This window comes from Pseudoalteromonas sp. GB56 (assembly GCF_054923835.1).
In genome coordinates, this window is record NZ_JBPCHK010000001.1 from 1,736,980 (window position 1) to 1,787,500 (window position 50,521).

Annotated in this window: 41 protein-coding genes and 7 tRNA genes (1 of these 48 cut by a window edge); 37 read left to right on the plus strand and 11 right to left on the minus strand. The window is 45.4% G+C overall.

What is annotated here, in order from left to right; translation table 11 throughout:
* Together ACH19P_RS08280 and ACH19P_RS08285 are read right to left on the minus strand one after the other, a co-directional pair.
* Positions 1–1,437, minus strand: partial view of a hypothetical protein gene (locus ACH19P_RS08280; protein WP_462158126.1) — the 5' portion only. The gene continues 309 nt to the left of window position 1, outside the view; 1,437 of the gene's 1,746 nt are visible here — the first part of the coding sequence; the start codon lies at positions 1,435–1,437; the stop codon falls past the left edge of the window.
* Complete coding sequence (locus ACH19P_RS08285) at positions 1,424–4,378, minus strand: S8 family serine peptidase (RefSeq protein ID WP_462158127.1); 2,955 nt, start codon at positions 4,376–4,378, stop codon at positions 1,424–1,426. The genes ACH19P_RS08280 and ACH19P_RS08285 overlap by 14 nt, the downstream gene beginning before the upstream one ends.
* A 377-nt stretch (positions 4,379–4,755) precedes the next feature.
* Between ACH19P_RS08285 and ACH19P_RS08290 the strand changes: the two genes are divergently transcribed.
* The 9 genes from ACH19P_RS08290 to prpF all read left to right on the plus strand — a co-directional run bounded on the left by ACH19P_RS08290 (position 4,756) and on the right by prpF (position 14,802).
* Positions 4,756–5,619 (plus strand): MipA/OmpV family protein, encoded by an 864-nt coding sequence (locus ACH19P_RS08290; RefSeq protein WP_462158128.1) that lies wholly within the window; start codon positions 4,756–4,758, stop codon positions 5,617–5,619.
* A complete protein-coding gene (locus ACH19P_RS08295; RefSeq protein ID WP_462158129.1) occupies positions 5,612–6,010 on the plus strand; it encodes a DUF3019 domain-containing protein in 399 nt (132 codons plus the stop codon). The genes ACH19P_RS08290 and ACH19P_RS08295 overlap by 8 nt, the downstream gene beginning before the upstream one ends.
* Positions 6,010–6,720 (plus strand): response regulator transcription factor, encoded by a 711-nt coding sequence (locus tag ACH19P_RS08300; RefSeq protein WP_462158130.1) that lies wholly within the window; start codon positions 6,010–6,012, stop codon positions 6,718–6,720. Before ACH19P_RS08295 ends, ACH19P_RS08300 begins: the two co-directional genes overlap by 1 nt.
* A gap of 19 nt (positions 6,721–6,739) precedes the next feature.
* On the plus strand, positions 6,740–7,963 hold the full coding sequence (locus ACH19P_RS08305) for a sensor histidine kinase (protein ID WP_462158131.1): 1,224 nt from the start codon (positions 6,740–6,742) through the stop codon (positions 7,961–7,963).
* Between the two features lie 207 nt (positions 7,964–8,170).
* Entirely contained in the window at positions 8,171–8,854 is a 684-nt protein-coding gene (locus tag ACH19P_RS08310; RefSeq protein WP_462158132.1) for a GntR family transcriptional regulator, read from the plus strand.
* A 28-nt stretch (positions 8,855–8,882) separates the two neighbouring features.
* Positions 8,883–9,761 (plus strand): methylisocitrate lyase, encoded by an 879-nt coding sequence (gene prpB, locus ACH19P_RS08315; protein ID WP_462158133.1) that lies wholly within the window; start codon positions 8,883–8,885, stop codon positions 9,759–9,761.
* A gap of 36 nt (positions 9,762–9,797) precedes the next feature.
* Positions 9,798–10,922 (plus strand): bifunctional 2-methylcitrate synthase/citrate synthase, encoded by a 1,125-nt coding sequence (prpC, locus tag ACH19P_RS08320; protein ID WP_347390752.1) that lies wholly within the window; start codon positions 9,798–9,800, stop codon positions 10,920–10,922.
* A 76-nt stretch (positions 10,923–10,998) separates the two neighbouring features.
* Positions 10,999–13,590, plus strand: coding sequence for a Fe/S-dependent 2-methylisocitrate dehydratase AcnD (acnD, locus tag ACH19P_RS08325; protein WP_462158134.1), 2,592 nt, complete (start codon positions 10,999–11,001; stop codon positions 13,588–13,590).
* A 45-nt stretch (positions 13,591–13,635) separates the two neighbouring features.
* Entirely contained in the window at positions 13,636–14,802 is a 1,167-nt protein-coding gene (gene prpF, locus ACH19P_RS08330) for a 2-methylaconitate cis-trans isomerase PrpF (RefSeq protein ID WP_462158135.1), read from the plus strand.
* A gap of 66 nt (positions 14,803–14,868) precedes the next feature.
* Here the strand turns inward: prpF and ACH19P_RS08335 are convergent, their stop codons facing one another.
* Positions 14,869–15,270, minus strand: coding sequence for a hypothetical protein (locus tag ACH19P_RS08335; protein ID WP_462158136.1), 402 nt, complete (start codon positions 15,268–15,270; stop codon positions 14,869–14,871).
* Between the two features lie 176 nt (positions 15,271–15,446).
* On the opposite strand from ACH19P_RS08335, the gene ACH19P_RS08340 reads away from it, so the two are divergent.
* Positions 15,447–16,199 carry a Nif3-like dinuclear metal center hexameric protein gene (locus ACH19P_RS08340; RefSeq protein ID WP_462158137.1) on the plus strand — a complete coding sequence of 251 codons (753 nt, stop codon included), beginning with the start codon at positions 15,447–15,449 and terminating at the stop codon, positions 16,197–16,199.
* A gap of 76 nt (positions 16,200–16,275) precedes the next feature.
* Here ACH19P_RS08340 and ACH19P_RS08345 read toward each other — a convergent pair whose 3' ends face one another.
* A complete protein-coding gene (locus ACH19P_RS08345) occupies positions 16,276–17,166 on the minus strand; it encodes a LysR family transcriptional regulator (RefSeq protein WP_462158138.1) in 891 nt (296 codons plus the stop codon).
* A gap of 299 nt (positions 17,167–17,465) precedes the next feature.
* Between ACH19P_RS08345 and metE the strand changes: the two genes are divergently transcribed.
* The 3 genes from metE to ACH19P_RS08360 all read left to right on the plus strand — a co-directional run bounded on the left by metE (position 17,466) and on the right by ACH19P_RS08360 (position 21,960).
* Positions 17,466–19,736, plus strand: coding sequence for a 5-methyltetrahydropteroyltriglutamate--homocysteine S-methyltransferase (metE, locus tag ACH19P_RS08350; RefSeq protein ID WP_462158139.1), 2,271 nt, complete (start codon positions 17,466–17,468; stop codon positions 19,734–19,736).
* A gap of 120 nt (positions 19,737–19,856) precedes the next feature.
* Entirely contained in the window at positions 19,857–20,900 is a 1,044-nt protein-coding gene (gene pyrC / locus ACH19P_RS08355; RefSeq protein ID WP_462158140.1) for a dihydroorotase, read from the plus strand.
* A gap of 220 nt (positions 20,901–21,120) precedes the next feature.
* Positions 21,121–21,960, plus strand: a complete 840-nt coding sequence (locus ACH19P_RS08360) for an isopenicillin N synthase family dioxygenase (RefSeq protein ID WP_347390742.1) — start codon at positions 21,121–21,123, stop codon at positions 21,958–21,960.
* Between the two features lie 56 nt (positions 21,961–22,016).
* On the opposite strand, the gene ACH19P_RS08365 is transcribed toward ACH19P_RS08360, so the two are convergent.
* Both ACH19P_RS08365 and ACH19P_RS08370 read right to left on the minus strand, forming a co-directional pair.
* Positions 22,017–22,775, minus strand: coding sequence for a DUF3307 domain-containing protein (locus tag ACH19P_RS08365; protein ID WP_462158141.1), 759 nt, complete (start codon positions 22,773–22,775; stop codon positions 22,017–22,019).
* Positions 22,768–23,391 (minus strand): hypothetical protein, encoded by a 624-nt coding sequence (locus tag ACH19P_RS08370; RefSeq protein WP_462158142.1) that lies wholly within the window; start codon positions 23,389–23,391, stop codon positions 22,768–22,770. The genes ACH19P_RS08365 and ACH19P_RS08370 overlap by 8 nt, the downstream gene beginning before the upstream one ends.
* 383 nt (positions 23,392–23,774) lie before the next feature.
* On the opposite strand from ACH19P_RS08370, the gene nagK reads away from it, so the two are divergent.
* The 11 genes from nagK (at position 23,775) to ACH19P_RS08425 (ending at position 33,412) form a co-directional block, all read left to right on the plus strand.
* Positions 23,775–24,686, plus strand: coding sequence for an N-acetylglucosamine kinase (gene nagK, locus ACH19P_RS08375; RefSeq protein WP_462158143.1), 912 nt, complete (start codon positions 23,775–23,777; stop codon positions 24,684–24,686).
* A complete protein-coding gene (nagA, locus tag ACH19P_RS08380; protein ID WP_462158144.1) occupies positions 24,686–25,813 on the plus strand; it encodes an N-acetylglucosamine-6-phosphate deacetylase in 1,128 nt (375 codons plus the stop codon). The genes nagK and nagA overlap by 1 nt, the downstream gene beginning before the upstream one ends.
* Positions 25,814–25,956: 143 nt before the next feature.
* Entirely contained in the window at positions 25,957–27,096 is a 1,140-nt protein-coding gene (gene nagX, locus ACH19P_RS08385) for a transmembrane glucosamine N-acetyltransferase NagX (protein ID WP_462158145.1), read from the plus strand.
* Between the two features lie 208 nt (positions 27,097–27,304).
* Positions 27,305–28,099 carry a glucosamine-6-phosphate deaminase gene (gene nagB, locus ACH19P_RS08390; protein WP_462158146.1) on the plus strand — a complete coding sequence of 265 codons (795 nt, stop codon included), beginning with the start codon at positions 27,305–27,307 and terminating at the stop codon, positions 28,097–28,099.
* Positions 28,100–28,211: 112 nt separating this feature from the next.
* Entirely contained in the window at positions 28,212–29,132 is a 921-nt protein-coding gene (gene nudC, locus ACH19P_RS08395) for an NAD(+) diphosphatase (RefSeq protein ID WP_462158147.1), read from the plus strand.
* Positions 29,129–30,298, plus strand: coding sequence for a cystathionine beta-lyase (locus ACH19P_RS08400; RefSeq protein WP_462158148.1), 1,170 nt, complete (start codon positions 29,129–29,131; stop codon positions 30,296–30,298). Before nudC ends, ACH19P_RS08400 begins: the two co-directional genes overlap by 4 nt.
* Before the next feature lie 98 nt (positions 30,299–30,396).
* A complete protein-coding gene (locus ACH19P_RS08405) occupies positions 30,397–31,206 on the plus strand; it encodes an ABC transporter permease (RefSeq protein ID WP_462158149.1) in 810 nt (269 codons plus the stop codon).
* Positions 31,203–32,114 carry an ABC transporter ATP-binding protein gene (locus ACH19P_RS08410; RefSeq protein ID WP_347392709.1) on the plus strand — a complete coding sequence of 304 codons (912 nt, stop codon included), beginning with the start codon at positions 31,203–31,205 and terminating at the stop codon, positions 32,112–32,114. The genes ACH19P_RS08405 and ACH19P_RS08410 overlap by 4 nt, the downstream gene beginning before the upstream one ends.
* 3 nt (positions 32,115–32,117) lie before the next feature.
* Positions 32,118–32,492 carry a PH domain-containing protein gene (locus tag ACH19P_RS08415; protein ID WP_462158150.1) on the plus strand — a complete coding sequence of 125 codons (375 nt, stop codon included), beginning with the start codon at positions 32,118–32,120 and terminating at the stop codon, positions 32,490–32,492.
* A 127-nt stretch (positions 32,493–32,619) separates the two neighbouring features.
* Positions 32,620–32,949 carry a putative porin gene (locus tag ACH19P_RS08420; protein ID WP_462158151.1) on the plus strand — a complete coding sequence of 110 codons (330 nt, stop codon included), beginning with the start codon at positions 32,620–32,622 and terminating at the stop codon, positions 32,947–32,949.
* Complete coding sequence (locus ACH19P_RS08425; RefSeq protein ID WP_462158152.1) at positions 32,927–33,412, plus strand: putative porin; 486 nt, start codon at positions 32,927–32,929, stop codon at positions 33,410–33,412. The genes ACH19P_RS08420 and ACH19P_RS08425 overlap by 23 nt, the downstream gene beginning before the upstream one ends.
* A 328-nt stretch (positions 33,413–33,740) precedes the next feature.
* Here ACH19P_RS08425 and ACH19P_RS08430 read toward each other — a convergent pair whose 3' ends face one another.
* Positions 33,741–35,585 carry a M2 family metallopeptidase gene (locus tag ACH19P_RS08430; protein WP_462158153.1) on the minus strand — a complete coding sequence of 615 codons (1,845 nt, stop codon included), beginning with the start codon at positions 35,583–35,585 and terminating at the stop codon, positions 33,741–33,743.
* A 163-nt stretch (positions 35,586–35,748) separates the two neighbouring features.
* Between ACH19P_RS08430 and ACH19P_RS08435 the strand changes: the two genes are divergently transcribed.
* The gene (locus ACH19P_RS08435) at positions 35,749–38,022 is read left to right on the plus strand and encodes an acyl-CoA dehydrogenase (RefSeq protein ID WP_462158154.1); all 2,274 of its coding nucleotides are present in this window, start codon (positions 35,749–35,751) and stop codon (positions 38,020–38,022) included.
* 172 nt (positions 38,023–38,194) lie between these two features.
* The gene (locus tag ACH19P_RS08440; protein ID WP_462158155.1) at positions 38,195–38,665 is read left to right on the plus strand and encodes an energy transducer TonB; all 471 of its coding nucleotides are present in this window, start codon (positions 38,195–38,197) and stop codon (positions 38,663–38,665) included.
* Between the two features lie 73 nt (positions 38,666–38,738).
* On the opposite strand, the gene ACH19P_RS08445 is transcribed toward ACH19P_RS08440, so the two are convergent.
* From ACH19P_RS08445 to ACH19P_RS08455, 3 genes are all read right to left on the minus strand, one after another.
* Positions 38,739–39,170, minus strand: coding sequence for a hypothetical protein (locus ACH19P_RS08445; protein ID WP_462158156.1), 432 nt, complete (start codon positions 39,168–39,170; stop codon positions 38,739–38,741).
* A gap of 111 nt (positions 39,171–39,281) precedes the next feature.
* Positions 39,282–40,250, minus strand: a complete 969-nt coding sequence (gene cysK, locus ACH19P_RS08450; protein WP_462158157.1) for a cysteine synthase A — start codon at positions 40,248–40,250, stop codon at positions 39,282–39,284.
* Between the two features lie 134 nt (positions 40,251–40,384).
* Complete coding sequence (locus ACH19P_RS08455) at positions 40,385–42,700, minus strand: carbohydrate binding family 9 domain-containing protein (RefSeq protein WP_462158158.1); 2,316 nt, start codon at positions 42,698–42,700, stop codon at positions 40,385–40,387.
* 241 nt (positions 42,701–42,941) lie between these two features.
* Between ACH19P_RS08455 and ACH19P_RS08460 the strand changes: the two genes are divergently transcribed.
* From ACH19P_RS08460 to ACH19P_RS08510, 11 genes are all read left to right on the plus strand, one after another.
* On the plus strand, positions 42,942–44,093 hold the full coding sequence (locus ACH19P_RS08460; protein WP_462158159.1) for a dicarboxylate/amino acid:cation symporter: 1,152 nt from the start codon (positions 42,942–42,944) through the stop codon (positions 44,091–44,093).
* Between the two features lie 67 nt (positions 44,094–44,160).
* Complete coding sequence (gene uvrY / locus ACH19P_RS08465; RefSeq protein ID WP_462158160.1) at positions 44,161–44,811, plus strand: UvrY/SirA/GacA family response regulator transcription factor; 651 nt, start codon at positions 44,161–44,163, stop codon at positions 44,809–44,811.
* 8 nt (positions 44,812–44,819) lie between these two features.
* Positions 44,820–46,640, plus strand: a complete 1,821-nt coding sequence (gene uvrC / locus ACH19P_RS08470) for an excinuclease ABC subunit UvrC (protein WP_462158161.1) — start codon at positions 44,820–44,822, stop codon at positions 46,638–46,640.
* Positions 46,641–46,691: 51 nt separating this feature from the next.
* Positions 46,692–47,243 (plus strand): CDP-diacylglycerol--glycerol-3-phosphate 3-phosphatidyltransferase, encoded by a 552-nt coding sequence (gene pgsA, locus ACH19P_RS08475; RefSeq protein ID WP_462158162.1) that lies wholly within the window; start codon positions 46,692–46,694, stop codon positions 47,241–47,243.
* Positions 47,244–47,401: 158 nt separating this feature from the next.
* Positions 47,402–47,477: transfer RNA gene (locus tag ACH19P_RS08480), tRNA-Gly, on the plus strand.
* Positions 47,478–47,486: 9 nt separating this feature from the next.
* A tRNA-Cys gene (locus tag ACH19P_RS08485) sits at positions 47,487–47,560 on the plus strand.
* 36 nt (positions 47,561–47,596) lie between these two features.
* A tRNA-Leu gene (locus ACH19P_RS08490) sits at positions 47,597–47,683 on the plus strand.
* Positions 47,684–47,708: 25 nt separating this feature from the next.
* A tRNA-Gly gene (locus tag ACH19P_RS08495) sits at positions 47,709–47,784 on the plus strand.
* 40 nt (positions 47,785–47,824) lie between these two features.
* A tRNA-Leu gene (locus ACH19P_RS08500) sits at positions 47,825–47,911 on the plus strand.
* A gap of 50 nt (positions 47,912–47,961) precedes the next feature.
* A tRNA-Gly gene (locus ACH19P_RS08505) sits at positions 47,962–48,037 on the plus strand.
* A 32-nt stretch (positions 48,038–48,069) separates the two neighbouring features.
* A tRNA-Cys gene (locus ACH19P_RS08510) sits at positions 48,070–48,143 on the plus strand.
* 428 nt (positions 48,144–48,571) lie between these two features.
* Here ACH19P_RS08510 and ACH19P_RS08515 read toward each other — a convergent pair.
* Entirely contained in the window at positions 48,572–49,984 is a 1,413-nt protein-coding gene (locus ACH19P_RS08515) for an alanine/glycine:cation symporter family protein (protein WP_462158163.1), read from the minus strand.
* Positions 49,985–50,521: the final 537 nt, after the last annotated feature.

The following is a 50,521-nucleotide window of genomic DNA, read 5'->3' on the forward strand; positions in this document are numbered from 1 at the left end:
AGCCGATTGCTCAGGGCCTTTGTAATCACCACAAATCAAGGTGTTTGGCTTAGCCACATCAAGTACATTGTTGTAAGCAAGTGTAGAGACACCGTAACCTTCATTTGGACCAAATGGGTTTAGGAATCCATGGTAGCCTCGGGTGCCAATTGTGCCAGCACCGCCAAGTGATTCATCAATACGTTCATAACCAAACAGGATTTCATAGTGACCTTCATCATATTCTGGTTTGGTCTTCATGATCATCTGGGTATTGTAACTGCCGCTGACCCACGTCCAGAAATCAAAGACGTTAGCACCATTCCACTGTAAAATAATTTCATTGTTTACAGTACGCGCAGCGTAGATACCGTTATACGAACCAGTCATGAAATCTAAGCCCGGAGTCATGGATGCTGCAGAGTGCCAAAGTGGTGCGACCATGGTTGTTGGGAACTGCAAATATTCCATTGGCGTGTGTGTGAAGTTCATGTAGAAACTACCTGAAGGCGACATAAAGCCCGCAGGGTTGATGGTGAATACATCGTTGTACTCATTACCATAAAACTCCAACCCCTCGAGTCCCAACATCCAATATTCTGCGTAAAAGTCGTTCCAAACACTTCCAGAAATAGATGTTGGTGTAGGAAAGATGTATGACAAGTCAAACCAATTATCTTTGAAGTCATTATCTTCATACGGAATACGGCACATGTCATCATTTTCTGACGTGGTCCAAATATATTCACGTTGTGTGAGTGCTTCAGATGGTTGAACACCGCTTATCACCACTGTGTTACCTTCTACTGAGGTCATCGATGCATAGATGCCCTCTGCATGAATGCTCTCTTTCGATAAGTTCATACCATCAGGTAAACGCGCGGTCAGGGTAAAGTTGCGGTCTTTTAGCGTCATATTCGGCTTAGCTTCGACATAGAAGTCGACGACGTCACCCGTTTTAATGGCACTTTGGCTGGCATGCACAGTGAGATCAGCGCCCTTGTGCTCGAAGCGTGCTCCCATAGTGCCCACATCGCTCGGATTATTGCTATCTCGGCCCATATCAATCGCGGCGAAATACACATCACCTTGTTTGGCGTTTGGTAGATGCCAATTCATATTCAGTCGATAGCCATCAATACCATTTGCTTCGCCTTCAATCTCTACATCTAAGTGATGATTATTGTCACTGCCAATGATTGCCAAGTTTGTGGTCATTTCGAGAGGGGCATCAAGACCGTTTGGATGGTTTGGGTCGTAGAGTGTGTAGTTGCCTACGCTCGCCCAATACATACCAGGCTCTGGATTGTCGATGGCGCAATAGTTATAGTCATACGTCCATGAATAACAAATCGCTTCGTCAAACCATTGGGCTTTGCCATCACCATTTGCGTCGCGACCAATGTCCATTGCTACATCATTGAAGATGGTACGATTTGGTACATCAGTGATTCTCAAAAATAAGTCGTTTTGTGCCCTCGGGAACATTGAAATGAATAACATCTAGCCCTGGCATACTGTCTAAATCTGGGTAATTTTGAATCCCTTTTCCTGATTCAATGGGCGCTAGGTTATGGGTTTTACTCTGGCCTTTAACCAGTCCATTAACCGTCACTGAGTTTACTTCCTTGGTGTACAAAGGAGCGCTAACTTGGCTGCCAGTTTGTCGATGAATATCAAAGCTCGCATTGTTTGGAAGGCCGTCACCACTGAATTGTACACGCATGGGCAGCTTTTGCGTTGGCATCGATGCGCTTTGTGGTGTTACAGTCACCAAGCCTTCAAATATAGCGTCTTTGGTCGAGTTGATGGGGTTCGAAATATCCTTAACGGCCGCCGTGAACATTACACTTTTAACTTCGCCTTTTTTAAGGCTGAAGGTAGATGGATGCGCCGACAGATTAAGTAGGGCTAAACCATCACCTGTGTTTTCAGTCATGTCGATTGACCAAGTCCCATCCTCTGTCGCGCGGAAGGTACGAATCCACGTGCAGTCGAATTCACAATTCATATTAAACAAATAGGCTTCGTTTAATGATGGCAAATCGCCGCCGTTGAATGGGTTTGCTGCACGATAGTTGTCTGCATTTTCGTCCAGTACAAGCCCTACCTTGGATGCTTGCTCGACGTCAATGATACCGCTACCGAAATCATCAATGCCAGCAGCACCAATGTCCCCCCAGTAGTTGATAGTTGACGTGCCTTCATGTGCGGTAGTCATCAACGCAGATTGGATTTCTGCAGGTGTCCAATCAGGATGAAGTTGTGTCAATAGCGCCATTGCGCCGGCTACATGCGGAGCAGCCATAGAGGTGCCAGAGTTGAGTCGGTAATCAGTCGTCAAAGGCGCAGCGGTGAAAGGTTGATCGTCTGCATAAGCTGCAAATACGTTCACACCTGGCGCACCAACATTCGGAACCATCGAATCAGGGATCACCCGACTTGGACCGCGAGAAGAGAAATCTGCAACGAAGTCTGCTATGCCCTGAGTTACGTCCATCGATGAGGCTGATATGGTCGCTGAATGATCGCTACCTGTAGACAACCAATTAACTAAGTTAGCGCCGTCATATGAATTGATTAATATCCCAGGAATAACGTAGGGATCGGTTGGCATCACGTCATTTTCGGTGTAGCTGCCGTTGTACAATACCATTGCACCGGCGCCACCTGCCTGTACGTTAACGGCTTTATCAACGCGGGCGATTTTGCCGCGCTTACATACCACTATTTGATTGTCGCTAAAGGTACCTTCAGCAAATGGGCTGTTACAGCTTTCATCACCGTAAGCGCTGGCTAGAACCATGTGGCCTGAAAATGACTCTGTATACCCTTTTCCTGTGATATCAGTAGGAGGCGTGCTATCGCCGCCACTCAAAGCTTGCAGATATTTTGGGCTGTAAGAGATTTCACGGCCATGGGTTGTTGCTGCAACTGAGGTGACCCAAGGGGAAGGGTGGTCAATGTTACTCCAACCGCTGTTACCAGCAGCTAATGCTGCTGATATACCGGCTTCACGTGCACTTAAAAATGCCATTTCAACACTGTCTTCCCATGGATTTGATTCACCACCACCAATAGAGAAGTTAATGACATCAACACCATCTTGGATAGCATCTTCAATAGCGGCCACGAGCGCCTCAGCAGGACAACCTTGCCATTGTGCTGTAGGGCTATTTTCGTCCCCGAGAGATCCATCGTTCGCATAGCAGGTTTGATAGGCGATAATGTTTGCACGTGGAGCAACCCCCGAAATATGAGGGAAAATTAAGTCCGTAGGCGTACCATCAGAAGTGACTGTAAGTTCTGGGATGCGATAGGCTACATCGAATAATTCATTGCCCGCAGCAGTTGCGGCAGTATGAGACCCATGCCCCTGATAATCTTCACCATTTTCAGGCCTAATCGGCGCTTCAGGTGTTTGATGCCACGCGTATTCTTCTTGGTAAGCAGGGGACCAATAGGTGTCCGTTATTACATCATAGGAGCGCACACCAATCAGTTTAGCATTACACATATGGGCAAATTCAGCAGCTTCACAGTCACCATAAAAACGACCGCGAGGATTGGTATGCACATATCCATCATCTGCTTGCGCGGCAAATGAAGGGTGGTCTGAATTGATTCCTGTATCAATGATCCCCATTACCACGCCTTCACCTTTGGTGGTCATGGCATTGCTATTGGCTAGTGGCCACACTTTATCAGCCTTGATGTGTTTTGGGCCTACATCCGTCAACAATTCATAATTTTTTGACAGTTGAACGTTGCGCACGCCCGGTAGATTGGCAATGTGCGACGCTTGCTCTTGTGTCAGTACCATGGATGCGCCGTTGAGGGCGTATTGAAAAGTACGTCGAGGTTCGATTGATTGACCTATCGCTCGAGAAATGTTGGCTATGTGGTCACGCTGTTGGTTCTGTAAGTATTGTACGTAGTCACGAACAGCGGGATCTTGAGTGTTGATCTTGTAAGCATTTTGATTTGCGATATATACAGAGGGCTTATCTGTGAGGCGTAAATTAGTGGCATCATAGCCGGTTACTCGACCATCGTATAAAGATACAGATTGGTCTGTAAATTCAACAATATAGGTATGCTCACCTGAAATTGCTGGATCCCATTGAAATGGCACTTTAGCAACGACAGCACGGTGCTGATTAACTTGGTTATTGTTGTTATTAAACGATGCCTTTTCTGTTTCACCAGTAAAGCGGTTGCGTCTGTGATTGCGTGCTTCACTTCGCTCGACCATTTCTTGAGTAATAACTATTTCCTCGAGGAAGTCGGGCTTAACATAGTCGTTTTGTTGAGACTGCAAGGTGTTTGTGCTTGCAGCTATACCCGCTGTGTATAGTGCGGCTGCTATCGAAATAGCAAGCTGATTTTTGTTTCTCATTTTCTACTCCAAACTCATTTACAGCAAATACGGATGTTTTGCAGAGCGTATTTAGGCATATGAGCAAGGGGTAAATTGTCTAACTTTGTACAAAAAGTAACTTACTCTTTAATAACTTGTTAGCAATATCAAGGGGTTTATCTGGATTGTGGAGTTTTGTACAAATTTTTGCGGCTTCAAGTTTAGGTTGCGCATAAATGATGCTTAAAGGTGTAGTTGTTTGAGTTTTGTGGGATTGTTTATGTGATTTCATCGGTGGTTGTTCATTTTTAATTTTTCGCGCGGTTTTTAAACATCACCAACCTTGGTTAGTATTAAGTAAGAGTCATTGCTGTTATCAAGATAAAAAGTTGGCTGGGCCATGCTTTAGAGATCCTATGAAGAATCGTTTTATTTCATTATTGCTTACTATTTGCAGCATCAGTGTATGTGCACAAGAAAGCGAACCTTTGCAACTAGCAGCTGTAGATAGTTGGCAACTATCGGTCTCTGCAGGCTATGGCAAAATGCGCTCGGCTCTAATTGATGAAGACGATATCACTTTGGTTGTATTGCCTGATATCCGTTATTTCGGTGAACGGTTTTATCTATTCAACACTAGTGTTGGGTGGACATTTAAAGAGACACCGAAATACTCTCTGAGTTTAGAAGGGCAACTCAATCAAGACGGATTAATGTTCCCCCATAAATATCGTGGAATATTAGCGGCTGCGTCTCCACCTCTTGATATCAACCCGCTACCGGACCCTGACACCAAAGTGAGTGGCTCCTCCACTCAGGAACCAAAATTCGAAATTGAAAAAACTGCACTTGAAAAAAACCTAACGTACAACGCTGCTGCAGTATGGCGATATTACGGCTGGCTTGATGCAAGTGTCAGTTGGGGTAAAGACATTTCTGCGGGTCATGATGGCGATGAAATCAGTGCGCACATTAAAAAGTCTTCAAACATGGGGGATTGGACTGTTGAAGGGTTACTCGGTGTTGACTATAAATCCAGTAAATTACTCAACTACTACTATGGTGTATCTGATGACCAAGGACGCAATATTTATCGCCCTAGTGGCGGTTTTAACTGGCGCGGACAACTGCAACTGGCGTACCCATGGGGTGAAAATAAGTGGCTCGTGGGGGCGCTACGGTATGAGCAATTGAGCGACGAGATTGTATCTAGTCCACTGATTGTGAAAGATCACACGGTTTCTTACTTTATCGGTGTGAAGTGGAGGATAGATGATTAAGTTGATTCTACCTTTAAGTCTAGGGGTTGCATCTTGTTGTATCCCTTTGTGGGCAGCTGACAGTAGCATGAACCCAATTCAGCGATTTACTGTTCGCCCAGCGGTGTGTGTTACAGAAAAAAATGCACAATGCAAAACCCGTTTTGTTTTCTCATGGTCATTAAACTATGCAACTCAAGTTTGTCTTTCACTCAAAGGAGCCGCCACCACACTGGTTTGTTCACAAAAACTAAGAGACGAGAAAGAAGTCGACATAAAATCAAGAAAAACGTCGGTATATGAGCTAACACCCACAGACCTACCACTATTTAGTGTTAGCCAAGAAGTGCAAGTGCTGGAGTTAAATCGGGATGTGCGAGTGGTCAATCGAAGAGTGTGGAGTGTATTTTAATGTCTTGTATCAGCGCTGAAATTCTTCTTATCGAGGACGATGCTAGATTAGCAGCGTTTATTTCTAACTTTTTGCAAGGGCAGGGTTTTGGCGTTACGCACTTTAGCCATATTGCGCAGTTGGATATTGCCGCACAGGCGATGAACATCGATTTAGTGGTGTGCGATATTATGCTGCCTGGTACAAGTGGGTTTGAAATAATTAAGAAATTTCGCAAAGTCTATGATGGACCATTTTTGTTCCTGTCGGCACTCAGTTCTGATGAACATCAATTAAAAGGGTTTGAGCTTGGTGCGGATGATTACATGGTCAAACCAATAAAGCCTGAACTGCTGGTGGCGCGAGTCAAAGTTGCATTGCAACGCAGTCAAAAGCCAGTAAAAGCCAATAATAGTCAGTTAGTTCAGCTTGGGGATTTAACCATAAATAAGGCGAGCCGTTCCGCATATTTGTGCGGTATTCAGGTTAAGTTATCACGTCATGAATTTGATGTTCTTTGGTTACTCGCACTAAATAAAAACCACTCAGTCTCTCGAGATTATTTGTTCGTTAATATAACTGGAAAGCCTTATGACGGGATGGATCGCACGATTGATGGTCGTATAAGTAGGTTGCGCAAAAAGATTAATTCAATTCCTGAGTCAGATTGTAAAATCAAAACGCTGTGGGGCCAAGGATATATGCTGAGTGTTGAGAGTGCCAGTGCTTAAATATTACATTAGGTATTCCTTGATAGTTATTTTTGCACTGCTTGTTTTGGTCGTCGTCGCCGATACGTGGTATCAGCGAGCCTATCCGGTACAGGTACCCAGATCAGACTTAATTGAGTTGGTTGAGCAATTGTGTCTTCAACGCCCTTGTGTATCAGGATTTAAACTCAGTAAGGCAACGGTATTTGACAGAGAGTCGGTGCACCTTGGTGAATTACTAGAGATTGAGTTAAAAGCGGGAAAAACCATCCCTCTACAAAATGATAAAGGTGAACTTTACTACTATCACCAGCTCACCAATGGGTTAATTTTGTCTCTTGGTCCTTATTCTTCTGAATATCAAGGGCAAATGTACCTCTACACATTGCTGTTTTATCTATTCGTGGTGATAGCCATTTTAGGTGGCCTATACCCGCTATTTCGAGAAATGGACCGATTGCGAAAAGCGGCAAAGCAGTTCGGTAAAACAGGGAATTTATCTACTCTTCCTACCACAACGGGGCGATTTTTCAGACCTGTTAATATGGCATTCGAACATATGCTCAAGCGGTTAGCACGTTTAATGGCGCTGCAAAAAGAGCTTTCAGACACCGTGTCACATGAAATTAGAACGCCTCTAAGCCGAATTCGCTTTGCCACCGAGGCACTGAATAACAACAATTTGGCATACATGAAGCAAGAGATAAACATTGATCTTGATGAAATGGAATCGTTGGTTGAAGAGTACTTGTCGTTTTCAAGGCTAGAGAATGAGGCTGTTGTTTTGGATAAACAGAGACAAGCACTGCTACCTATAATTGAAAAGCAGCAACAATACTTTGGCGCAATTACGGAGAAAAAAATCGCTTTAGAGTTGCTGAGCAGTCCCTTGCCTGACATTGAAATCGACATGCGAAGTTTTTCAAGAGCGATTAAGAATCTTATCGATAACGCCTGTAAATATGCACGCTCTAGAGTGTGTATTCGTGTCGCTCTCAGTGAAAGTAAACAGCACATACTAATTCATATCGAAGACGACGGGCTTGGAATTGAAGAAAAGGACGTCGATTCGTTGTTTTTACCATACACGCAAATTCAGAATAAAAGTTTGCCAGGCTTTGGTTTGGGCTTGGCAATTACTCAAAAGATTATTTTTTGGCATCACGGGCAAATATCTGTGAGCCGATCGTCATTAGGTGGTGCAACATTCAGTATCACAATACCAATTCATTGTGACAGTGACCCTGCAATCATGCCTACATAATTATAACCGAGTTCGCATTTTGTAGGTTGAAGAAAGTTAAGACACCTTCCATTAATATGTCGACATATTTACATAAAATGTAGACTTTGGTCGTATTTTGACCACTATAACTACAGGTTATGTCGACAATATGCTGTTGGCCATGTTGACAATGTCCCGTATCTCTCTCATAGTACATGCCAAGATTGTCGACAATTTGAGAAAAGCGTGACTCATCAATCAGCACAACCCATTGAGCAAGTAACCACAGCGGCGGATCAAGTCTTTGTTGATTTACGCCGTGCTATTGTGGAAGGAGGCATCGCTCAAGGGTCAAAAATCTCTGAACCCGAATTAGCTAAGCGCTTCTCTGTATCGCGTGCAACCCTGCGTGATGCCTTAAATCGATTAGAAGCATGTAACCTCGTTGAGCGTAAAGCAAACGTGGGTTGTCGTGTTGTGGCCTTGACGCCTGAGCGTCTAATCGAAGTCTATCAAGTGCGCGCTGCTCTTGAAGGACTGGCGTGCCGTTTGGCTGCTCAGAATATGACGGATGAAGAGATTGCCGACATCAAGGGCTTGTTGAACAAGCATCTCAATGAGCAACGAGTGAAAGAGGGCGAGTCTTATTACCAAGAAGCAGGTGATTTAGATTTTCACTATCGCATCATTAAAGGCTCTAAAAACGAGCATTTATTTAGTTTGCTCTATCATGACTTATATCAGCTTGTTCGTATGTACCGCGTGCAAATGGGCATGACAGGTCCACGCGTGTCGAAAGCATTCGACGAGCACTTAGCTATTATCAATGCCATTGCGAATCGCGATGGTGAGTTGGCCCAGATGCTTATGGAGCGTCACATCAGCTACTCAATGAATAACATAGAAAACAAATTTAACGCGGCGCAATAACCGCAACCGTTCAAAGCAGGAGTTAACCATGTCCGCAGGAAAGAAATTTAGAGACGCCCTTAAGGCGAACCAACCATTACAAATCGTCGGCACTATTAATGCCTACTGTGCAATGATGGCAAAGCAACTTGGCCACCAAGCAATTTACCTCTCAGGTGGTGGTGTGGCGAATGCATCATACGGATTACCAGATTTAGGTATGACATCGTTAAACGATGTGATTGCTGATGTGCAGCGTATTACCTCAGCATGTGATTTACCTCTTATGGTCGACATCGACACAGGTTGGGGTGGCGCGTTCAACATCGCTAAAACTGTGCGTGACATGGAAAAAGCAGGCGCTGCCGCAGTGCATATTGAAGACCAAGTGGCGCAAAAGCGTTGTGGTCACCGTCCTAACAAAGAAATCGTCTCTGTTGATGAAATGGTTGACAGAATTAAAGCGGCCGTTGATGCCCGTACTGACGAAAACTTCTTCATCATGGCGCGTACTGATTCGTTTGCTCAAGAAGGGTTAGAAGCAGCGATTGAGCGTGCAAAAGCCTACGTCGCAGCGGGAGCCGATGGTATTTTCGCAGAAGCAGTGCAAACCGAAGAGCATTACCGCGCATTTGCGAATGCGCTTGATGTGCCAATTCTTGCCAACATCACTGAGTTCGGTAAGACCGAGTTGTGGAATGCCAAAGAGCTAGGCGAGTGGGGTGTTGATATGGTGCTTTATCCACTTTCTGCGTTCCGCGCGATGAATAAAGCAGCGGAGAATGTGTACAAATCAATTTTAGCGAATGGCGATCAAAAAGCCGTCATAGACACCATGCAAACTCGTATGGAGCTATACGATTATCTTGGCTATCACGAATACGAACAAAAGCTCGACTCACTTTTTGCTCAAGGCAAAAACAAGTAAACGAGTTTCAACAGGACAAAATTCAGGAGAATAACAATGGTAGATAAAGCACTCGGTGGCGCAGGTTTGCGCGGACAAGAAGCAGGTCAAACAGCACTGTGTACAGTTGGTAAAACAGGCTCAGGTCTTACATATTGTGGATACGACATCAGCGAGTTAGCTGACAAGGTTCAATTCGAAGAGGTAGCGTTTTTGCTTTCTCGCGGTGAATTACCTAATGCAGGTGAGCTGGCTGAGTACAAAGCTAAATTGAAGTCACTACGTGGTTTGCCAGAAGCGTTGAAAACTGTACTTGAAGCAATTCCGAAAGACGCGCACCCAATGGATGTAATGCGTACGGGTTGTTCAATGCTGGGCAACTTAGAAATGGAAACTGACTTTGACCAAGCGAACAACGCGATTGACCGTATGGTTGCTGTTTTCCCAAGCATCATTTGTTACTGGTACCGCTTTAGCCATGATGGTGTACGTATTGACGTTGAAACCGACGATGATTCGGTTGGCGCGCACTTCCTACACCTTTTACACGATAAAGCACCATCGCAGCTGTTTGCTGATGTAATGAATGTGTCGCTTATCCTTTATGCTGAGCACGAATTCAATGCGTCAACGTTCACTGCACGTGTTTGTGCATCAACGCTTTCAGACATTCATTCATGTGTAACTGGTGCTATTGGTTCGTTGCGTGGCCCACTGCATGGTGGTGCAAACGAAGCTGCAATGGAGCTGATTGAACGCTTTACAAATGCGGATGAAGCAGAGCAAGCATTGATGGGGATGCTAGAGCGCAAAGAGAAAATTATGGGCTTTGGTCATGCAATCTACCGTGAAAGTGACCCGCGTAACGTGATCATCAAGAAGTGGTCAGAGCGTCTGGCACAAGAAGTGGGTGACGACGTGCTTTACCCAGTGTCTGTGCGCTGTGAAGAAGTAATGTGGCGTGAGAAGAAATTGTTCTGTAACGCGGACTTTTTCCATGCATCGGCTTATCACTTCATGGGTATTCCAACCAAACTGTTTACACCTATCTTTGTAATGAGCCGTGTGACAGGTTGGACTGCGCACGTGAAAGAGCAACGTGCTAATAACCGTATTATCCGTCCAAGTGCGGGTTACATTGGCCCAGAAGCACGTCCAGTGCCAGAGCTAAGCGCGCGTTAATCGCGTTTAACCATCTTGCCTTTAGGTGCGGCGCAGTCTTTGCCGCACCATACTCAATCGCAATGTAGAGAAGATTATGAATACCCAATACCGTAAAACGCTGCCGGGTTCTGAGTTGGTTTATTACGATACTCGCGCGGCAGTTGATGCAATCGAGCCAGGTGCCTATGACGGCCTGCCATATACTTCAAAAGTACTCGCTGAAAACCTTGTTCGTCGTTGTTCACCACAGACTCTTTCGCAAAGCTTAGAGCAACTTATTTATCGCAAGCGTGAGCATGACTTTCCTTGGTTCCCTGCACGCGTTGTGTGCCACGATATTCTCGGACAAACTGCGCTGGTGGACTTAGCGGGCTTGCGTGATGCAATCGCAGCAAAAGGCGGCGATCCTGCAAAAGTAAATCCAGTGGTACCAACGCAACTTATTGTGGACCATTCATTGGCTGTTGAAGCGCCGGGCTTTGACCCTGATGCCTTTGAAAAGAACCGTGAAATAGAAGACCGTCGTAACGAAGACCGTTTTCACTTTATTAATTGGACGAAAACTGCGTTTAAAAACGTGGATGTGATCCCACCGGGTAACGGCATCATGCACCAAATCAACCTGGAGAAAATGTCGCCGGTGATCCAAGTGCGCGATGGTGTGGCTTTCCCAGATACGCTTGTAGGTACCGATTCACACACACCGCACGTTGACGCACTGGGCGTAATCGCAGTGGGTGTGGGTGGTTTGGAAGCTGAAAGCGTAATGCTAGGTCGTGCTTCTTATATGCGTCTGCCTGATATCATTGGTGTGGAGTTAACGGGTAAGCCGCAACCTGGCATTACCGCGACAGATATCGTTCTTGCGCTAACAGAGTTCTTGCGCAAAGAACGTGTCGTTTCGAGTTACCTTGAGTTCTTTGGTGAAGGCGCCACGCACTTAACACTGGGCGACCGTGCCACTATTTCAAACATGACACCTGAATACGGCGCGACTGCGGCGATGTTCTACATTGATAAGCAAACGATTGATTATCTAACGCTTACCGGTCGTGACGATGAGCAAGTGAAGTTGGTTGAACAATACGCCAAAGAAACAGGTTTGTGGGCCGATGCAATGACAGGCGCACAGTACGAGCGCGTATTGACGTTTGATTTGTCTGCTGTGGGCCGTAACCTTGCTGGCCCATCAAACCCACACGCACGTTTAGCGACGGCTGATTTACAAGCGCGTGGTATCGCCAAACCTATCGAACAAGAAGAAGGCAAAATGCCTGATGGCGCGGTGATCATCGCGGCGATCACCAGCTGTACCAATACGTCTAACCCACGCAATGTGATTGCGGCCGGATTACTTGCACGCAACGCCAATAAATTGGGTTTAGTGCGCAAACCTTGGGTGAAAACCTCTTTGGCACCGGGCTCAAAAGCAGTGAAGCTGTACCTAGAAGAGGCTAATTTACTGCCTGAACTAGAGCAGCTTGGTTTTGGTGTCGTTGGCTTTGCGTGTACGTCATGTAACGGCATGAGTGGTGCACTTGACCCTGTTATTCAACAAGAAGTCATTGAGCGTGACTTATACGCCACAGCGGTGCTCTCTGGTAACCGTAACTTCGATGGTCGTATTCACCCGTATGCTAAACAAGCATTTTTAGCGTCACCGCCTTTAGTTGTGGCATATGCCATTGCCGGTACGATTCGTTTTGATATCGAAAAAGACGCGCTTGGTTATGACGAGCAAGGCCAAGCAATTACCTTGAAAGACTTGTGGCCGACGGACGAAGAAATCGATTCAGTCATTGCCAAGAGCGTGAAGCCAGAACATTTCCGCCAAGTGTACGAGCCAATGTTCGACTTAGACGTTGATTACGGAGAGAAGAACAATCCATTGTACGATTGGCGTGAGATGAGTACCTATATTCGTCGTCCGCCATACTGGGAAGGTGCATTGGCAGCTCCACGTACAATGAAGGACATGCGCCCACTTGCGGTACTCGGTGATAACATCACCACCGACCACTTATCGCCTTCAAACGCTATTTTAGCTAGCAGTGCGGCAGGTGAATATCTTGCGAAAATGGGGTTACCAGAAGAAGACTTCAACTCGTACGCAACTCACCGTGGCGATCACCTCACAGCGCAACGCGCTACCTTTGCGAACCCGAAATTGTTCAATGAAATGGTGCGTGATGAGAACGGTGAAGTGAAGCAAGGATCATTGGCACGTATCGAGCCAGAAGGGCAAGTGACACGCATGTGGGAAGCGATTGAAACCTACATGGAGCGTAAACAGCCATTGTGTATTGTCGCTGGCGCTGATTATGGTCAAGGCTCAAGCCGTGACTGGGCTGCAAAAGGTGTACGCCTAGCGGGTGTAGAAGTCATTATTGCCGAAGGCTTTGAGCGTATCCACCGTACCAACCTAATCGGTATGGGTGTATTGCCACTTGAATTTATTGCCGGTGAAAACCGCAAGATGTTCAACCTCGATGGCAGTGAGACCTATTCCGTTGTCGGTGAACCAGCGCCAGGGGCACAGGTGCAAGTGGAAATCACTCGCGCCAATGGTGAGCAATTGACTATTTCGACAAAGTGTCGCTTGGACACCCAAGAAGAATTGTCGATTTACAGTGCAGGTGGCGTATTGCAACGCTTTGCTCAAGACTTTCTTGAAGGTTCAGTGTAATCAGTAAAAAGTGGGCCTTAAGTGCCCACTTTTTTGAGGTTTTATATGACACAGCAATTAAAAATTCCAGCCACCTACATGCGCGGTGGTACTAGCAAAGGCGTATTTTTCGCGTTGCATGATTTGCCTGAGCAGGCACAGCAGCCGGGTGAATATCGTGATGCATTGCTGCTACGAGTAATTGGCAGCCCAGATCCCTACGGTAAACACACCGATGGTATGGGTGGCGCTACTTCAAGCACCAGTAAAACGGTCATTTTGTCTAAAAGTGACAAATCGGATCATGATGTGGATTACTTGTTCGGCCAAGTAGCTATCGATAAGCCTTTTATTGATTGGAGTGGTAACTGCGGCAACTTAACAGCAGCGGTGGGCGCATTCGCCATCAATAACGGCCTCGTTGATGCCTCACGGATCAATGAAAATGGCATCACTGAAGTGCGTATTTGGCAGGCCAATATTCAAAAAACCATCATTGCTCACGTGCCTATGTGTGATGGCATGGTGCAAGAACTCGGTGACTTTGAACTCGATGGTGTGACATTCCCTGCGGCTGAAGTGAAAGTTGATTTCATCGCGCCAGTGGGCGATGGTGCGGTACTGCCTACAGGCAACCTAGTTGATACTTTAACGGTACCTGGTGAAGGCGATTTACAAGCAAGTTTCATCAATGCGGGTATTCCAACCATCTTCGTTAATGCCAGTGAGTTGGGTTACTCAGGTGCTGAGCTGCAAGACGATATTAACAACGATGAACAAGCCTTAGCGCGCTTTGAAAAGATTCGTGCCTATGGCGCAGTGCAAATGGGGCTTATCAAGGATATCGAGGAAGCCAAAACCCGCCAGCATACGCCAAAAATAGCCATGGTCGCGCCTGCGAGCAGCTATGTTGCCTCAAGTGGCAAAGCCATTGCTCAAGATGAAATCGATGTGCAAATACGCGCGCTGTCGATGGGTAAATTGCACCATGCGATGATGGGCACGGCCGCAGTTGCGATTGCTACCGCTGCTGCTATTGAGGGTACGCTTGTGAATCAAGCTGCTGGTGGCCAAGCGCGTCAGTCGCTCACCTTTGGACACCCGTCGGGTACGTTACAAGTTGGTGCGTCAGTTAATATGAACGATGGTTTGTGTGAAGTGCACAGCGTGAGTATGAGCCGCAGTGCTAGACGCCTAATGGAAGGTTGGGTACGCGTCCCCGAGCCACAATAGTTAGAATCCAACTGACATAAAAAAAGCCGCTAAATAGCGGCTTTTCTTTTAGAAGCAGAAGGTCAATTACACAACGCCGCGCGGTAGGCGACAATCGTGGTCTTTCTCTGCAAGCTCTTTAATCCACAACTCTTCAGCAGTGAAACCGTCTTTGTTTTCAGTCACTACAGTGAAGGCAGCTTTTTTCTCGGTAGATTTTGCCGCAGGAGCTGCTTTTTTAGTTGTTGTTTTTTTGCTTGCTTTGGCTGGAGCCTTTGCAGGTGCCTTCGTTTCTGCTTTTGCGACTGCTTCTGTTTTACCAGAAGTGAGCTCTTCAGTTAGTGCAGCTACGTCAGCAAGGCGCAAATTTTTGCCACCATCGATGCTGTACCAGCCAGGTTTAGTTGTGATTTCTGGCTTTTTGCCATTCGCCGCTTCATAAGCAGCTTCAAAAGCAGCTAACACTTCTGTTTTGTCTAGTTTACTCATTAAAAGATCCTAGTCGTTAACGCAGGTTAATTTTATTACAAGTTTATAGTTATACCCATTTGTCCTCAGTTTTTCAATTTTTTGTGGCGAAATAGCTAATTTCCTTTATTTTTTCCCTCACAAACGCAACAATTTGCACATATTTAAACGCGAGCGCAAAGTTCACAGAGGTAATCATGAAACGCACTGAGTTACTGGCATTTCTAAACCAAACACTCTCACCTAATCAAATTAACGATTTTTGTCCAAATGGTCTGCAAATCGAAGGCGTGGATAAAATTCACAAAATCGTCACTGGCGTTACGGCGAGTCAGGCACTCGTTGACAAAGCTGTTGAGCTCAAAGCCGATGCGTTAGTAGTGCACCATGGTTATTTTTGGAAGGGTGAGTCACAGGTTATTACCGGTATGAAGCAACGTCGAATCAAAGCCTTGCTCGATGCCAATATCAATCTTATTGCTTATCATCTGCCGCTTGATATTCATCCGCAGTTAGGCAATAACGCGCAATTAGCTAAGTTGTTGGGAATTGAAATACAAGGTGGTATGGAGGCAAGTCCTGTCAGTGTGCCGATGTGGGGCAAGTTGACCCAGCCTGTTTCAGGTGAAGAGTTTGCCCAGCGCATTGAATCCGTTCTTGGTCGTGCGCCACTGAGTTCACTTGTGCGCGATGAGGTGATTGAAACCATTGGTTTATGCACCGGTGGTGGTCAAGGTTATATAGATTTAGCGGCGCAACAAGGATTGGACGCATACTTGACTGGCGAAGCCTCAGAGCAGACCATTCATAGCTCGCGAGAGCAGGGCGTTGACTTCTTTGCTGCAGGTCATCACGCCACAGAGCGTTACGGTGCAAAAGCGCTCGGTGAGCATATCGCGGCACATTTCGGTGTTGATGTCACCTTTGTTGATATCGATAACCCAGTCTGATCTCAGGCAACTTCGCCGAAGTAGTGGGTGGCGAAAAGAAAAAGGGCACTGTATTAAGGTGCCCAGTCGAATAGGATTATTTTCGGGTGTTATTCTGCTTACAGGTATTGAGAAAGTGGCGATAGACAGGATTGTCTTTCATGTCCTTTTTCATCGCTAAATACATAGGGCGATTTAACCCCAATGCGCCAAGCGGAATTGATTTGATCAGCCCCTGAGATTCGTATGGGGTGACTAACCAATCAGGCAGAGCAGCAACGCCCATACCTGCACTCACTAATTGAAAAATAAGTAAACCTTGGTCAACTGTTTTCAAGGTGCCATCAAATCGCGCATTTTGGATAAAGTGCTTGAAAATGTCTTGGCGCTCGCGCGGGATGGGATAAGAAATAACGGTTTCGTCTTTCAAATCCAATGCCGTCACATACGCTTTGTTCGCTAAAGGATGGTCGGGCGCGACAATCAACTTCAGTTTGAAATCAAACAAATGAGCATATTCGAGTTTATCCGGATCGCGGATATCTGATGTCAGTACGAGATCCAAATCTCCCGCCAACAATTCAGGAATAGCGTCATAGCTGAACCCACGTTCGTAGTCGACGTGAATATCAGGCCAGAAGTTATTGAATTCCTTTATTGTTGGCAGCAACCAATGAAAACAGGCATGGCACTCTACGCTCAGGCGCAGTGACGAGATTGGCTGATTCAAACTTTCTTTGAGACGGCACTTGGTTGCTTCCACTTTTGGCAGCACATCATGAGCAAGCTCTAATAACAACATCCCTTGCGGCGTAAAGCGCACGGGATGAGTTTTACGTTCAAATAGCTGGCAATCTAACTTGTTTTCTAAGTCTTTGATTTGGTGTGAGAGGGCTGACTGAGTTAAAAACAGTTCACGCGCGGTATTTACGAGAGAGCCAGTCTCTTTCAAGGTGGCAATGGTCTTAAGGTGTTTTATATCTATCATCTTTAATTATTCTCATAAAAACGTGAACGATTTCGATTAATTCAGTAATTAGAATAAAATCTATTGGACACTTTAAAGTCTAGACGTCCAAAAATCCATAGTTTTTGTAATGTTCTCGCTAATAAAATATAAAATTTACTGTGTTTCATGTTTAATTTTAGTCTATCAATGGCTAAGCATAGCCAATCAATGTTCCAAGCTTGAATTTATTTCAAATTAAATGTGAATAAGCTTCGTTTGTTTGAATCCGTTTCAGTCGATATCTTTTAGCCATCTAAACATCCAATTGGAGAAGAGTGATGGCGTATACACATAATTTAGGATTCCCTCGTATCGGCAAGCGCCGCGAGTTAAAGTTTGCAGTTGAGTCATATTGGGCTGGAGACATTGATCAAGCAGAGCTGCACAATAGAGCAGCGGCAATTCGCCAAGAAAATTGGGCTTTGCAAGCGCAAGCCGGCGTAGACTTGTTACCTGTGGGTGATTTCGCTTGGTACGATCACGTGCTTTCAACCACTTTGTTACTGAATGCGGTTCCCAAGCGTCACCAAAGTGACAACAGCAACCCGCTAGACACGCTATTTAGAATTGGTCGTGGCAGAGCACCCTCAGGGTGTGCATGTGCAGCCAGTGAAATGACCAAATGGTTTAATACCAATTACCACTATATCGTGCCTGAATTACACGCAGGGCAGGAATTCTCATTGGGCTATAGTGAGTTGTTCGCTCACGTTGAAGAGGCAAAAGCCTTAGGTCATAGCGTTAAACCAGTATTAGTGGGTCCTGTGACTTATCTGTACCTAGCGAAATGTGAAGGCGAAGAGTTTGATAAGCTCACTTTGTTGCCAAGCTTGTTGGCGGTCTATGGACAAGTGTTGAACAAGTTAAAAGCATTGGGTGTTGAGTGGGTGCAAATTGACGAGCCAATCCTTACCTTGGAGTTGCCAGAGGATTACCTGCAGGCACTTACGCAAAGTTTTGCGCAATTATCACAACATCAAGTGAAGTTACTACTGGCGACTTACTTCGATGAGGTCAATCAGTACTTAGAAAACATCCAATCTTTTGCTGTGGATGGCGTGCACTTTGATGTGGTGAGCAACAATGCTGACTTATCTGCCCTGGATGAAGTCGTCGGCCAAGAGCGTGTACTCTCTTTAGGTATCGTTAACGGGCGCAACGTATGGCGTACAGACTTGGAAGCCGTGTATGAACGCATTCAAGCACTCAATGAGAAGCGTGGCGATACTTTGTGGCTGGCACCTTCGTGTTCGTTATTGCACTCACCTGTGGACTTAGCACAAGAGCAGCAACTTGATGATGAGTTAAAAAGTTGGTTAGCATTTGCAGCGCAAAAGTGTGCGGAGTTGGGTTTAGTCAAAGATGCATTGGCACAGCAATCCAACACAGCCCTAGTTGAATACAGTAAAGCGGTGAAAAACCGTGCTCAATCAACACGCGTAAACAATGCTGATGTGCAAGCGCGCGTTAAATCACTCACGGCAAATGATGGTCAGCGTCACAGTAAATTTGCTCAGCGTATTGCCCTACAGCAACAAGCGCTGAATCTGCCCCTGTTGCCAACCACCACCATTGGCTCCTTCCCGCAAACTCAGGACATACGACAGACTCGCCGCGATTTTAAAGCTGGGCGTATTAGCAATGCTGAATACGAACAAGTCATGCAGGAACAAATACAGTTTGCAGTAAAGCAGCAAGAAGCGCTCGATATTGACGTGCTTGTGCACGGTGAAGCAGAACGTAACGATATGGTGGAGTACTTTGGTGAGTTACTCGAAGGGTTTGCGTTCACCCAATTTGGTTGGGTGCAAAGTTACGGCAGCCGCTGTGTTAAGCCACCGATTATTTGGGGGGATGTGTCTCGTTCCCAGCCAATGACGGTGCGCTGGACGCAATATGCACAGTCGCTCACTGACAAATATATGAAAGGCATGCTTACAGGTCCGGTAACCATTTTATTTTGGTCGTTCGTACGTGACGATTTAGACAAGCCAAGTATTGCTAATCAAATCGCTTTAGCGTTGCGTGACGAAGTGGTGGACTTACAAAACGCCGGTATTAAGGTAATTCAGATTGATGAACCTGCATTTCGAGAGGGTATGCCGCTGAAGCAAAGTCAATGGCAGGCATACCTTGATTGGGCAGCGTATGCATTTAGAGTCAGTGCCAGCGGCGTAGAAGATGCGACGCAAATTCACACGCACATGTGTTACAGCGAATTCAATGACATCATTGGTGCGATTGCCGACATGGATGCGGATGTGATCACCATTGAAACATCGCGCTCAAACATGGAATTGCTATCAGCGTTCGAGCATTTTGATTACCCGAACGATATTGGCCCAGGTGTGTATGACATTCATACCCCTAACATTCCTGAAGTATCTTGGATGAAAGCGTTAATCCATAAAGCTGCCCAGAAAATTCCGGCCCGACGTTTGTGGGTGAATCCGGACTGTGGCTTGAAAACACGAGGTTGGGAAGAGACAAAAGAAGCACTGAACAACATGGTTATCGCAACCAAAGAGCTGCGCAAAGAGCTCAGTTAGGTAAAAAACACTATCAGCACAGTGGGGCAATGTGCTCCACCTGCTGATTTACGCCCGCCAACGCTTTACATTGTGAGTCTTCCCCCCAACATCACACAAATTTTTCAGTGGACAAGAGCAATGACAAGTACAGAGCAACGTATTACCCTTACCCGCCCGGATGATTGGCACATTCACTTACGTGATGGCGAACAGTTGAAAGACACCGTTCGTGACGCGAGTCGTTATATTGGCCGCGCTATCATTATGCCTAACCTTGTACCCCCTGCGACTTGCACTGATACCGCGCTTGCGTATCGCGATCGTATTATGGCTGCGGGCCCTCAAGCTCATTTTGAACCACTGATGGTGCTTTATCTCACAGATAACACTACACCTGATGAAATTCGCAAAGCGAAAGCAACAGGCAAAATCGTCGCCGCTAAGCTGTACCCTGCGGGCGCAACAACTAACTCAGCGTCTGGCGTAACAGACATCGAAAACATCTATCCAGTGCTTGAAGCAATGCAAGAAGTAGGCATGCTGTTACTGGTTCACGGTGAAGTGACTGACTCAAGCATCGATATCTTCGACAGAGAAAAGGTCTTCATCGAGACTAAATTGAAAAAAGTGGTCAGTGACTTCCCTAATTTGAAAGTGGTTCTGGAGCACATTACAACTGCGGATGCGGTTGAATTTGTTAAATCAGCATCAGCGAACGTAGGCGCAACAATCACCGCGCACCACTTACTGTATAACCGTAATCACATGTTAGCCGGTGGTATTCGTCCACATTACTACTGCTTACCAATTCTCAAGCGTAATACTCATCAGCAAGCCTTGATTGAAGCTGCGACTAGCGGCAGCCCTAAATTTTTTATGGGTACGGACTCTGCGCCACACCTTAAAGATAAAAAGGAAGCGGCATGTGGTTGTGCGGGCGCTTACACAGCTCATGCTTCGTTAGAGTTGTATGCAGAGGCATTTGAACAAGCGAATGCGCTGGACAAATTAGAAGGCTTTGCAAGTCACTTTGGCCCAGACTTCTACGGTATTGCTCGTAATTCAGATACGGTTACGTTAGTACGTGAGCCGTGGGAAGTACCTGCTAGCTACCCATTGGGCGAAGACAAGGTGATCCCAATCTGTGCGGGTGAAACCTTAAACTGGCAAGTTAAAGACTAAACATATTGTTTGTTAATAATAAATCAGCCCAGTTTTAACTGGGCTTTTTTCTATCCGTTGCTGCATTAGCTGCCGCGTTTGATTTGGATCAATCCGCGACAAGGTGCTATATCATTACGGACAAATGTCCTTAGGATCTAAGGTGGCTTTGACTAAGCTCTGGCCCTAAAATTAAGCACATAAGGTGCTTTAAGCGCTACAACTAACAGGTGAATTAACCATGCACTTACCAACAGTGGACTATCAATCGCCAACTGCTCCAGCAGAATTCGTTGAATCTCTTCGCAATACGGGCTTTGGTGTTTTAACTAACCACCCAATTCCTCAGTCGCTGGTGGAGTCAATTTACAAAAATTGGCAGGAATTCTTTAACTCAGAGCAAAAGCATGAACTTTTGTTTGATAAAGACAACCAAGATGGTTATTTCCCACCTGAAGTAAGTGAAGTGGCGAAGGGCTTTAAAGTTAAAGACATCAAAGAATACTACCATGTCTATCCAAAAGGCCGTGTCCCTGAGCAATTAGAAGCTGAAATTCGCGAGTACTACCGCTTAGCGAATGAGTTTGCCAGCGAACTACTAAGCTGGGTACAAGAGTGTGCTCCGGCGGATGTTCAAGCTAAGTTCTCAATCGACTTAAAAGATATGATCAAAGACTCTGAGCAAACACTGCTGCGCATTTTGCACTACCCACCGATGACCGGTGACGAAGAGCCTGGTGCTATTCGTGCTGCTGCGCATGGCGACATCAATTTATTGACTGTTCTTCCTGCTGCCAACGAGCCGGGTTTGCAAGTGCAAAAAACAGACGGTGGTTGGTTAGACGTACCGAGTGATTTTGGTAACTTGATCATCAATATTGGCGACATGCTCCAAGAAGCGTCAGGTGGTTACTTCCCATCAACGATTCACCGTGTAATTAACCCAACGGGTAAGGCGTCGACCAAATCACGTATCTCATTGCCGTTGTTCTTACACCCACGTCCTGATGTGGTGTTATCGGAGCGCTACACGGCAGATAGCTACTTGCAAGAGCGTTTACGTGAGCTAGGCGTTAAATAACCTCAACGAAGGTGAGCGATTTTTAAAAGCCCGGATTGACCGGGCTTTTTTGCGTTCTAATCTAGGCTAAACCTCGCCAATAAACCAATTGCCATAGTAAAAACCACACTCAGTAAGGTGCCGAGCATCACGTATTCAGTGAGGTGTTTTTCTTTGGCGTTGGTTAAATCGCCAAAGCGGAATACTGATTTGGCCGCGAGCACAAAGCCGACTCCCGCTAACTCATCAATCAGGATAAAGGTTAACATCAGCGTGCGCTCCAGTAAGCCAATACTATGACCCGCTTGGGGTAAAGCACCAAATGCTGAATTGCTTGATGATTGCGGTAGTTGCCAGCGCTCAAGTAGCATGCGAATTGCTACTGAGCAGGGGTTGAGGACGAGCAGGTAGGCAAGTAAGACCACATAACTATCGCTTGAGCTCACAAACTCATAGAGCCATTGCATAATAGGGTCGCGCTCATTGAGGTACAAACACACCGCGATGATCATCACGATATGCGCAACCTGGTCGATAAAAAATGGCACAATGCCACCACGTGTATAGGACTTTGCCACATCTATAAGCCAATGGGTGGTCATGATGATGAAAGTCGCACCGATAACCACCAACCATTCCCCTAAACCGAAATAGCGCTCCCACAACGTTACAACCACTGCTGTTAGCACACCGTGTGTGAGCGTATGCAGCATCAGCTTGGTGGATTTGAAGTGACGGCTGTTTCTATCTCGCACCCAGCTCATGGGTTGCAGATAAAAGTCAGCAATAAAGTGGGTGAGTAAAAGACCCAAAAGTAGGGCGATTTGATCATCCATGAGAGAACTCCTTAGTAGCGACTGCAATAAAACCATCAACTAAATGATAGCGACCCGCGTTGAGTAATTTTGTCACATTTTCTCGCGAACTTTGCAACAGTTGGGCGATGCTGGCATGGTCGTTGTGTTCCTGCCAGCAATATAAATACAGCGCATGTGCTTGCTTTTGGCTTAAGGTCGAGACGATATTATCAAGAAATAATACATTCAGTGCGAAACTAGGGGAGAGATTTTGCTCGCACAGCGATAGCTTAAAGCGTTGCTGTTTCATTTCGTCTAACGCTTTGCCAGAAAGTATCAGTGCGGGGCCAGTCGCGGTTTTAACATCGCCACGGAATTGACTGACATCCCCCCATGCTTCACTGACCCGTGCGTCTACTCCCTGCGAGCGCAAAAATAGGCGCAGTAATAGCGCGCTTTGCAGCGGAAACTGTTGCGCTTTGAAGATGCATTGAAAGGCATCCCCACGAAACATATCGAATTGACCGTCAAATCGTTCACACAAGGCAGATAGCCCTTGTTCAAGTGTGCTTAGCATTGATTCATACTGCGTTGACTCATAACGGCTAGAGCCAACTAAATCGCCGCTGATTACAGCATATTGAGAAGCTTTCATCAGACCTCTGTGAGTTAAAATGGTTACAAAATTAAAAGTAACTAAAATTGGTTACTTACATCAATGTAACTAAATTTAGTACCTAACTGTCTATTACACAAGTACAGAGATAAATTGACATTGAAATAATTTATTCATGATGTATCTTTTAAGAGAACTCTATTATTCTGCACTGAGTCTATAAGAGTCTCGAGCAAACTATATTTTTCATTATTTCAAGTGGTTAGATAAAAGGTGATGTTTTTCTAGCTAAATTTTAAAAAAGTTAATGACAACGCTGTCATTTATCGTGTAACATAAATTCAACATGGTTGAAAAAGTGTTGTAAGTAGCGCGAGAGCGTGGAGCAAAGCAACTACAAAAAGGGTTAGGGGTCTTCAATAATGGTAGACGGTGCAAGTCAGAAGCAACTTTTTATCGGTATCGACGGTGGTGGGACTAAATGCCGTGCGACCATATATTGCACTGAGCGCGGGATTTTAGGAACCGGCTTAGGGGGACCTGCTAATCCATTGCACGGTTTAGAACGCACACTTGAGTCAATCATGGTGTCTACGCAACAAGCACTGAGGGATGCTGGGCTGAGTTTACAAACGGTACACACCTTAGTTGCAGGGCTGGGCTTAGCAGGGGTGAACCTACCCAGCTTGTATGAACAGATCAGTGAATGGCAGCATCCATTTAAAAAAATGTACCTCACCACCGATTTACACACTGCCTGTATCGGTGCCCATGAGGGCGAAGACGGCGCCGTGATTATCACTGGCACGGGATCATGTGGTTTCGCGTGTGTAAACGGTGAGAGTGTTAATTATGGCGGTCATGGTTTTGCGCAGGGTGACAAAGGCAGTGGCGCTTGGTTAGGATTAGAAGCACTCAAAGCTGTTCTTTTAGACCTTGATGGTTTGGGGCCACATACACAATTAAGCGCCATGTTTAAACTGCACTTCAATACAGACTCGGGGATGGGGATTGCGGAGCAAATGGCGGGTCAACCGTCAAGTAGCTACGCCAAACTCGCAAGAATGGTACTTGAAGCCGCTGATAAAGGAGATCATGTCGCGAGTGCTATCGTTAAAGATGGCGCTAATTATATAAGCATGATGGCGAAACGTCTGTTAGAAATTAATCCACCACGTCTATCTATGATTGGCGGACTCGCGGAGCCTCTGCAGAAATGGCTAGATGGCGAAGTTGCAAACAAAGTGTCTCGCCCAAAACAACCTCCTGAACTAGGCGCGGTATACTTCGCCCAACAATCATTAGCAAACGAGCAGCAAAAGGTTGCAAATTAATGAGCATAATATTCCACGCCCAACGTCTTTTTGACGGCGAACGATTCATCACAGACAGCTACTTTCAAGTGGTGGACGGCAAACTCGACTTTCTTAGTGATGTGAGTGCAGATGCTGATGTAACAGCATTGCCAGGGCTGGTGGTTCCTGGTTTTATTGACGTTCAAGTCAATGGTGGGGGCGCATTTTTCAATGCCGATCAAAGCGTTGGGTGTCTAGCACACATTGCTCAAGCTCACGGTCAATTTGGTTCGACGGCAAACATGCCAACGCTCATTACCGATGATATCGACGTGATGCGCCGCGCCGCTGATGCGGTGGCGTTAGCCATAAAAGCGAAGACGCCTGGTATTTTAGGCGTACATTTTGAAGGCCCACATTTAAGCTTGCCTAAAAAAGGCACCCACAGTGAGCAATTTATTCGTCCAATCTCAGAAGCTGAATTTGCTATTTATGCGCGTGACGATCTTGGTTTGAAGATGGTGACCTTGGCGCCTGAGAATGTCAGCATCAGTGATATTAAACGCCTTGTTTCTTTGGGTGTGAAAGTGTCTTTGGGCCATACCAATGCAGATTACGCCACCACGATGGCAGCATTGGATGCCGGCGCCGATGGCTTTACGCATTTATTTAACGCAATGTCTGCATTTACGTCTCGTGAGCCGGGTGTTGTCGGTGCTGCACTTTGGCATGACACGAGTTGGTGCGGCCTTATTGTGGATGGCCATCATCTTCACCCTGATTCAGCAAAATTAGCGATTCGCACTAAGCAACGTGGCAAGATTATGTTAGTGACCGACGCGATGCCACCTGTAGGCACAGATGCAACGGAATTTGATTTCTTCGACGGTCGTAAAGTCTATCGCACTGGCGATCGATTGAATTCAAGCACAGGTGAGCTAGCGGGCAGTGTACTAGACATGGCTTCTGCGGTGCGCAACACTGTGAATACGCTCGATGTAGCGTTGCCTGAAAGTTTACGTATGGCAAGTTTGTATCCCGCGCAATACCTCGGTTTAGAGAGAAGTAAAGGACGCTTGCTACAAGGTTATGACGCAGACTTTGTGGTGCTCGATGACGCGCTCTTTGCGCAAGCAACTTATATCAGCGGGCAAGTGATTGCTTGAACGCCAAAACGGAATGATTAACTGATCCCTGGAGACCCCGCATAGCAGTACCGCGGGGCTTTTTTCATTGAATGACCATGGATAGGTGAACAACGCATTGCGAGATATACACGGGACGAGCAGGTCCGAGGTAGTGAGATAATATGACAACAACAAGCGACAAGAATGATAAGAAGCCACGTTTGGCATCGTTAGATGCATTACGTGGTTTCGACATGTTTTGGATATTAGGCGGGCAGGCGATATTTGCTGCATTGTTCGTGTTAACGGGCTGGCAAGGCTGGAAAGCATTTGAAGCGCACACTGTGCATGTGCCGTGGCACGGATTTACCTTTTACGACCTCATTTTCCCACTGTTTATTTTTCTATCCGGCGTTGCAATGGGCTTAAATCCGCGTCGCATCGACCAGCTCCCTGTCAACGAACGAATGGTGTTTTACAAAAAAGCATTGAAGCGTCTAGCGATTCTCATAGGCTTGGGGGTTCTGTATAACCATGGTTGGGGTACAGGCATGCCCATGGCGTTAGATGAAGTGCGCTATGCCAGCGTCCTAGGTCGTATCGCCATCGCGTGGTTCGTGGCAGCCATGCTGGTATGGCATACCTCGTTGCGGACTCAAGCCATTGTCGCGGTGGCAATATTAATAGGCTACTGGATTTGGTTGTGTTTTATCCCAGTGCCTGGTGGTATCGCCGGCGATCTAACACCTGAGGGGAGCTGGAATGCATGGGTAGACCAACGCTTACTTCCAGGTATCATCCATCGCAATGGTCCAATGGACCCAGAAGGTTTGTTATCACAAATCCCGGCCATCGCTAATGCCATTCTCGGTGTATTTGCTGGGCAACTCATCGCTAAAGCAAACAAATATGGGCAGTGGAAAGTAGCGGGCGCATTGTTTGTTGCTGGTTTGCTTACACTCACTTTGGGTTGGTTGTGGGACATGGCATTCCCAGTGAATAAGCGTTTATGGACCAGCTCGTTCGTACTTGTGACAGTCGGGTGGAGTGCCATTTTACTGGCAGCATTTTATGCTTTCGTAGATATTCTTGGTTTTAAAAAGGGTGTGTATCCATTCGTTATCATCGGTGCCAATTCCATCATTATTTACTTGGCATCGAGTTTGGTCAATTGGAGCTACATTTCCAAGAGTGTATTTGGTGGAGTCGTTAGAGCGGTCCCCGAGGATTGGCAACCACTTATAGCCGTTTTTGCTGTGCTCGCGGTGCAACTATTAGTGCTACATTGGATGTATAAGCGCAAGATTGTTGTAAGTGTTTAACAGCCAAAACGAATAAATTAAATACAAAAAAGTGAACAAAATTGTTCACTTTTACTTTACAAGCCAAACTGTTTGGACAATAATGACAGCGTTGTCATAATGGTTTGGCCTAATTAAGTATCCCCAATTAGGTTTGATTTATGGTCAAGTCAAATTGCACGGAACTTGACCATAGGTCCCATTTTTCAATTTTAACAACGAGCTCATTATGCAAATTGTAATTCTAAAAGATGCTACTGAAGTTGCCGAATACGGCGCTAACCTTTTCGCGAATCAACTACAGAAAAAGCCTGCGTCAGTATTAGGGCTTGCAACTGGCTCGACGCCGGTTGCCTTGTATCAAAACCTCATTGCGCGCAATCATGCGGGCGATATTAGTTTTGCTAACGTAACCAGCTTCAATCTCGATGAATACCTGGGTTTAGATGGCGACCATCCGCAGAGCTATCGCTATTTCATGAATCAGCAATTGTTTAATCATATCGATATCGACAGTAATAATACGCATGTGCCTCCTGGCGATGCTGCAGACCCAATCGCAGCATGCGATGCATACGAGCAACAAATCTTGCAAGCCGGCGGTATCGACATACAGCTACTCGGAATTGGTCGAAACGGCCATATCGGTTTCAATGAGCCGTCTTCTGGTTTAACATCGCGCACGCGGGTAAAGACTTTGACCAAAGCAACAATTGAGGACAATGCGCGCTTCTTTGCTGAGGACGAATATCAGCCGCACTTGTCTATCACGATGGGGATCGGGACGATTCTTGATGCCAAAAAAGTGGTGTTGTTAGCGACCGGTGAAAACAAAGCAGAGGCGATTAAGGCCACAGTTGAAGGGCCGTTAACTGCGGCATGCCCAGCGTCAGTATTACAAATGCACCGCAATGCGGTAATCGTTATTGATGAGGCGGCGGCAAGCCAACTTACTGATGTCGATTTTTATAAGCACATCGAAGCTGAAAACCAGAAGCTACTTGCACACCTCGCAAGAAAGTAATGGAATATTAGTTAGTTCAAAAAGCCCTAAATAGGGCTTTTTTTGTCGCTGTTTAGCGCCAGTAAATATGCTAGGGTAGTGTCATTGATTGTTTTCGCTCACTTTTTACTAGATGTTGCAATACACCCAACTCCCTTTAGACCGTCATTCCAGTGATTGTAAAGACCCCAATTGGCTTATAAACAAAAGGCATGCAGGGCGTTTTGTGCTCATCAACAATGACCGCAATCTGTTCATCGCCAACAGCCATAGTGCGGCGTTTGTGGATTATGAATTAGTACGCAATTACAACGTCGATAACGCCATTTACTTGGGGGAAGATCAAGGTCAACATTATTTTGCCCTTGATGTCAGTGTCGAGTGTGCGGAGCACAACGAATTTGCCGAACATCAATTTGTTGATATCCGTGCCTATGGCCCAGTGGTGGATGCTCATGAAGCAGCAATATTGGTGCTCGCACGAGGTTTGTGTCATTGGCATAAAACCCATAAATTCTGTGGTCGATGCGGTAGTGAAAACGTGCCAGCTGAGGCGGGACACGCACGTAAATGCAGCAACAAAGAATGCCGCCATTTGACTTTTCCACGCACCGATCCCGCAGTGATCATGTTGGTGCACTATCCATTTGCCGATGGCATAGAGCGTTGCCTTTTGGGTCGCCAAGCAAATTGGCCACAAGGTGTGTACTCAACACTGGCTGGTTTTGTTGACCCCGGCGAAACCTTAGAAGCCGCCGTGGCACGTGAAGTGATGGAAGAAGCAGGGGTGGCAGTTGAGCATCCTAAGTACATAGCTTCGCAGCCTTGGCCATTCCCAAGTTCACTCATGCTGGGTTACATGGCCAAAGCCAAAAGTACAGACATCTTTATTGATCAAGATGAAATCAGCGAGGCGCGCTGGTTTTCGCGTGAAGAATTACGTCAGTTCGGTAATTGGGGCGAACAAGGCGAGCATTTAAAACTGCCCAGAAAAGATTCAATTTCCAGATATTTAATAGACACTTGGATTGCAAAGAATGAGGACCAAGTATGAAAAAAGAAACCCAGCTGATCAGCGCAGGGCGTAGCAAAAAATACACCCAAGGAGTGGTGAATCCTGTTTTGCAGCGCGCTTCAACGGTTGTTTTCGACAGCGTGGCCGAATTTAAAGAAGCCGCTAAAAACCGAGGTAACCACGCGCTATTTTATGGCCGTCGTGGCACCAATACCCATTTTGCGTTACAAGAAGCCATCGCAGAGCTTGAAGGTGGTGCTGGTTGCGCATTGTACCCGAGCGGTGCTGCAGCAATTGCGAATACCTTGCTCTCTTTTGTAAAAAGTGGTGACCATATCCTGATGATGGACAGCGCCTATGAGCCAACCCGTGATTTCTGCGACAAAATCTTACAAGGTATGGGTGTTTCAACGACCTATTATGATCCAACGATTGGTGCGGGGGTCAGCGAACTTATTCAAGACAATACTCGTGTGTTGTTTATGGAGTCTCCGGGTTCTATCACGATGGAAGTGCAGGATGTCCCAAGTTTGGTCAAAACAGCCAAAGCACATGGCCTTATCACAATGTTAGATAACACCTACGGCAATGGCTTGAACTTTAGGCCATTGGATCACGGTGTTGATATCAGCGTGCAAGCAGCAACTAAATACATTGTGGGTCACAGTGACGTGATGATGGGGGTGAGTGTAGCAACAGCAGAATATTGGCCAACACTGCGCGAAAACTCTTACCTATTAGGGCAATGTTGTAGCGCCGATGACGCCTACATGGCTCTTCGCGGTTTACGCACAATGGCGGTGAGGTTGAAGCAGCACGAGCAAAGTGCGCTGCACGTCGCAAATTGGTTGAGCGAGCACCCGTTGGTCGACCATGTTCGTCATCCAGCACTGCCGTCATGCCCCGGTCATGAATTTTTCAAACGCGATTTCAATGGCAGTAATGGCTTATTTTCTATCGTTTTAAAGCAAGGTAACCAAGATGCGTTGGATGCCTTAGTGGAGGCCTTGCATCATTTCAAAATGGGCTTCTCGTGGGGTGGATATGAGAGCTTGATCACCACCAATATGACGATGAAAGGGTTACGCAGCCAAACTGGCTGGAATTTTGGCCCAGTCGTTCGTTTACACATTGGCCTAGAAGACGTGGATGATCTGATTGAAGATTTGCGACAAGGTTTAGAAGTTTACGCCAGTAAACTCTGATTTAACTTACTGCTGAAACATCTTTTTACAAGCGCTCATACTTTTGAGCGCTTTTTTCATTTATAGTGACAATTAAATAATAATTAAAAGGAAAACAAATGGATGCATTACGGATTGTGCAGCTGATGAAATTTGAGCTAGCACGGCATTTCCTCACTAAAAAAGCATGGCTTGCATTACTTGCTTTTGCATTGGTGTGGTTGATGATATATCGCTATGGAGTGTACGAGGCAGTTAATATTTTAGAGAAACCTGAATTTGAACAATTCATTCTCTCCGTCTTCGGTAACTTTGGTATGCAAAGCTTGTTGCATTGGCCTGATGCGGAAATGGCGGTGTATAGCCTTATCGCCTCTGTTGCTTTTCCTCCCTTTGTTATTTATCTGTGTAGTGACCAATTTGTAAGTGACCGCGAGCGCGGTACGTTACGCTTTTTGTCTTTGCGTGCCACGCGATTAGAAATTGTGTTGGGGCGTTTTTTGGGTCACTGCCTTAGCACGGCGGTACTTATCGCCATCAGCTTGGTTGGCGTGATTATCCTTGTCGCACTGCGTGATATTAGTATCGTACCAACGGCGTTAGGCCACGCAATGACATACGAACTACTGTTGTTAGTGAATTTAATGCCGTTCATTGCGCTGATGTCATTATTGAACACAGTCGCGAAGTCATCACGCATGGCGCTCATCTACACCATTTTGCTCTACACCATTGGCATGATAATCGTCACCTTGTTGCAGGTAAAACTTGGCTTGCCATTGTTTTTTGACTATCTGTTTCCTGGTGAGCCTATTGACCAAATCGTCACGCTTCGTCCCGACGTTGCCAGCGCCATTGTATGGCCAATAATTCAATCTGCTCTATTTTTGGGCTTAGGGTTTTACAAGTTCCAGCGAGGTAGTTTATGAGCCTGTTAATTGAAGCAAAAGGCGTGAGTCATTTCTTTGGCTCGAAACAAGCTTTGTCGGATGTAAACATTGAACTTGAATCGGGCCAGCCTATTGCCTTGGTGGGTCCAAATGGCGCCGGTAAAACTACGTTATTTAGCCTTATTTGTGGCTATTTGCAGCCAAGTCAAGGGGAAATCAGAGTGTTAGGGCATAAGCCCGGCAGCGCCGCATTATTCGGTCAACTCAGTGCATTACCGCAAGATGCGCTGCTGAGCCCAGATTTTAGTGTGGGCGAACAACTGAGCTTATTTGCGCGACTGCAAGGGTTTTCTAGTGCACAGGCGCGTAAAGAGTGTGAACGCGTGCTGGAGTTGGTCGATTTATCGCAGACGATTAATAATCGCCCAAATGAGCTGTCTCATGGCATGAAAAAGCGCGTATGTATCGCACAAGCGTTAATGGGAGAGCCGAAGCTTGTGATGCTTGATGAGGCAACCGCGGGACTTGACCCGGTTAATGCTAGAGCAATTCGCGAGCTTGTCAGCAGCTTATGCGGTCAAACGACGTTTGTGTTGAGTTCTCATGACTTGTCAGAGCTTGAACGTTTATGTGACCGAGTACTGTATTTGCAACAAGGTAAATTAGTGACTCATGAGCTCAATTCTCAAGGGGCGCAAACCCGCTATCTGACGCTGCAACTACGCGAACAAAATGACGATATCATCGCCCATTTGCAAGCGCTAGAGTCAGTTATCGATGTCACCAATAGTCAACGCAATGAGTTTGTTATTGGCTACAATCAGTTAGCAGGTGATGTGGCGATGGATATCAAAGTGTTGCAATTGTGCCATGAGCGTCAGTGGCAATACCGTGCTTTGGTTAATGGCCACACTTTGGAAAATCAATTATTTGCAACAGGAGCATAACGAATGGGACTTTTTAGTGGACTGATTGGCAATGCCAGTGAAGTAGATGCTGAGGAAATTGACAACTTGTTGGAGGAAATCCTTGCTCCAGGTGAGAATCTTGAAAAGGCATACAAAGTTATTCGTGATTTATTCTTATTTACTAACAAGCGGTTAATCTTGGTTGATAAACAAGGAATGACGGGCTCGAAAGTGGAGGTACTGAGTATACCTTATGGAAAAATAACTAAATTCAGCAAAGAAAGTGCAGGGCATTTTGATTTAGATGCCGAGCTAAAAATTTGGATTGGTTCTGATCCATCGCCGTTAACAAAGAACTTTAAAGCGGGCGACAATATTAACGAGGTCTATAGGATATTATCGCGATACGCTTTGTAAAAAACTGTCCCTGTATCTAACAAATTCTAACAATTAATTAAATTAATCAAAAAGTTAGTTAAGTTATAATTCATTTCAACGGCGCTAGAGTGGCGCTGTCTTAAAGTTAGATATAGGGAAATCTTTTATGAAAAAGCTATCTATTGCAATCGCATCTATCCTTTTCTCTGGTGCAGCAGCGGCCCAGTCTTATCAATCGATTACTGATTTAGAATACGTAAACTTTGATTCTGAAGACTACCTGTCATTGCAGACGAAGTATTACTTTGATCCAAAGAAGGTGCTAGGGCCATTAGATCAGTTTGAATACATCAATAAAACAACCAATGTTTACGGCGGCATCGCTGATGATGATTGGGCAACCCAGTACAATGTGGGTGGCGAATACTTCTTCAATAACTTTGTCGTCGGTGCCTCTTACATCAACACCGATTATGACGGTATGGGGGGATCATGATGGTTACACCATGAGCTTTGGTTACCTTGTTAATAAAGACTTGTTGTTTAAAGTTGATCGTGTTGATTATGAAGGCATTGACGCCATTTACTTTTTCTCTGGTCAATATAATCACCAGTTAAATGTGACGGATTATATTGGCTTCACAGCTCGTGTAGATGATGAATTTGATTACCGTGAAGTGTCTGGTAAGTATTTTACTGACCTGCAAAACGGCAATTACTTAACAGTAGAAGCGACGATTAATGACGTGGAAGATGGCGACTTTGGTTGGATGATTGGTTCAAACTACTACTTCAGCAAAGCCACTTCCGTATTCGTTAATTTCAGCAAAGACGATGATTATGGTTTCGGTGCAGAGCATTTCTTCACACCTAACTTCTCGCTAACTGCAGGCTATGGCAATAATTGGGACGACAGCAATGAAGACCAATATTACCTAAAAGCAACAGCGCAGTTCTAAGCAACTAAACGCATATAAAAAGCCGCGTTAAACGCGGCTTTTTTGTGTTTGTTATCTAGGGTCTGTTGATCTTTGAAGTATGAATTTTGTTCAAATCAAAGGCTTTCAATGCAAGGAATGGGTTATGTTGCATAGTGAGCTAAGTTAATAGCCCATGACAGAGCTGTGTAAGCCTTTGGTTGAACGCTTTGGGCAGCGCCATTGGGGGATTTTTTCGGCGTAATCGCCTGACTTACATAGACTGACTATGCGACGCAGGCTCTGCCTTGTCAAAATACCCCAATGACTGCTGCTAAAACACACAGCAAAAGTCAACAGACCCTAACAATTACCAACCACATTGACGACCTTTGTTTTGTTCATCAAGGTACTTTTGCAGTGGAGCAAAGTAATCGAGGATAGCCGTTGCATCCATTTCTTCTTTACCAGTAATCGTTGCTAACGCTTCTTGCCATGGGCGACTTGAACCCATCTCTAGCATTGCATTTAACTTCTCACCTGCTTCTTTTGAGTTGTACACAGAGCAGCGGTGAATTGCTTCTTTATTACCAGCGATCTTACACAGACTGCGGTGGAAGTCGAATTGCAGGATGTGCGCTAAGAAGTAACGGGTGTAAGGTGTGTTACCTGGTACGTGGTACTTCGCACCTGGATCGAAGTCCGCTTCGCTACGGGCGACAGGAGCTTTAACACCTTGATATTTTTCACGAAGTTCCCACCATGCTTGGTTGTACTGTTCGGGCGTAATTTCACCAGAGAACACTTTCCAACGCCATTGGTCAACAAGTAAACCAAATGGAATGAAGGCCACTTTATCCAATGCCATGCGCATGAGTAGACCAATGTCTTTAGACTCGTCAGGCACGTCATCAAGCAAGCCAATTTCTTTCAAGTATGCAGGTGTTACCGATAATGCAATGGTGTCACCGATCGCTTCGTGGAAACCATCATTCGCACTTTCTTGATAATAAAGTGGTTGCGTATTGTACGCTCGCTGATAGAAGTTGTGGCCTAACTCATGGTGGATAACCGCAAATTCTTCACCCGTGCGTTGAATACACATCTTGATGCGTAGGTCGTCTTTGCTGTCAATATTCCATGCTGACGCATGACACTGTACATCACGGTCCTGCGGCTTGATAAATAGTGAACGCTCATAGAAAGTTTCAGGAAGAGGGGCAAAGCCCATCGATGTAAAGAACTTCTCGGCGCCGCGCACCATTTTGATTTCATCGTAGTTGTGCTTAGCCAGTAACTCCGTGACATCATAACCCGGATCGGCGTTTTCAGGAGCGACTACATCGTAGATATTGCCCCATGTTTGTGCCCACATGTTACCAAGTAGGTGCGCAGGAATAGGCTGGTCTTGCGGGACTTTGTCTTCACCATATTTTTCGCCTAGCTTCGCGCGTACGTGGCAGTGTAGTGAATCATAAAGCGGCTTAACCTGACCCCAAATACGGTCTAACTCATTAGCAAAGTCATCTGCTGGCATGTCGTATTTGCTACGCCACATTGCACCGGTATCTGCGTAACCTAGCTCTTTTGCACCTTCATTAGTAAGCACAACTTGTTGCTCATACAGAGGGCGCATAGGTTTTGACACCTCTCGCCAGCCTTGCCATAGGTCAAGTAGCTCATTGTAATCACGACTGGTGGCCATTTTCGCCGTCATGTCACCTAGGCTTAGACACGTACCGTCATCTTTACAGTACTTACCTTTACCGTATAGGCCACCTAGCTCAGCAACTAACTGAGATAGTTTTGCTGTTTTTTCAGCATCTTGTGGAGCAGGTAATGTAAGGGCTAGTTTGAGTTTGTCGAGCTTGCGACGTGCATCATAATCTAGTTCTAAGTCGTCAAACTTTGCAGCTTCATTGGCAAGACGCACCACAGTTTCAGTCATCTTGCGATTAACCTCCGCAGAGAGCTCCGCTGTGTCATGAGTAATAAAGTTTGCGTAAATCCATTCAGCACGGCTTGCTTCTAGGTAAAGGGCCTGTAAATCTTGTTCTGTACTAGCAAGAAATGCAGTTGCATCAGTGGCAGTTACTTGAGTTTTTTCTGTGTTGTCAGTTGCATCTGAGTGTGATGCATTTGAACAAGCACCCAAGCCGAGAGTCGCGCACACAAACAGTGCAGCAAGGCTTGGCTTAAAAGGCAAAGCAGTCATGAGATTTCCTCTTGTTGTTATTGTCTGGGTATGACACCCATAGAGACGGGGAGAATAATAGCAGTGCTACACGAATTGGTACAATCAAGACGGCGCAAATGATTGTAAATCCTGATGGTTCGTCCATACTGTGGTCTAGGTACAAGTATCAAGGAATTGAACAATGAGTTGGTTGGTTTTATTAGTAATTGTGGCAGTCGTGGTGGTATTAACCGTCAAAGATATCCGTATGAATATCATTACACGTCCCGTTTTCCAATGGTTTAAAAAGGCGCTACCTCCGCTTTCTGAAACTGAGCGCGATGCGATGGAAGCGGGCGATATCTGGTGGGACGGCGAACTATTTCGCGGTAACCCCGATTGGAAGACACTGCACAAATATGCAACCACCAAACTCAGCAGTGAAGAGCGTGACTTTATTGACAATCAAGTTAGCACTTTATGCGCCATGCTCAATGATGATGAAATTACTAAAAATCAGGATATGAGCGAAGAGGTGTGGCAATACCTAAAAGACGAAGGCTTTTTTGCGCTTATCATTCCAAAAGATCAAGGTGGCCGTGAATTCTCGGCATTAGCCAACTCAACCATTGTCGCTAAAATAGCAACCAAGAGCTTAAGTGCAGCAGTGACCGTAATGGTGCCAAACAGTTTAGGCCCAGCAGAGTTATTGCTTCATTATGGCACCCTGGACCAACAAAATTATTGGTTACCCAAACTTGCTTCAGGTGAAGCGCTACCTTGTTTTGCGTTGACTGCGCCAGATGCAGGATTTGATGCGGGTGCGATCCCGGATACAGGTATTGTCTGTAAGGGGGAGTTCGAAGGAAAAGAAGTTCTTGGCCTGCGCCTCAATTGGTCAAAACGCTATATCACACTTGCGCCGAAGGCCACAGTACTGGGATTAGCGTTCAAAATGTTTGACCCTGATGGATTGCTTGGCTCACGCAAAAATATCGGTATTACCTGTGCGTTGATCCCAACTGATCATCCTGGTGTTAATACAGGTGACCGTCATAAGCCGATGAATATGGGGTTCCTCAACGGCACCACATCTGGAGAGGATGTCTTTATTCCATTGGAGTGGATTATTGGCGGTGAAGTTCAAGCAGGGAATGGATGGCGTATGCTCGTCGAATGCTTATCTGCTGGACGTGGTATATCACTGCCTGCATTAAGCACAGCGACGGGTCATTTGAGTGCGCGCACCAGTGGTGCATACGCAGCCTTACGCCAACAGTTTGGTGTATCCATCGGTGAATTTGAAGGCATCCAAGAGGCGTTGGCACGTATTGGTGGATTAACCTATCAATTAGAAGCAACACGTATTTTAACGGCCACTGCGATTGACCAAAAACTCAGTCCTTCTGTGATTACAGCTATTGCCAAATATCACATGACGGAAATGGGCCGCCAGACTATTAATGATGCCCTCGATATTCATGCTGGGAAGGGCATTCAGATGGGACCAAACAATTACCTTGCCAGTTGTTATATGGGCACTCCGGTTTCTATCACGGTGGAAGGCGCGAATATTCTTACCCGTAATTTGATGATCTTCGGCCAAGGTGCCATTCGATGCCACCCGTATGTTATTGATGAAATGGTGGCAGCCGGCATGGAAGATGGTGAAAAGGGAGTGAAAGAATTCGATCCTTTGCTTTGCCAGCATATGCTTTATAGCGCCACCAATGGCGTAATGACACTTGTGCATGCGCTATCACGCAGTTATTTCGCCAGTGCGCCGGTAGGCGGCGCAACCATGCATTATTATCGTTATCTCAGCCGTTTCTCTCGCGCCTTGGCATTTTGTGCAGATATCGCCATGTTGCGATTTGGCGGTGAATTAAAGCGCAAAGAGATGCTTTCTGCGCGACTTGGTGATGTGCTTAGCCATTTATACCTCGCTTCTGCGGTGTTGAAGCGCTATGAAGATGAAGGGCACCAGCACGCTGATTTACCCTTTGTGCAATACAGCGTTGAGCGTAGCCTGTATTTGTGTGCGAAAGCGCTGGATGAGTTTATTAATAATGTCGGAGGTTTACCTCTTCGCGCAGCACTGAGATTAATTGTCTTCCCGCTCGGTAATCACTTTAAAATGCCAAAAGACGAGGTAGCAAAAGCGGTAGCTCGCCATATGACGCAAGTAGGTGTCGTGAGAGAGCGATTGACTCATCTTTGTATGGTTGATGAGAACAATGGCACTGCGGTGCTTGAACTGGCGCTAGAAGCCCAACACAAAGCCGCAGCGGCATACAAGGTGCTAAATAAGCTAAAACGCGACAAAGAGATCCGTGGGCTGACAGTGCCTCAATTGATTGAAGATGCCAAAGGCAAAGACAAACTATCTGATGAGCAATATGACTTGCTCACGCATGCGGAGGAATTAAGACAGCGTGTGATTGCTGTAGACGTATTTTCTCCAAGTGAATTCTAATCGTCATGCTCGATTGAACTTATTCAATTGAGCCAATACGGAGCCGGTGTGGTTAGTCGCACCGGTTTTTTTTGCTAATCTATTCATCCACCTCAGGTGTCGCTCACTTGCTTATTATCAATAAACTGGTTAGTTTGTTAAAGAATCCCTAATAATGAAACATGGAATGTCTATGAAATATCTATATTTTAGTGCCGCGTTAGTAGCGCTAGTAGGCTGTCAATCTAACGGCCAAAGCGTACAAGAAAAAGAAATTGCACAGGCCGCGCCTAGCAACTCTGCTACCCTCGTTGAGCAAATAAAACGATTCCCGCCTCGCTACCCAATATCGCAAGCCAAAGCCGGGAATCAGGGCTGTGCAACCGTTGAATACGTAATTTCACCAACAAATGAAGTGAGTGATGTGAAGGTGTTAGAGGCCAGTCATACTGATTTTGCCCAAGAAGCACAGGCGGTGGTTTCCAAGTGGCGATGGGAACAGTTGCCAGAAGGCGCAATTACAGCGCCGACCACGATACAAACACGATTCGAGTTTTGTCTCGCTGAGCAAAAGGGACAATGTGATATGGAGAAGTTAGTCGCTAAAATTCAATGCAGCGGCACTGAAGATGTAGTGGCTTCAATTGGGAGGAGAGTTCGATAAAAGGCTGGCTTATCGCGAAGGGCACACAAATCTGGTGCCCTTTGTTGTAAATTAACGATACGGGCTTCTTAGGCTAGCGCCCAAATGGGTCGGCGACAATCTCGGTGATCATCCAGCGGCCACCTTCTTTCACCATCTTTACGCTGCGCATATCGTCAATCTTCTTACCTTGAAATTGACCGGTGAAAATCAGGTTGATAGTTGCCTTGTTGCCAAATTGTTGGCGTACACTCATCTCGGTGCGGTCCAGCTCAATCGTTACCTCATCAAACTGCATATTGACAAGATTTCGGGCAAACTGCGATGCTGTGCCATAGGAGCGCATAATTCGCGCTAACTTAGGTGAGGCATGCTCTGTGGCGCCCTCGAGGTCATTATGATTATACAAAGTATAAAAATACTGAGTAGCGACATAGCCGGGTGAGTTTGGATCGCCGGTGATGTTATCGCTTTGACCGCAGGCACTAAGGAAGAGAGTTAAACAGAGTAAAAAAATTCGCTTCATACTATCTGGCATATTTAGTAAATACTGCACTAAAGTGTGAGGTGCATTGCAAAATAAGTAAAGAAAAAGGCGCCGAAGCGCCTTGTTTTTAAGAAAAAAGAATCAGAAAAACTATTGTACTAGCTCTTGGTCACTGAACTGATCGGCAAACAATGGGCTAGATAAATAACGCTCAGCAGAGCTTGGTAAAATGACCACAATGTTTTTGTTCGCATTTTCTGGAAGCTCGGCAATACGTTTTGCCGCTGCAACCGCTGCACCTGAAGAAATACCCGCGAGGATACCTTCATTCTTCATCAATTCGTGCGCCATCGCGATAGCGTCTTCGTTGCTTACTTGCTCGACGCCATCAATGATTTCTAAATCTAGGTTACCAGGAATGAAACCTGCACCAATACCTTGAATCTTATGTGGACCAGGTTTAACTTCTTCACCGGCCATTGTTTGGCTAATTACTGGTGAATCTGTTGGCTCTACAGCAATAGATTTAACGTCCACGCCTTTTGCTTGTTTTAGGTAGCGGCTCACACCGGTAATTGTACCGCCAGTACCTACACCCGCGACGAAGAAATCAACGTTGCCATCAAGTGCATCATAGATTTCAGGGCCTGTTGTCTCGAAGTGGATTTTCGGGTTTGCTGGATTTTCAAATTGCTGCAGTAGAATGTACTTGTCAGGGTTGCTGTCGCGAATTTCTTTCGCTTTCTCGATAGCACCTTTCATGCCTTTAGGGCCTTCAGTCAAAACCAGATTTGCACCTAAAGCTTTTAGCAGTTTACGGCGTTCAAGGCTCATGCTGTTTGGCATGGTTAGCGTTAACTTGTAGCCACGAGATGCAGCAACGAACGCAAGTGCGATACCTGTATTACCCGATGTAGGCTCAATCAGCTCTTTGTCTTTGGTCAGTTCGCCAGATTTTTCAGCTTCCCAAATCATTGATGCGCCGATTCGGCACTTAACACTGAAGCTCGGGTTACGTGCTTCGATTTTCGCGTACACGTTGCCTGACGTTACACGATTGAGCTTAACAAGAGGAGTGTTTCCGATCGAAAGCGAGTTATCTTCGTAAATTTTTGACATGTTCAATACCTAGCTAGTTTACCGCTGTATTTATGATGTCTTAACTTTACTCGCAAATGCGTAAAACTAAAGGAAAGATTGGCTATAAGATATAGCCAATCGGTTATAACGAATGGGTATAAAAATTAAGTTATCTATAAAATCCAAGCGTAGCTAAATTTTGCGAATAACGTGCGTTGGTTTTTACGGATCTTAGATAAGTCATCATCTTGGTAGCCGTTGTCTGAATAACCCAAAAACACGACGCTTTGCGGGTTGAGTTTGTAGGAATAGAGCAACTGGGTGCTCAGTGACTTATACTGCGCATCAACTTCAGCAATATAGCTTTCGGCGTTACGTTCAATGTCGGTGTGAATCACGCTCAAGCGTAAAAAACTATTTAAATTGAATTGATAACTAAAGCGCACATCGCTCAAGTTGGCGGTGAATATGTCGCTTCCTTGCTCAGTCTCCAGCGACTCAAAAGTGTGGCGCATGCGTATATTGAGATGTTCGGTAACGTTGTAGTTAAATGTTGGCCGAATAAAACGTCGCTGTGCAGGGCGGTTATTTGCAAGGTCCACTTTATTGCCGTAACGTGCTTGCACGTCCGCATGCAAGCCAGCCGCAGGCTTGAATGAAGCATAAATGCTGAGTTCGTTTTCATTGAAGCGATCAGCGTTTCCTTCAACCGTTAATGAGCTTGGATCGTGACGTAACCCTCTGCGCTCACGAGTTATTACACCAAAATCAATGAAGCTCTGCATCGGGCCGTCTATCATCAGTGATGTTTGTGCTTCTTTTTCCAGTAATTCGCCGGCTTCGTTGTGAGTAATGTCCCAGTCTGCATACCATCGTGTGCGATTCCACCATGTTGTATCATCACCGTACCAACGATATTCTCCCCCCGCGGTCCATTTATTGAAGTCAGTCTCAGCAAGAAAGCCCAAATCTGCACGTAAACCGGCACTGCGATTATGGTAGTTACTAAACACACTGTAGTATTTGGTATCGTGGTTGAGTGCAACATAATAGCCGTGACCGTCATAATCGCCTTCTTTGACTCGTAACAATGCTTCTGAATAGCTGCAGTCATATCGACTCGTACAAGGAGTTATAGCTTCTTTGGCACACTCTTTGGCGCTGTCGCACAAGCTATTAATAAATTCGTTGCTATAACGACTGTCTGAACCCATCAATTGAACTTGCAAGGTAGTAAAATCACTGAATTTGTACTTACCGTCTACGCTCACTAATGCGTTGTGGTAATCGTCAGATGAGCGGGCAGTGATATTCGTACCATAGGACAATGATTTGCTGCTGTCATATCGATACCTAAAAGCGGCGGAGTGTGATTTGTCTTCCAAAGAAACTAGCGATGACCCTAAATTCCCTGGAATAATGACATTAGTGTATTCATCGTCACTCACAAACGCTGCAATGGTGTGTCCGTTATTACTGCCTGTTAGTTTGGCACCAAAATTTGGACTCGCTATGTTGCGGGTATAGACCAAATTAAGGTTGGAAGAGAAATAATCGGCATTATCCAAAAAGAAGCTGCGCTTTTCATCGAAAAACAGGCTGAAGCTGTTGTTTATGCTGAGCTGGGCAACGTCAGCTTCAACTTGAGAAAAGTCAGGGTTAAGCGTGGCGTTAAGCGTTAAATCTGGGGTGATCCCCCATTTCACATCTAAACTTGGCTCGACGTTGTTGTCTTTGTCCCAATCACCCTCAGCGTCTTTTATATCGCGAGATTGATCTTGGTTGAGCACTAAAGAAGGCACGAGTGTTAGATGATTACTTTGTCGTGCCTTGGCAAACCCTTGTGTTTGTGGCATTTGGCAAATCCAACAGTGATTAGCGTGGTCAATTTTCATGCTCGAAATACGCAAGCGTTCACTGCGTGGATAAAAACGTACAAACTCCATTTGCATGTTCTTAAGCGCGTCAGCGTCGTCAAAGTTAAACATTCGCATCGGCAACGCGAGTTCGACTTGATAACCCTCTTTATTGATAAGACCTGCGCTGTCCCAAATGCCATCCCACGCACTACTTTCTGACTTATTAATTTCATTTTCAATGGCGTCGTGCTGCACGCCCAAAGGGTTGACGAAAAACTGATAGGCAAGCTGAGAACTGCCATAGGTGTCAATCTTTAGCCCCACCATATCGTCATCCCATGCGCTGTCACGGTCTTTATAAAATGCGCGGATATTCTCTGGTTCATTATCTTGTGCGACAAACGCAACATACAAGGTATGGGAGTCCTCATAAACCAGTGCGTATGAATTTACTGGCGCAGAGAGGTTCTCGTAAGGCCAAGTAATATTGTTTATTGGGATACGTTTAGCGTTTAACCATTGGGGCTCATCTAACTTACCATCCACTTTTATAGGTTGGTCGATATAAGGAATAACATTTGATGGTGACGCAGCAATGACGCTCACACTGAAGCTAAATCCAAAAATCATGAAAGCTGATGTAAAAAATTGATTTAATTGCACGACGGTGAGTTTATGTGTTGTTTTGATGCGTTTTATCAGGGCTTGCGCATGGATTCAAAGGTTTTACGTTCAGTCACGGTTCAGTACGATGAAACGGATAGGTTGCTCACTGATTGAACGTTTGTTAAATACTTGGTCTTTTTTTGCGTACTTAATTGCAAAAAGATGGTAAAACAAGGGCAAATAAAACCAATACTAGAAAGTTGCAATGAAACTCATCCTCAAATTAATCGCCGGTATCTTATTCGGTATGGCTATTGGTGCATTTGCGCCGCATGAAGTCGCGCGTGTTTTATACACTGCAAAAACACTTATTGGTGAACTAATTGGCTTTACCATTCCGCTAATAATTTTGTTTTTCATCTGTTCAGGAATTGCAGGTTTACCTAAAGGGGCAAATCATTTGCTAGGCAAAACAGTGGGTTTTGCTTATGGCTCAACTGTTGTCGCTGGTACTTTAGCGGTGTTAGTGATGTTATGGGCTGCGCCTATGTTGACGGGTACTGTTAATTTTTCTGGCTCAGAGGAAAGTGCGCTAAAAAGCTTTATTGACCTAGAAATACCGCCTTTGATGGGGGTGATGACAGCACTTGCAACCGCATTTACTTTTGGCATTGCTATTAGCCAGCGCCAATTAACTGAATTGCAAACAGTGGTTGACCAAGGTCGCGATGTGATTGATGCACTACTGGCACGCGTTATTATTCCGGCTTTACCATTTTATATCGCGGGTGTATTCGCCGACATGACAGTAGCAGGCACAGTTGCTGAGACATTACAGACATTCGCTGTGGTATTGGTTATTGCACTAGTCATGCATTGGGTTTGGCTCACGGTATTATACGTAACCACGGGTATTCTATTAAAACGTTCGCCATTGGAACTCATTAAAAATATGTTGCCTGCATACCTTACAGCGTTGGGCACTATGTCCAGTGCAGCGACTATCCCAGTGTCATTGCAATCGAGTAAAAATAATGGTGTGAAGGAAAATATCGCTAACTTCAGCGTGCCTTTGTGTGCCACTATACACTTGTCTGGATTGACCATAACTATTGTAACTTGTGCTATGGCTGTAATGGCGTTGTCACCAAGCCTAGAATTAGGTGGGTTCACGCAAATGTTACCTTTCGTATTTATGCTAGGTATTGTGATGATCGCTGCCCCCGGTGCGCCAGGTGGTGCGGTGATGTCAGCGTTGGGTTTGTTAACTAGTATGCTCGGTTTTAATGACGCGGCAATTGCTCTCATGATTGCTTTATATTTAGCCCAAGATAGTTTTGGTACAGCGTGTAATGTAACCGGTGACGGCATCATAGCATTGTGGGTAGACCGTTTTTCTGTTAAAACAGAGGCTTGAGAAAATATTCACAGGTGTGCGCGCAGTATAAGGAGTCACTGGCGCACAGTTAGAGAGGGTTATCCTGTTGATTAATGTATTGCTTGTAGACGACCATGAATTGGTTCGCACTGGAATCAAACGCATTCTCGATGATGTGCGTGGTTTCAAAGTCATTGGTGAAGCAAAAACAGGTGAAGAAGCGGTTCAGTTTTGCCGTCAAAATCAACCAGACATCGTTCTTATGGATATGAACATGCCGGGTATTGGTGGTTTAGAAGCCACCAAGAAAATCTGTCGCTACTGTCCCGATGTAAAGGTGATCGTACTTACGGTGCATTGTGAAGATCCTTTCCCTAGTAAGGTGATGCAAATTGGTGCGCATGGTTATCTCACCAAAGGTGCTGGACCTGAGGAAGTGGTAAACGCTATTCGTGCAGTAAACTCGGGGCAACGTTATATCGCTCCTGAGATTGCCCAACAAATTGCGTTGGCACAGTTTAGTGGCCGTACTGATGAAAACCCGTTCCAAACGCTGTCAGATCGCGAACTGCAAATCATGCTTATGATCACCAAAGGTGACAAGGCGCAAAGCATTGCAGAACGATTGAATTTGAGTTCAAAAACAGTGAACAGTTATCGCTATCGTATCTTTGAAAAACTGGCTGTAAACGGTGACGTTGAGCTGACACATTTGGCGATTCGCCATAAAATGATAGATATCGATAGCGACCACTAATAACTTCTATGTCCTTTGCCGCTGATCAGTTTTTAAAAACGGTCTCTGAAGAACCTGGCGTTTATCGTATGCTCGACTCTGAAGAGCAGGTGATTTACGTCGGCAAAGCTAAAAACCTCAAAAAGCGTCTTTCAAGTTACTTTCGTAAAACAGGTCTTGATGCCAAGACTCAGGTTCTAGTGCGCAATATTTACAATATTGAAGTGACCCTGACGAACACAGAAACAGAAGCCTTACTGCTTGAAAACAATCTGATTAAAAAGTATCAGCCCCGTTACAACATCTTGTTGCGGGATGACAAATCGTACCCTTATATCTTGTTGACCAAACACCAGCACCCAAGACTGGCGTTTCATCGCGGTGCCCGCAAAATAAAGGGCGAATACTTTGGCCCATTCCCCAGCAGCAGCGCTGTATCTGATAGCTTGCGCCTTATGCAAAAATTATTTCCTGTGCGCCAATGTGAAGATAGCTATTATAAAGCGCGCAGTCGCCCATGTTTGCAATATCAACTCAAGCGTTGTAGCGCGCCTTGTGTTGGTAAAGTCAGTGATGAAGAATATGACCAAGAAGTGAACTTTGTGCGTAAGTTTCTCGGTGGCAAATCGCAAGAGGTCATTACTGAATTGGTCAACAAGATGGAACAGGCCAGTCAAGACTTAGCATTCGAAAAAGCAGCTAAGTATCGAGATCAAATCCAATTGCTTCGCAAGGTGCAAGAGCAACAATCTGTATCTGGTAAGCACGCAGAGTTGGATGCGATTGGTTATTGTAGCCATAATGGCTTAATTGCTGTGCATATTTTGATGATTCGCGACCACAAAGTACTTGGCAGTAAAACGCTGTTTCCTAAAGTGCCTAAGGATTCGTCTGACGACGAAGTACTTACGTCTTTTATTGCGCAGTACTATTGTACGCCAGGTGCGACAGGACGCATTGCTAAAGAATTGATTCTACCTTTTGCTATCGCTGAGCAACAAGAGTTGGCATCGGCGATGACGGAACTCAAGTCTTCTACTGTTAAGTTGTCGTTGGTGCAAAGAGGCGAGCGCGCCCAATATCTACAATTGGCAAATAAGAATGCGCAAAGCAGTTTAGAGGTGCAACGCAGTACGCAAGATTCCATCAATAAACGTTATGCATTACTCAAAGAAGCGCTGCATTTGGATGACATTACGCGTATGGAATGCTTCGATATCAGTCACACCATGGGCGAAAATACTGTCGCCTCATGTGTGGTATTCGACAGCCAAGGTCCTAATAAATCACAATATCGCCGCTTTAATGTAACGGGTATTACGCCAGGGGATGACTATGCGGCAATGGCTTTTGCGTTGAAAAAACGTTACGGGAAGCTAACTGATGAAAGCAAAATACCTGATGTCATATTTATTGACGGCGGCAAAGGTCAGCTGAACCAAGCGGTGGAATTTTTCAGTGCTTGGCCGTTTTCAAAGGAGCCTTTATTAGTCGGTGTTGCCAAAGGCACGAGTCGCAAACCAGGTTTGGAAACCTTATTGATAGACGCAGGTCGAAAAACAGTGTCACTAAGTAGTGATTCACCTGCTTTGCACTTAATTCAGCATATTCGTGATGAATCACACAGATTTGCTATTGCTGGGCACAGAAACAAACGTCAAAAACAGCGTAACCAATCTATGCTGGAAGAAATAAGCGGTGTAGGACAAAAGCGCCGCCAAGCACTATTAAAGTATTTAGGAGGCATGCAGGGAGTTAAAAACGCAACCTTAGAACAATTGAGCCAAGCTCCAGGGATCAGCCAAGCTATGGCTGAAAAGATATTTAACCATTTGCATGACAAGGCATAGCCCTTCGTGCGAATATTAAAAAAAAGTAGACGCTAAGAACGCCTAGTAGTTATGTGGAACATCCCCAATACGTTAACAACCTTTAGGTTGTGCTTAATCCCAATATTTTTAATTATTTTTTATTTACCTTACCAGTGGGCGTTTTTTGCTGCGGCTTTTGTGTTTTGGTTGGCGTCTATTACCGATATTCTCGATGGATATCTTGCTAGACGTTTAAATCAGTCAACGCCGTTTGGCGCATTTCTAGATCCAGTTGCGGACAAAGTAATGGTCAGCGCCGCGTTGGTATTACTTGTTAGTCATTACCAATCTATGTGGATGACTGTTCCTGCAGTTATCATTATTGCTCGCGAAGTGATCATTTCTGCACTCAGAGAGTGGATGGCAGAGCAGGGTAAACGCAATGATGTTGCGGTATCCCAATTAGGGAAAGTCAAAACTGCAGCACAAATGCTGGCAATTATTGGATTAATCTGGCAATTCCAACCTTGGATGGTGTCATTAAGTTATGCACTGCTCTATATTGCAACCATTCTGACCTTTGGCTCAATGGTTCAATATTTGCTCGCTGCAAAGGAAAGTTTGTTAGCAAATAACGACTAAATGTATAATTACACACCGTTTTAGATAAAAAATAAGCAAACGATTCAAAACTGATATTTTTTGTGTTGACGCGTTTAATAATCTCTGTAGAATGCGTCGGTGTTGAGAGGGCGCTAGCCCAATCAAAGTAAAGCAAGAAGCATCGTTTCTTGTCAGGTGCGAGTATAGCTCAGCTGGTAGAGCGCGACCTTGCCAAGGTCGAGGTCACGAGTTCGAACCTCGTTACTCGCTCCAAACTTTGATGGCGGAATGGCAGAGTGGCCATGCAGCGGATTGCAAATCCGTCCACCTCGGTTCGACTCCGGGTTCCGCCTCCATTTTCTCAACGTTTCCACATGCGAAAGCAACCCGATGCCCGGGTGGTGGAATTGGTAGACACAAGGGATTTAAAATCCCTCGCTGGTAACAGCGTGCCGGTTCAAGTCCGGCCCCGGGCACCATTGACTAAATAGTCGATTAGGAATTGCGAGTATAGCTCAGCTGGTAGAGCGCGACCTTGCCAAGGTCGAGGTCACGAGTTCGAACCTCGTTACTCGCTCCAATTCTTCGCTTAGCATGTATGACTCTTGAGTCGTCCATCCGCCCGGGTGGTGGAATTGGTAGACACAAGGGATTTAAAATCCCTCGCTGGTAACAGCGTGCCGGTTCAAGTCCGGCCCCGGGCACCATTTTGGCGCTTAAGTCTATAGGAATAATGAGGGCAAACCTCATTTGGAACGCGAGTATAGCTCAGCTGGTAGAGCGCGACCTTGCCAAGGTCGAGGTCACGAGTTCGAACCTCGTTACTCGCTCCAATTTCCTACTTTCATGCTAAAATCACAATGATGGCGGAATGGCAGAGTGGCCATGCAGCGGATTGCAAATCCGTCCACCTCGGTTCGACTCCGGGTTCCGCCTCCATTTCAAATGTCATACTACACATCCAACTTCCACAAACTATTTTGATTAATCCAAACTCATTGAATACTCGTTATCTATTATCACTATCAATGTGATTCCATTTCGTTCGGACTTTGTTCACCATTGAACAATCTGCCACGACTGGCTTCAATAAACTTACCAAATCTCAGGATATTTCTGATACCAATCCTCTTAAATATGCGATCAGAGTTAACGCCGTGAACACGATATTTAGCACGCTTGAATGATTGGCTATTTAAGCACATTGGTATTAAACGGCAGTATTTTGAGCCGATGTTTTCTACGTGCTTAAATAAGTGGCAGACAGCTATTGTGCGTGTGGAATAGAGCCAAATTAAATGGAAGCGTAAATCAATGGTAGTAAAAAAGGAGCCAGAGGCTCCTTTTAGATGGGTCTTGCTAACGAATTACCACGCTTGTGGGTCTACTTCTTTCGCTAACTTTGGATGCTGTGATTTATCGAAGGTTGGCACTAAGCCTTGTTTGCGCTGCTGTCGATAATCTTTGGTCAACCAAATAACCACGCCAGATAGCATAAATAGTGCGACAACGTTTACAATCGCCATCAGCCCCATAGAAATATCTGCCAAAGTCCATACAAGCTTTAACTCACCTAAAGAACCAAACATTACCATCGCCAACACTAGAAGGCGGAAGATGAGCAATCCTTTTTGGTGGTTATGTTCTAGGAATAGTAAGTTGGTTTCTGCATAAGAGTAGTTGGCTACGATGGACGTGAAAGCAAAAAAGAAAATAGCAATGGCAACAAAGATAGCGCCCCATTCACCCACGTGAGTTACCAAAGCTTCTTGAGTGAGTGCGATTCCGGTTAGACCTGAACCAGATTCAAGTTGGCCCGACAATAAAATTAACGCCGCGGTCGCTGAGCAAATAACAATGGTATCGATAAATACTCCGAGCATTTGCACATAACCTTGTGAGGCTGGGTGAGGTGGGTTGGGTGTTGCTGTTGCCGCAGCGTTCGCCGCACTACCCATGCCCGCTTCGTTTGAGAACAAGCCGCGTTTGATCCCTTGGATCATAGCCTGCATAACACCGTAACCTATAGCACCTGCTCCGGCTTGTTCGATTCCGAACGCATGCTCAATGATCATCATAAATACGTTAGGTAGGTGTTCTGCATTAATTGCACATATATAGAGTGCAAGTAGTAAATAGGCAACGGCCATAAATGGCACCACAACTTCAGCAAATCGAGCGATGGTTTTTAATCCGCCAAAAATAATAAAGCCTGAACCTAAAACAAGGGCAATACCGATACCGTAGTGTGGGATATCAAACGCTACGTTAAAAGCGGCTGCAATTGAGTTGGCTTGCACTGCATTGAACACCAGGCCAAATGCAAGAATAAGACACAGTGAGAATAGTACGCCCATCCAACGTTTGCCCAATCCTCTTTCCATATAATAAGCAGGGCCGCCGCGGAAGTTACCTTCTTCATCCTTTACTTTATATGCTTGAGCGAGGGTGCTTTCAGCAAAACTTGTTGCCATACCAATAAGAGCAATTAACCACATCCAAAAGATAGCACCTGGACCACCCAAATAGAGTGCAACGGCAACGCCCGCCATATTCCCTGTGCCGACACGTGCAGCTAGTGAAGTACAAAATGCCTGAAATGATGAAATGCCACCGTTGGCACCTTCTCGGCTGGCGAACATAACCTTAAAAGAGTAACCAAAATCTCGAAATTGGATGAAGCCAAGGCGAACGGTAAAAAATAAACCAGCAGCTATTAATAGATAGATGAGAACATGCCCCCAAATGAGGCCGCTAATTGCGTTAGCGATGTCGGTCATAATAATGCACCCTTTGAACGAGTAATAAAAATTGTGCGGCAATCTAGCACATACGCCAGCAAACGTTTAGTAGAAGGGGGGATTTAGGTGCTAAATGGTAACTTATCCACAGTTTTGTGTGGGTAAGTGGTGTGTAATATGTAGGTAAGGTGGCGAATTAAATTTATTTCAATTTTCTTTAAAAAAGGGGTTGCGTCGAAATCGAATCTCCCTATAATGCGCATCCACCGACACGGCGGACTGCTTACAAACAAGCGATACGAAGTGAAGGTTGAGTCAAGTAAAACTGGGTTTTGAAAAACTTTAAAGATTCTCAAAATTAAGTGTTGACAACAAATCAGGGTTGAGTAGAATGCACAGCCCTCGAGACGCGAAAGAGTCTCGAAACGTTCTTTAAAAATATGAAGCAATCATCTGTGTGGGCACTCGTACAGGTTGAGTTCTAACAGCAGATTCTAGTTCGCTAGATGACGCAAACAAATTTAGAGTCTCAATTGAACTGAGTGACCAACGGAAACAAGTTTACTTGTTTCAGCA

Excerpts from the sequence above, each read along its gene's own strand:
- acnD (WP_462158134.1), top strand. The coding sequence starts at position 10,999 with ATGAATACCCAATACCGTAAAACGCTGCCGGGTTCTGAGTTGGTTTAT.
- ACH19P_RS08430 (WP_462158153.1), bottom strand. The coding sequence starts at position 35,585 with ATGACTGCTTTGCCTTTTAAGCCAAGCCTTGCTGCACTGTTTGTGTGC.
- metE (WP_462158139.1), top strand. The coding sequence starts at position 17,466 with ATGGCGTATACACATAATTTAGGATTCCCTCGTATCGGCAAGCGCCGC.
- prpB (WP_462158133.1), top strand. The coding sequence starts at position 8,883 with ATGTCCGCAGGAAAGAAATTTAGAGACGCCCTTAAGGCGAACCAACCA.
- ACH19P_RS08290 (WP_462158128.1), top strand. The coding sequence starts at position 4,756 with ATGAAGAATCGTTTTATTTCATTATTGCTTACTATTTGCAGCATCAGT.
- prpC (WP_347390752.1), top strand. The coding sequence starts at position 9,798 with ATGGTAGATAAAGCACTCGGTGGCGCAGGTTTGCGCGGACAAGAAGCA.
- ACH19P_RS08415 (WP_462158150.1), top strand. The coding sequence starts at position 32,118 with ATGGGACTTTTTAGTGGACTGATTGGCAATGCCAGTGAAGTAGATGCT.
- nagX (WP_462158145.1), top strand. The coding sequence starts at position 25,957 with ATGACAACAACAAGCGACAAGAATGATAAGAAGCCACGTTTGGCATCG.
- nagB (WP_462158146.1), top strand. The coding sequence starts at position 27,305 with ATGCAAATTGTAATTCTAAAAGATGCTACTGAAGTTGCCGAATACGGC.
- ACH19P_RS08360 (WP_347390742.1), top strand. The coding sequence starts at position 21,121 with ATGCACTTACCAACAGTGGACTATCAATCGCCAACTGCTCCAGCAGAA.
- ACH19P_RS08445 (WP_462158156.1), bottom strand. The coding sequence starts at position 39,170 with ATGAAGCGAATTTTTTTACTCTGTTTAACTCTCTTCCTTAGTGCCTGC.
- ACH19P_RS08345 (WP_462158138.1), bottom strand. The coding sequence starts at position 17,166 with ATGATAGATATAAAACACCTTAAGACCATTGCCACCTTGAAAGAGACT.
- ACH19P_RS08455 (WP_462158158.1), bottom strand. The coding sequence starts at position 42,700 with ATGATTTTTGGATTTAGCTTCAGTGTGAGCGTCATTGCTGCGTCACCA.
- ACH19P_RS08300 (WP_462158130.1), top strand. The coding sequence starts at position 6,010 with ATGTCTTGTATCAGCGCTGAAATTCTTCTTATCGAGGACGATGCTAGA.
- ACH19P_RS08370 (WP_462158142.1), bottom strand. The coding sequence starts at position 23,391 with ATGAAAGCTTCTCAATATGCTGTAATCAGCGGCGATTTAGTTGGCTCT.
- ACH19P_RS08340 (WP_462158137.1), top strand. The coding sequence starts at position 15,447 with ATGAAACGCACTGAGTTACTGGCATTTCTAAACCAAACACTCTCACCT.
- prpF (WP_462158135.1), top strand. The coding sequence starts at position 13,636 with ATGACACAGCAATTAAAAATTCCAGCCACCTACATGCGCGGTGGTACT.
- ACH19P_RS08410 (WP_347392709.1), top strand. The coding sequence starts at position 31,203 with ATGAGCCTGTTAATTGAAGCAAAAGGCGTGAGTCATTTCTTTGGCTCG.
- ACH19P_RS08400 (WP_462158148.1), top strand. The coding sequence starts at position 29,129 with ATGAAAAAAGAAACCCAGCTGATCAGCGCAGGGCGTAGCAAAAAATAC.
- ACH19P_RS08420 (WP_462158151.1), top strand. The coding sequence starts at position 32,620 with ATGAAAAAGCTATCTATTGCAATCGCATCTATCCTTTTCTCTGGTGCA.
- nudC (WP_462158147.1), top strand. The coding sequence starts at position 28,212 with ATGTTGCAATACACCCAACTCCCTTTAGACCGTCATTCCAGTGATTGT.
- ACH19P_RS08405 (WP_462158149.1), top strand. The coding sequence starts at position 30,397 with ATGGATGCATTACGGATTGTGCAGCTGATGAAATTTGAGCTAGCACGG.
- ACH19P_RS08295 (WP_462158129.1), top strand. The coding sequence starts at position 5,612 with ATGATTAAGTTGATTCTACCTTTAAGTCTAGGGGTTGCATCTTGTTGT.
- pyrC (WP_462158140.1), top strand. The coding sequence starts at position 19,857 with ATGACAAGTACAGAGCAACGTATTACCCTTACCCGCCCGGATGATTGG.
- ACH19P_RS08425 (WP_462158152.1), top strand. The coding sequence starts at position 32,927 with ATGACGGTATGGGGGGATCATGATGGTTACACCATGAGCTTTGGTTAC.
- ACH19P_RS08365 (WP_462158141.1), bottom strand. The coding sequence starts at position 22,775 with ATGGATGATCAAATCGCCCTACTTTTGGGTCTTTTACTCACCCACTTT.
- ACH19P_RS08335 (WP_462158136.1), bottom strand. The coding sequence starts at position 15,270 with ATGAGTAAACTAGACAAAACAGAAGTGTTAGCTGCTTTTGAAGCTGCT.
- ACH19P_RS08440 (WP_462158155.1), top strand. The coding sequence starts at position 38,195 with ATGAAATATCTATATTTTAGTGCCGCGTTAGTAGCGCTAGTAGGCTGT.
- nagA (WP_462158144.1), top strand. The coding sequence starts at position 24,686 with ATGAGCATAATATTCCACGCCCAACGTCTTTTTGACGGCGAACGATTC.
- ACH19P_RS08515 (WP_462158163.1), bottom strand. The coding sequence starts at position 49,984 with ATGACCGACATCGCTAACGCAATTAGCGGCCTCATTTGGGGGCATGTT.
- ACH19P_RS08285 (WP_462158127.1), bottom strand. The coding sequence starts at position 4,378 with ATGAGAAACAAAAATCAGCTTGCTATTTCGATAGCAGCCGCACTATAC.
- ACH19P_RS08460 (WP_462158159.1), top strand. The coding sequence starts at position 42,942 with ATGAAACTCATCCTCAAATTAATCGCCGGTATCTTATTCGGTATGGCT.
- ACH19P_RS08435 (WP_462158154.1), top strand. The coding sequence starts at position 35,749 with ATGAGTTGGTTGGTTTTATTAGTAATTGTGGCAGTCGTGGTGGTATTA.
- nagK (WP_462158143.1), top strand. The coding sequence starts at position 23,775 with ATGGTAGACGGTGCAAGTCAGAAGCAACTTTTTATCGGTATCGACGGT.
- cysK (WP_462158157.1), bottom strand. The coding sequence starts at position 40,250 with ATGTCAAAAATTTACGAAGATAACTCGCTTTCGATCGGAAACACTCCT.
- uvrC (WP_462158161.1), top strand. The coding sequence starts at position 44,820 with ATGTCCTTTGCCGCTGATCAGTTTTTAAAAACGGTCTCTGAAGAACCT.
- pgsA (WP_462158162.1), top strand. The coding sequence starts at position 46,692 with ATGTGGAACATCCCCAATACGTTAACAACCTTTAGGTTGTGCTTAATC.